44 protein-coding genes, 1 other RNA gene and 4 pseudogenes (2 of these 49 only partly in view) are annotated in these 57,671 nt (G+C 59.6%); 23 read left to right on the forward strand and 26 right to left on the reverse strand.

The features are described from left to right. The 5 genes from smc to ffs all read left to right on the forward strand — a co-directional run. Window positions 1–1,216 carry the final stretch of a chromosome segregation protein SMC gene (gene smc, locus RHM58_RS18760; protein ID WP_201255911.1) on the forward strand. Its footprint begins 2,273 nt before the window's first position, so 1,216 of the gene's 3,489 nt are visible here — the last part of the coding sequence; its start codon lies off the left edge, out of view; its stop codon occupies window positions 1,214–1,216. Between the two features lie 258 nt (window positions 1,217–1,474). After that, window positions 1,475–2,329, forward strand: a complete 855-nt coding sequence (zipA, locus tag RHM58_RS18765) for a cell division protein ZipA (protein ID WP_201202130.1) — start codon at window positions 1,475–1,477, stop codon at window positions 2,327–2,329. Window positions 2,330–2,551: 222 nt separating this feature from the next. Then, window positions 2,552–4,909: an NAD-dependent DNA ligase LigA gene (gene ligA / locus RHM58_RS18770; protein ID WP_322267857.1), complete on the forward strand. Its 2,358-nt coding sequence runs from the start codon at window positions 2,552–2,554 to the stop codon at window positions 4,907–4,909. Between the two features lie 185 nt (window positions 4,910–5,094). After that, window positions 5,095–6,258 carry a zinc-binding metallopeptidase family protein gene (locus tag RHM58_RS18775; RefSeq protein WP_322267858.1) on the forward strand — a complete coding sequence of 388 codons (1,164 nt, stop codon included), beginning with the start codon at window positions 5,095–5,097 and terminating at the stop codon, window positions 6,256–6,258. Window positions 6,259–6,426: 168 nt separating this feature from the next. Next, window positions 6,427–6,523: signal recognition particle sRNA small type (gene ffs / locus RHM58_RS18780), an RNA gene on the forward strand. A gap of 184 nt (window positions 6,524–6,707) precedes the next feature. Here ffs and RHM58_RS18785 read toward each other — a convergent pair. Beyond that, the gene (locus RHM58_RS18785; RefSeq protein WP_322267859.1) at window positions 6,708–7,616 is read right to left on the reverse strand and encodes a DUF2167 domain-containing protein; all 909 of its coding nucleotides are present in this window, start codon (window positions 7,614–7,616) and stop codon (window positions 6,708–6,710) included. A gap of 161 nt (window positions 7,617–7,777) precedes the next feature. Beyond that, complete coding sequence (locus RHM58_RS18790) at window positions 7,778–8,092, reverse strand: helix-turn-helix domain-containing protein (protein ID WP_322267860.1); 315 nt, start codon at window positions 8,090–8,092, stop codon at window positions 7,778–7,780. A 416-nt stretch (window positions 8,093–8,508) separates the two neighbouring features. On the opposite strand from RHM58_RS18790, the gene RHM58_RS18795 reads away from it, so the two are divergent. Next, the gene (locus RHM58_RS18795; RefSeq protein WP_201255909.1) at window positions 8,509–10,209 is read left to right on the forward strand and encodes a putative bifunctional diguanylate cyclase/phosphodiesterase; all 1,701 of its coding nucleotides are present in this window, start codon (window positions 8,509–8,511) and stop codon (window positions 10,207–10,209) included. 142 nt (window positions 10,210–10,351) lie between these two features. Here RHM58_RS18795 and RHM58_RS18800 read toward each other — a convergent pair whose 3' ends face one another. Further along, window positions 10,352–11,101 (reverse strand): substrate-binding periplasmic protein, encoded by a 750-nt coding sequence (locus RHM58_RS18800; protein ID WP_201255908.1) that lies wholly within the window; start codon window positions 11,099–11,101, stop codon window positions 10,352–10,354. Window positions 11,102–11,245: 144 nt separating this feature from the next. Between RHM58_RS18800 and dnaX the strand changes: the two genes are divergently transcribed. The 5 genes from dnaX to RHM58_RS18825 all read left to right on the forward strand — a co-directional run bounded on the left by dnaX (window position 11,246) and on the right by RHM58_RS18825 (window position 17,031). Next, complete coding sequence (gene dnaX / locus RHM58_RS18805; RefSeq protein WP_201202134.1) at window positions 11,246–13,333, forward strand: DNA polymerase III subunit gamma/tau; 2,088 nt, start codon at window positions 11,246–11,248, stop codon at window positions 13,331–13,333. A 63-nt stretch (window positions 13,334–13,396) separates the two neighbouring features. Then, complete coding sequence (locus RHM58_RS18810; protein WP_123403312.1) at window positions 13,397–13,735, forward strand: YbaB/EbfC family nucleoid-associated protein; 339 nt, start codon at window positions 13,397–13,399, stop codon at window positions 13,733–13,735. 308 nt (window positions 13,736–14,043) lie between these two features. Beyond that, complete coding sequence (locus RHM58_RS18815; protein WP_201202135.1) at window positions 14,044–15,078, forward strand: NADP-dependent oxidoreductase; 1,035 nt, start codon at window positions 14,044–14,046, stop codon at window positions 15,076–15,078. 65 nt (window positions 15,079–15,143) lie between these two features. Further along, complete coding sequence (gene recR / locus RHM58_RS18820) at window positions 15,144–15,746, forward strand: recombination mediator RecR (RefSeq protein WP_201202136.1); 603 nt, start codon at window positions 15,144–15,146, stop codon at window positions 15,744–15,746. A 136-nt stretch (window positions 15,747–15,882) separates the two neighbouring features. Beyond that, entirely contained in the window at window positions 15,883–17,031 is a 1,149-nt protein-coding gene (locus RHM58_RS18825; protein WP_201202137.1) for an acyl-CoA dehydrogenase family protein, read from the forward strand. A 99-nt stretch (window positions 17,032–17,130) separates the two neighbouring features. Here the strand turns inward: RHM58_RS18825 and RHM58_RS18830 are convergent, their stop codons facing one another. Next, on the reverse strand, window positions 17,131–17,679 hold the full coding sequence (locus RHM58_RS18830) for an adenine phosphoribosyltransferase (protein ID WP_322267861.1): 549 nt from the start codon (window positions 17,677–17,679) through the stop codon (window positions 17,131–17,133). A 79-nt stretch (window positions 17,680–17,758) separates the two neighbouring features. Then, window positions 17,759–18,489: pseudogene (gene fnr / locus RHM58_RS18835) on the reverse strand (fumarate/nitrate reduction transcriptional regulator Fnr). A 156-nt stretch (window positions 18,490–18,645) separates the two neighbouring features. Between fnr and RHM58_RS18840 the strand changes: the two are divergent. Next, window positions 18,646–19,128, forward strand: a complete 483-nt coding sequence (locus tag RHM58_RS18840) for a hypothetical protein (protein WP_322267862.1) — start codon at window positions 18,646–18,648, stop codon at window positions 19,126–19,128. On the opposite strand, the gene hemN is transcribed toward RHM58_RS18840, so the two are convergent. The 14 genes and pseudogenes from hemN to ccoN (RHM58_RS18910) all read right to left on the reverse strand — a co-directional run bounded on the left by hemN (window position 19,125) and on the right by ccoN (RHM58_RS18910) (window position 33,679). Next, the gene (gene hemN / locus RHM58_RS18845; protein WP_322267863.1) at window positions 19,125–20,507 is read right to left on the reverse strand and encodes an oxygen-independent coproporphyrinogen III oxidase; all 1,383 of its coding nucleotides are present in this window, start codon (window positions 20,505–20,507) and stop codon (window positions 19,125–19,127) included. The genes RHM58_RS18840 and hemN overlap by 4 nt on opposite strands. 201 nt (window positions 20,508–20,708) lie before the next feature. Next, a pseudogene (locus tag RHM58_RS18850) lies at window positions 20,709–21,393 on the reverse strand (sulfite exporter TauE/SafE family protein). Further along, on the reverse strand, window positions 21,386–21,604 hold the full coding sequence (gene ccoS / locus RHM58_RS18855; protein WP_201202146.1) for a cbb3-type cytochrome oxidase assembly protein CcoS: 219 nt from the start codon (window positions 21,602–21,604) through the stop codon (window positions 21,386–21,388). The pseudogene RHM58_RS18850 and the gene ccoS overlap by 8 nt, the downstream one beginning before the upstream one ends. 24 nt (window positions 21,605–21,628) lie before the next feature. After that, on the reverse strand, window positions 21,629–24,079 hold the full coding sequence (locus tag RHM58_RS18860) for a heavy metal translocating P-type ATPase (protein WP_322267864.1): 2,451 nt from the start codon (window positions 24,077–24,079) through the stop codon (window positions 21,629–21,631). Between the two features lie 144 nt (window positions 24,080–24,223). Beyond that, the gene (locus tag RHM58_RS18865) at window positions 24,224–24,760 is read right to left on the reverse strand and encodes a FixH family protein (RefSeq protein WP_201255905.1); all 537 of its coding nucleotides are present in this window, start codon (window positions 24,758–24,760) and stop codon (window positions 24,224–24,226) included. A gap of 11 nt (window positions 24,761–24,771) precedes the next feature. Beyond that, the gene (gene ccoG / locus RHM58_RS18870; RefSeq protein WP_201202154.1) at window positions 24,772–26,187 is read right to left on the reverse strand and encodes a cytochrome c oxidase accessory protein CcoG; all 1,416 of its coding nucleotides are present in this window, start codon (window positions 26,185–26,187) and stop codon (window positions 24,772–24,774) included. Window positions 26,188–26,777: 590 nt separating this feature from the next. After that, window positions 26,778–27,755, reverse strand: coding sequence for a cytochrome-c oxidase, cbb3-type subunit III (gene ccoP / locus RHM58_RS18875; RefSeq protein ID WP_322267865.1), 978 nt, complete (start codon window positions 27,753–27,755; stop codon window positions 26,778–26,780). Then, complete coding sequence (locus RHM58_RS18880) at window positions 27,752–27,937, reverse strand: CcoQ/FixQ family Cbb3-type cytochrome c oxidase assembly chaperone (RefSeq protein WP_003175465.1); 186 nt, start codon at window positions 27,935–27,937, stop codon at window positions 27,752–27,754. Before RHM58_RS18880 ends, ccoP (RHM58_RS18875) begins: the two co-directional genes overlap by 4 nt. Window positions 27,938–27,942: 5 nt before the next feature. Further along, on the reverse strand, window positions 27,943–28,551 hold the full coding sequence (gene ccoO, locus RHM58_RS18885) for a cytochrome-c oxidase, cbb3-type subunit II (RefSeq protein WP_054593209.1): 609 nt from the start codon (window positions 28,549–28,551) through the stop codon (window positions 27,943–27,945). Then, a pseudogene (gene ccoN / locus RHM58_RS18890) lies at window positions 28,551–29,993 on the reverse strand (cytochrome-c oxidase, cbb3-type subunit I). The gene ccoO (RHM58_RS18885) and the pseudogene ccoN (RHM58_RS18890) overlap by 1 nt, the downstream one beginning before the upstream one ends. A gap of 485 nt (window positions 29,994–30,478) precedes the next feature. Beyond that, complete coding sequence (ccoP, locus tag RHM58_RS18895; RefSeq protein ID WP_201255904.1) at window positions 30,479–31,432, reverse strand: cytochrome-c oxidase, cbb3-type subunit III; 954 nt, start codon at window positions 31,430–31,432, stop codon at window positions 30,479–30,481. Continuing rightward, window positions 31,429–31,632: a cbb3-type cytochrome oxidase subunit 3 gene (locus tag RHM58_RS18900; protein WP_201192892.1), complete on the reverse strand. Its 204-nt coding sequence runs from the start codon at window positions 31,630–31,632 to the stop codon at window positions 31,429–31,431. Before RHM58_RS18900 ends, ccoP (RHM58_RS18895) begins: the two co-directional genes overlap by 4 nt. 3 nt (window positions 31,633–31,635) lie before the next feature. Beyond that, entirely contained in the window at window positions 31,636–32,244 is a 609-nt protein-coding gene (ccoO, locus tag RHM58_RS18905; RefSeq protein ID WP_201202163.1) for a cytochrome-c oxidase, cbb3-type subunit II, read from the reverse strand. A gap of 10 nt (window positions 32,245–32,254) precedes the next feature. Then, window positions 32,255–33,679 (reverse strand): cytochrome-c oxidase, cbb3-type subunit I, encoded by a 1,425-nt coding sequence (gene ccoN, locus RHM58_RS18910; RefSeq protein WP_201202166.1) that lies wholly within the window; start codon window positions 33,677–33,679, stop codon window positions 32,255–32,257. 111 nt (window positions 33,680–33,790) lie between these two features. Between ccoN (RHM58_RS18910) and RHM58_RS18915 the strand changes: the two genes are divergently transcribed. Next, window positions 33,791–34,468: an alpha/beta family hydrolase gene (locus tag RHM58_RS18915; RefSeq protein ID WP_201255903.1), complete on the forward strand. Its 678-nt coding sequence runs from the start codon at window positions 33,791–33,793 to the stop codon at window positions 34,466–34,468. Between the two features lie 196 nt (window positions 34,469–34,664). Here the strand turns inward: RHM58_RS18915 and RHM58_RS18920 are convergent, their stop codons facing one another. The 3 genes and pseudogenes from RHM58_RS18920 to acnA all read right to left on the reverse strand — a co-directional run bounded on the left by RHM58_RS18920 (window position 34,665) and on the right by acnA (window position 40,135). After that, complete coding sequence (locus RHM58_RS18920; protein WP_201202172.1) at window positions 34,665–36,230, reverse strand: methyl-accepting chemotaxis protein; 1,566 nt, start codon at window positions 36,228–36,230, stop codon at window positions 34,665–34,667. A 104-nt stretch (window positions 36,231–36,334) separates the two neighbouring features. Continuing rightward, a complete protein-coding gene (locus tag RHM58_RS18925; RefSeq protein WP_322267866.1) occupies window positions 36,335–37,126 on the reverse strand; it encodes a CPBP family intramembrane glutamic endopeptidase in 792 nt (263 codons plus the stop codon). Between the two features lie 248 nt (window positions 37,127–37,374). Then, window positions 37,375–40,135: pseudogene (gene acnA / locus RHM58_RS18930) on the reverse strand (aconitate hydratase AcnA). A gap of 222 nt (window positions 40,136–40,357) precedes the next feature. On the opposite strand from acnA, the gene rlmM reads away from it, so the two are divergent. Both rlmM and tusA read left to right on the forward strand, forming a co-directional pair. Then, a complete protein-coding gene (gene rlmM, locus RHM58_RS18935) occupies window positions 40,358–41,431 on the forward strand; it encodes a 23S rRNA (cytidine(2498)-2'-O)-methyltransferase RlmM (protein ID WP_201192860.1) in 1,074 nt (357 codons plus the stop codon). Window positions 41,432–41,661: 230 nt separating this feature from the next. After that, window positions 41,662–41,913: a sulfurtransferase TusA gene (gene tusA / locus RHM58_RS18940; protein ID WP_054054315.1), complete on the forward strand. Its 252-nt coding sequence runs from the start codon at window positions 41,662–41,664 to the stop codon at window positions 41,911–41,913. Here tusA and RHM58_RS18945 read toward each other — a convergent pair. Next, window positions 41,910–43,319, reverse strand: coding sequence for an MATE family efflux transporter (locus tag RHM58_RS18945; RefSeq protein ID WP_201255901.1), 1,410 nt, complete (start codon window positions 43,317–43,319; stop codon window positions 41,910–41,912). The genes tusA and RHM58_RS18945 overlap by 4 nt on opposite strands. 336 nt (window positions 43,320–43,655) lie before the next feature. Between RHM58_RS18945 and pdxB the strand changes: the two genes are divergently transcribed. Further along, the gene (gene pdxB, locus RHM58_RS18950; protein WP_322267867.1) at window positions 43,656–44,798 is read left to right on the forward strand and encodes a 4-phosphoerythronate dehydrogenase PdxB; all 1,143 of its coding nucleotides are present in this window, start codon (window positions 43,656–43,658) and stop codon (window positions 44,796–44,798) included. Window positions 44,799–44,984: 186 nt separating this feature from the next. On the opposite strand, the gene RHM58_RS18955 is transcribed toward pdxB, so the two are convergent. Then, window positions 44,985–45,164: a PA1571 family protein gene (locus tag RHM58_RS18955; RefSeq protein ID WP_201204992.1), complete on the reverse strand. Its 180-nt coding sequence runs from the start codon at window positions 45,162–45,164 to the stop codon at window positions 44,985–44,987. A 255-nt stretch (window positions 45,165–45,419) separates the two neighbouring features. Between RHM58_RS18955 and RHM58_RS18960 the strand changes: the two genes are divergently transcribed. Next, the gene (locus RHM58_RS18960) at window positions 45,420–47,207 is read left to right on the forward strand and encodes an ABC transporter transmembrane domain-containing protein (RefSeq protein WP_201255900.1); all 1,788 of its coding nucleotides are present in this window, start codon (window positions 45,420–45,422) and stop codon (window positions 47,205–47,207) included. A 100-nt stretch (window positions 47,208–47,307) separates the two neighbouring features. Then, a complete protein-coding gene (locus RHM58_RS18965) occupies window positions 47,308–48,330 on the forward strand; it encodes a Fic family protein (RefSeq protein ID WP_322267868.1) in 1,023 nt (340 codons plus the stop codon). 16 nt (window positions 48,331–48,346) lie between these two features. Here the strand turns inward: RHM58_RS18965 and RHM58_RS18970 are convergent, their stop codons facing one another. Next, a complete protein-coding gene (locus tag RHM58_RS18970) occupies window positions 48,347–50,275 on the reverse strand; it encodes a transglycosylase SLT domain-containing protein (protein ID WP_201204988.1) in 1,929 nt (642 codons plus the stop codon). Between the two features lie 212 nt (window positions 50,276–50,487). On the opposite strand from RHM58_RS18970, the gene RHM58_RS18975 reads away from it, so the two are divergent. After that, window positions 50,488–52,404 carry an ATP-binding cassette domain-containing protein gene (locus tag RHM58_RS18975; protein WP_201257040.1) on the forward strand — a complete coding sequence of 639 codons (1,917 nt, stop codon included), beginning with the start codon at window positions 50,488–50,490 and terminating at the stop codon, window positions 52,402–52,404. A 193-nt stretch (window positions 52,405–52,597) separates the two neighbouring features. Here the strand turns inward: RHM58_RS18975 and RHM58_RS18980 are convergent, their stop codons facing one another. Next, window positions 52,598–53,035: a universal stress protein gene (locus RHM58_RS18980; protein ID WP_077748224.1), complete on the reverse strand. Its 438-nt coding sequence runs from the start codon at window positions 53,033–53,035 to the stop codon at window positions 52,598–52,600. A 104-nt stretch (window positions 53,036–53,139) separates the two neighbouring features. On the opposite strand from RHM58_RS18980, the gene RHM58_RS18985 reads away from it, so the two are divergent. The 4 genes from RHM58_RS18985 to RHM58_RS19000 form a co-directional block, all read left to right on the forward strand. Further along, complete coding sequence (locus tag RHM58_RS18985) at window positions 53,140–53,577, forward strand: hypothetical protein (protein ID WP_201204982.1); 438 nt, start codon at window positions 53,140–53,142, stop codon at window positions 53,575–53,577. Window positions 53,578–54,195: 618 nt separating this feature from the next. Then, window positions 54,196–56,343: a fatty acid oxidation complex subunit alpha FadB gene (fadB, locus tag RHM58_RS18990; RefSeq protein WP_201204980.1), complete on the forward strand. Its 2,148-nt coding sequence runs from the start codon at window positions 54,196–54,198 to the stop codon at window positions 56,341–56,343. Window positions 56,344–56,375: 32 nt separating this feature from the next. Next, window positions 56,376–57,551: an acetyl-CoA C-acyltransferase FadA gene (gene fadA, locus RHM58_RS18995; RefSeq protein ID WP_201192830.1), complete on the forward strand. Its 1,176-nt coding sequence runs from the start codon at window positions 56,376–56,378 to the stop codon at window positions 57,549–57,551. Between the two features lie 99 nt (window positions 57,552–57,650). Continuing rightward, window positions 57,651–57,671: the beginning of a DUF1653 domain-containing protein gene (locus tag RHM58_RS19000; protein WP_046047845.1), read on the forward strand. Its footprint extends 216 nt past the window's final position; 21 of the gene's 237 nt are visible here — the first part of the coding sequence; its start codon is at window positions 57,651–57,653; its stop codon lies beyond the right edge, outside the window.

Genomic DNA, 57,671 nt, shown 5'->3' on the forward strand with positions numbered 1-57,671 from the left:
CGACAGCATGGCGCTGGACACCGAGCAGCGCGAGTTGCTGCTGGCTCAGCGCGACAGTTTGCGCGAGCGCCTCGATCGGGTGCGACAGGAAGCCCGGCAGCATAAGGATCATGCGCATCAACTGGCGGTGCGTCTGGGTTCGCTCAAGGCGCAACATGACTCGACGCGTCAGGCGCTGGAACGGCTGGAGATGCAGTCCGAGCGCCTGACCGAGAAGCGCGAGCAACTGAGTCTGAATCTGGAGGAGGGCGAGGCGCCGCTGGAAGAGCTGCGCCTGAAGCTCGAAGAATTGCTCGACAAGCGCATGACCGTCGACGAAGAACTCAAGACTGCGCAAATGGCCATGGAAGATGCCGACCGCGAATTGCGTGATGCCGAGAAGCGCCGCAACCAGGCCGAGCAACAATCGCAATTGATCCGTGGCCAACTCGAACACCAGCGCATGGAATGGCAAGCCCTGACCGTGCGCCGCAAGACCCTCGAGGATCAGTTACTGGAAGACGGCTACGACCTCCACGGCGTGATCGCGACCCTGGTGGCCGAAGCCAACGAAAAAGAGGCTGAGGAAGAGTTGGAGCGCATTGCCGCACGTATTGCGCGTCTTGGTGCGATCAACTTGGCGGCCATTGACGAATACACGCAACAATCCGAGCGCAAACGTTATCTGGATGCGCAGAACGACGATCTGGTGGAAGCGCTGGATACCCTGGAAAACGTGATTCGCAAGATCGATAAGGAAACCCGCAACCGCTTCAAAGATACCTTTGATCAGATCAATGCCGGTATTCAGGCACTTTTCCCAAAAGTTTTCGGTGGAGGGCGCGCGTATTTGGAACTGACGGGCGAAGATCTACTCGATACAGGGGTAACGATCATGGCGCAGCCGCCAGGAAAGAAGAACAGCACCATCCATTTGCTCTCCGGTGGCGAAAAAGCCCTGACTGCTCTGGCCCTGGTTTTTGCGATCTTCAAGTTGAACCCGGCGCCGTTCTGCATGCTCGATGAAGTTGACGCGCCATTGGATGACGCTAACGTTGGACGCTATGCACGACTGGTCAAAGAGATGTCGCAGACGGTGCAGTTCATCTACATCACCCACAACAAGATCGCCATGGAAATGGCCGATCAACTGATGGGGGTGACGATGCACGAGCCGGGTTGCTCACGCTTGGTAGCAGTGGATGTCGAGGAGGCGATGGCGATGGTGGATGCCTGAGTCGCTGGCTGTAGGGCAAGTATTTATGTGCTGTAGGCTTATTTACTTTCTCTTTACTTGCTGGCCAATCGACATATTCGCTGAAGCCATTGTGACAGACGGTGTAAAGTTGCCTTTGGTCGTGCTAGTTTAATGTCAATTTTTCGTATACGTGGGCAAAACGCCTGTCAGAACATAGAGTTGGCGCCACGTTTTAAAGCGGTTTGCACGTTGTAAACCCCTTATTTTCCAGCATTTTTTATAGAGGCACGGGATTACATGGAAATCGGTCTGCGCGAGTGGCTGATCGTCATCGGCATTATTGTCATTGCCGGTATTCTTTTCGATGGCTGGCGTCGCATGCGCGGCGGCAAGGGAAAACTTAAATTCCGCCTTGACCGAAGTCTGTCCAACCTGCCGGACGAGGACACCAGCGCCGAGCTGTTGGGCCCGCCACGGGTGCTGGATACTCATAAGGAGCCGCAACTGGATGAGCACGATCTGCCGTCCGTGAGCATGCCGGCCCGGGAACCTCGTGAGTCGGGCTCCAAGCGCGGCAAGCGTGGCCATGGCGAACCTTCCCAGGGCGACATGAACCTCAGCCTCGACCTGGACGGCGGCCCGAGCTTCAGCAGCCGTGACGACGATTTCCCGGATGACGCCAAGTCCGCGCCATCGGTCAGCGAAAAAGATCAGCCGCAAGCCGAAGAAGTGCTGGTGATCAGCGTGATTTGCCGCGACGCCGCCGGCTTCAAAGGCCCGGCGCTGTTGCAGAATATTCTGGAAAGCGGCCTGCGTTTCGGCGAGATGGATATTTTCCATCGCCACGAAAGCATGGCGGGTAACGGCGAAGTGCTGTTCTCCATGGCCAATGCGGTCAAGCCGGGCATCTTTGATCTGGACGACATCGACCACTTCAGCACTCCGGCGGTGAGCTTCTTCCTCGGCCTGCCAGGCCCACGTCATCCGAAGCAAGCCTTCGACGTGATGGTGGCTGCGGCACGCAAGCTGTCCCAGGAACTGAACGGCGAATTGAAAGACGACCAGCGCAGCGTGCTGACCGCTCAGACCATCGAGCATTACCGTCAGCGCATCGTTGAATTCGAACGTCGCGCCCTGACCCAGAAGCGCTAGAGTCAAAAGGGCTGTTGTGGCGAGGGGCTTGCCCCCGTTGGGCTGCGAAGCGGCCCCAGAACCATTCAGCCTGTTTTGCCAGATGGGGCACGATCACAGGATTTGCGACTGCTTCGCAGCCGAACGGGGCAAGCCCCTCGCCACATAGTGCAAGCCTTTAGGCTATCGTGATTAGAAGATTGAGCAGCCTCGGCTGCTCTTTTGCTTTATGAGAGAACACCCATGACCGCCGTCAAAAACCGCATTCTAGAGCTGCGCGCTGAGCTGGATCAGCACAACTATCGCTATCACGTGATGGACGAGCCGAGCATTCCGGACGCCGAGTACGACCGGTTGTTCCATGAGCTCAAGGCCCTCGAAGCGGCCAATCCCGAACTGATCACCAGCGACTCGCCGACCCAGCGCGTCGGCAGCGCGGCGCTGTCGGCGTTCACCCAGGTGCGCCACGAAGTGCCGATGCTCAGCCTCGGCAACGCCTTCGAAGAAACCGACATGCGCGAGTTTGATCGTCGGGTGACCGAAGGCCTCGACCTGCCGGCCGGCGACCTGTTCGGTGGCGGCGCGGCGGTGGAATACAGCTGCGAACCGAAACTCGATGGCCTGGCGGTCAGCCTGTTGTATCAGGACGGCGTACTGGTACGCGGCGCGACTCGCGGTGACGGCACCACCGGCGAAGATATCAGCGTCAACGTACGCACCGTGCGCAACATCCCGCTCAAGTTGCACGGCACTGGCTGGCCGGCGACGCTTGAAGTGCGCGGCGAAGTGTTCATGTCCAAGGCCGGTTTCGAACGGCTCAACGCCACGCAACTGGAAGTCGGCGGCAAGACCTTCGCCAATCCGCGTAATGCGGCGGCCGGCAGTTTGCGCCAGCTGGATTCGAAGATCACCGCCAACCGTCCACTGGAATTCTGCTGCTACGGCATCGGCCAGATTTCGGCCGACATTGCCGACACGCATATCGGCAATCTCAAGCAATTGCAGGTCTGGGGCATGCCGATCAGTCATGAGCTGAAACTGGCCCATGGCATCGATGAATGCCTGGATTACTACCGCGACATCGGTGAGCGCCGCAACGGTCTGGCCTATGAAATCGATGGCGTGGTGTTCAAGGTCAACAGCATTGCTTCGCAACGTGAATTGGGTTTCCGTGCACGCGAACCGCGTTGGGCGATTGCGCACAAATTTCCGGCGATGGAAGAGCTCACCGAATTGCTCGACGTGGAGTTCCAGGTCGGCCGCACCGGCGCGGTGACGCCGGTCGCTCGCTTGAAACCGGTCAAGGTCGCTGGCGTGACGGTGGCCAACGCGACGCTGCACAACATGGACGAAGTGGCGCGACTGGGTTTGATGATCGGCGACACGGTGATCATCCGCCGCGCTGGCGATGTGATCCCGCAAGTGGTGCAAGTTGTCCTTGAGCGTCGTCCAGAAGACGCACGGCCGGTGCAGATTCCCGAGCAATGCCCGGTGTGCGGCTCTCATGTCGAGCGCACGCAATTGGTCAAGCGCAGCAAAGGTCGCGAGACCGTCAGCGAAGGCGCGGTGTATCGCTGCGTCGGTCGTCTGGCCTGTGGTGCGCAGTTGAAGCAAGCGATCATCCACTTCGTCTCCCGTCGTGCCATGGACATCGAAGGCCTGGGCGACAAGAGCGTCGAGCAACTGGTGGATGAAGGCCTGGTGGGTTCGCCGGCCGATCTGTATGCGCTGAAGTTCGAAGACATTGTCGACCTGGAAGGCTTTGCCGAGCTGTCGAGCAAGAAGCTGCTCAGCGCCATCGAAGACAGCAAGCAGCAGAGCCTGGCGCGCTTCATTTACGCCCTCGGGATTCCCGATGTCGGCGAAGAGACGGCCAAGGTGCTGGCGCGTTCTCTGGGTTCGCTGGAGCGGGTTCAGCAGGCGTTGCCGCAAGTGTTGACGTACTTGCCGGATGTTGGGCTGGAAGTGGCTTACGAGATTCACAGCTTCTTTGAAGATGCGCATAACCAGCAGGTGATTGCCGAGCTGCTCAAGCACGGTTTGCAGATTCAGGATCAGGGCGAATTGGGCGCGGAGTTTTCTGCGAGCACCACGCTCGGCGGCTTCCTCGATAAGTTGCACATCCCTTCGGTGGGGCCGGGCGGTGCGCAGAAACTGGCGGACAAGTTTGGTTCACTGGAAGGCGTGTTTGGCGCCGACTGGCTGGACATGCGCCAGGCATTGCCGGAGAAACAGGCGAATTCGGTTCGCGAGTTTTTCGCTGTCGAAGAAAATCGCCAGATTGCCGAGGCGGCCGAGAAACAGTTGCGTGATTTCGGCATGCACTGGCAGAGCGAGAAGAAAGTCGTCGAAGGCTTGCCGCTGGCCGGGCAGACCTGGGTGTTGACTGGTTCGCTTGAGTTGATGAGTCGCGATGTGGCTAAGGAGAAGCTTGAGAGCCTCGGCGCCAAAGTGGCGGGTTCGGTGTCGGCCAAGACTCATTGCGTAGTGGCTGGCCCGGGGGCGGGCTCCAAGTTGGCCAAGGCCAATGAGCTGGGGTTGAAGGTGCTGGATGAAGAGGCGTTTGTGGTATTCCTGAAGGAACACAATATCTCTGTCTAAAGCGGACCTGTGGCGAGGGGGCTTGCCCCGTTGGAGCGCGAAGCGGTCCCCTTGGCATTTGCGCCTGCTGCGCAGTCGAACGGGAGCAAGCTCCCTCGCCACAGGCAAGCCCCCTCGCCACAATTATGGGAACGATCGGCTAGCCGAAATGATCTAGTCTTGGCACCCCTCAGGGAGAGTTCGCCATGTACCGTTTCTTCGAACAGCTCAGTTCCCGCATCGCCGCGCCTTTCATCAGCGAGAGTTCGCGCAACAGCAAGGTCTGGCATTGCCGCTGCGGACAGTCGCTGTTCTTTCGCAACAGTCAGTGCCTGGCCTGTTCGGCGGCGCTGGGCTATCAGCCGGAGCAGAGTCGCTTGTCGTCGCTGCAACCCGGCCCGCAAGCGGACACTTGGCTGCTTGATGCTGATCCCGAGGCCGGTGTATTGCGCCGCTGCGCCAATCTCGATTCCCCGGCCGCGTGTAACTGGCTGCTCCCAGCCAACGATCACGATGCGTTGTGCATCGCCTGTAGTCTGAATCACACCATCCCTGATCTATCGATTGCCGAAAACCCTGAGCGCTGGTGTAAGGTCGAAACGGCCAAGCGCCGATTGGTTGCGCAACTGGTCAGCCTCGGGTTGCAGGTCATCCCGAAAACCGTGGATGAAGAAACCGGCCTGGCCTTTGACTTCATCGGCATCAACCTCGAAGGCAAGCTGCCGACGACGGGGCACGCCAACGGCTTGATTACCCTCGATATCAAAGAAGCCGATGATGCTCACCGCGAACAGGTTCGGGTGCAGATGCACGAGCCGTATCGCACGTTGCTCGGGCACTTCCGTCATGAGGTCGGCCATTACTACTGGGATCGACTGATCGCCAACAGCCATTGGCTGGAACCGTTTCGTGGCTTGTTCGGCGACGATCGAGCGAGCTACGCCGAATCCCTTGAGCGGCATTACCAGCAAGGTGCGCCGCTGGACTGGGAGCAACATTACGTCAGCGCCTACGCGACGATGCATCCGTGGGAAGACTGGGCCGAAACCTGGGCGCACTACCTGCACATGATGGACGCCGTCGACACCGCCCTGGGCTTTGGCATGAGTGCCCGGGAAATCGACTTCGATTACCAGCCATTCCCGTCCAGCACCCTCTACGACCCGCAGCATCCTGGCGGCACGGCGTTCCTGTCGTTCGTCAATGCGTGGATCGAGTTGGCTGGCATGCTCAACGAATTGTCTCGGAGCATGGGGCAGCCGGATTTCTATCCGTTCGCGCTGCCGTCAGCGGTGATCGCCAAGCTGCACTTCATCCACCTGGTGATCCAGCAGGAGGGCGGCAGGGCGGATGAGGTGTTGGCGCAATAGGATCAAAAGATCGCAGCCTTCGGCAGCTCCTACACGTGCGATCTTTTTGGGTCGCTGCATGTCCTTGACGCTGCTCATATTTTTTAATCCTCCCGAACGGTTGTAACTTCGTCTCAGATAGGTACAATGGCGCCGTTCGCCGTGAGGTGAACGTCGTTATGGTGACCCCATCGGTCCCCCCGCAACGATTACCCGTGAACCTGGTCAGATCCGGAAGGAAGCAGCCACAGCGGGAACATTGTGTGCCGGGGTGTGGCTGATGGGGTTGCCTCCATAACGCCAAGTCCTCCGATTCAAGGCTTGCGCGCGCAATACCTTCCGATATCACTCGTTTTAAAAACCTTATTTTTTGTTCATCTGCTGCGCTGTCATGTAGCGGTTTTGTCGTGCCTGGCGTTTGCTTCTCCTGCGTTGCCAGCGTCACCCGGCAGCGCAGAAGGCCAATAGTCTTAAGAAGACTTGCGGCTGAACAGCTTGCGTACAAAACCTGCAATCACGAGCAGCCCCACGACCAGGAACTTCTTCGCTGCCAGCAGGAAGATACCGACCTTGGCAAACAATCCTGCCTTCGCTGCCAAACCGCCGCCTACCAGTGCTGCCAGGCCATAAGACGCCAGTTTATCGGTGCCAGGGCTGTAGTCGGTGTAGAGGTTGCCGTCGGTGAAGTTGGTGAAGGCGATGACTTTAGGCAGTTCTTGCTTGATGGTCGGCAGGTCCGCCATGGCGGCGACGGCATTCAATTCCAGGACACCTTTGCGGCCCAGCACGCGAATGCTGTAGTTCAGGGTGCTGCCCTCGGCGTCATCGGATTTCAGTTCCCGGGCCCAATACATTTTGTGGCTGGTTTCGTCATAGTGCGGTTGCTCGGCCCAGCCCAGCAGGTGCAGACCAGCATAGCCTTCCTTCTGGCGTGCCTTGTTGTCTTCCTCGTCCTCTTCCTGCATTTGCTTGAGCAGGTCGGCATAGTCGATTTTTGCCGCATCTTCATCGGAAATATGCCCGTCGTCCTTGTAGCTGACGATCACGCCCCAGCCGCTGGCGGTCAGTGGATTCACGGCTTTTGGGATGATCATGCCCAGGGTCTTGTTGCCGGGCGGGTTGCCCCAGCCCTCGGTCAGCAGGCGTTCGGTGTCTTTCGGGTCGAGGTAGTAAAACTCGTCGTTGAGTTTCATCGTTGCAATGCCGGAGGGCAGGGTGATGGTGCCGTGCTGTTGTTTCAGGGTGGCGAGAAACTGCTCCGGCGTTTGCTGCACCTCGGCCGCTTCGGTGGGTGCCGCCGGGGTGTTGCTGGCCGCTTGCGCGGGATTGTGCAGTGCGCACAACAGCGCTGCCATGAGGATCGGGCGAAGGTGTTTCATCGTATTCCCTTACATTTTGAATTAATTTCGCGCGGAGAATATCGGATGGCCACTATCGATGCACGTTCTTCAACGCTCAAGGCAGGCGGTTTTTCAGGCGCCAGTAAACGCAAAAGGCAGATTTATCGACATCGACAAATCTGCCTTTTTCATTACTGGCACTAAGGCTTGGACAAGGCCTGGTCAACCGCAGCAATCAGCTTTCCCAGATCCTTTGAGGTGGCTTTGTGTATGACGCTGAACAGGTACGCCCGCTGTTCGTCTTCATCGCCCAAATCTGCGAAAAACGCTTTCAGCTTTATGCCCAGCACATCGGCAAGCAGAAACAATGCTTCCACGCTGGGGGTATAGGTACCGGTTTCGAAGCGGCTGATGGTTTTGGGGTCAAAACCGGTTTTTTCGCCGAGTTCAGCCTGAGTAAGCCCCGCGACCTTGCGATAGCGTCGGATGGCCGGACCCAAACTTGAAATTTGCATCGCTCAATTCCCATTTAGAATCAAGAACTTAACGATAGATTTTTGCATTAGGCAACCGCATGATCCATCACCTTTCCTTGCAAAATGTGATGTATTTCGTAGAATCTCCGCTCATAGGGGGCATTTGGTGACCTGCTTTCAGAAGTTGAGGCGATATAAAACAGCCAGCATTGCGTTCCATTGCCGGGTGTGCGGAGCGCTCTAAGAGCTGCTCAATGCCTTGCAAAATGTGACCTGGATTGCTGTTTCCACTTTCGCCGAGGCCTTTGAGCCTAGTTGATCTTCGGCTGTCCCGGGGCCATCAAAGCTGTCCATGGAGTGATCTCGTGTCTCTGCGCAGTCCGTCTCAAAACATCTCTTCCGGGCATTGTGTGCTGGTCGAGCGGTACCACCGCTAGCGACAGTGAGCCTGACTCATGGATGAGAATTACCGCAGGGCCGTGGATGCCGCCGCCATATTTTCCGAGACTGACCTCAGCGGCCGGATCACTTACGTCAATGAGCAGTTCTGCGCGATCTCCGGCTATAGCCGCGCGGAACTGATTGGGCAGAACCATCGCCTGCTCAACTCCGGCCTGCACTCCGCCGAATTCTTCGCCACCCTGTGGCGCACCATCGCCCTGGGCAACGTCTGGAAGGGCGAGATCTGCAATCGCGCCAAGGATGGCAGCCTGTACTGGGTCGACAGCACCATGGTGCCGGTGCTCGATGACGCCACCGGGCGGGTTCACCGCTATTTGTCGATTCGTTTCGATATCAGCGAAAAACGCCAACTGTTGCATTCACTGCAATGGCGGGTCGGGCATGACGTGCTGACGGGCCTGCCCAATCGCGCGTTTCTCTCGGACCTGCTGGATCAGGCGCTGGAGTTCTCCCGCAAGGAAAACATCCCGCTGGCGGTGTGCATGCTTGACCTCGATGGCTTCAAAGCCGTCAACGATGGCTACGGGCATGCCAGTGGCGATTTGTTGCTGGTGGAAGTGGCGAAGCGTTTACGCGCAATCGTGCGGGGCGAAGATGTGGTGGCACGGTTGGCCGGCGATGAGTTCGTGCTGGTGCTGCGTTACGTGCGTGATCTACCGGAGCTGCGCGCGGCGCTGAATCGGGTGCTGGGAACGATTTCGGCGCCGTATTCGCTGCACGCCAAGGACATTAATGTGTTCGCCAGCATTGGCGTGACGCTGTTTCCCGATGACAACGAAGACGCCGAAACCCTGTTGCGTCACGCCGATCAGGCCATGTACGTGGCCAAGCAGCGCGGGCGCAATCGCTTTCACGTGTTCGACGTCACCCGGGACCAGGAAGTCAAAGCCACCCATCAAACGGTCGAGCGTGTGCGCCAGGCCCTGGCCGCCGGCGAGTTGCGCCTGCATTTTCAACCGAAGGTGAACATGCGCCGTGGCGAGGTCGTCGGTTTCGAGGCGTTGTTGCGTTGGGAGCATCCACAAAACGGTTTGGTGCTGCCGCGAGAGTTTTTGCCGCTGGTGGAGGAGACCGATCTGATCATCGACATCGGTGAGTGGGTGATGGATCAGGTCCTGGCGCAATTGCAGCGCTGGCAGCAAGCGGGGCAGGGCTGGCCGATCAGCATCAATATTGCGGCGCGACATTTTCAGCGGGCGGATTTCGTCGAGCGCCTCAGGCTAGTGCTGGCACGGCATGCCCAGGTCTCACCGCAACTGCTGGACCTGGAAATCGTCGAGTCGGTGGCGGTCGAGAACATCCAGCATGTCAGCGCTTGTTTGCAGGCCTGCCAGGCGCTCGGGGTGCAGTTTTCATTGGGGGATTTCGGCACCGGTTACTCGTCCCTGAGCTACCTCAAGCGCTTGCGCACGCAAACCATCAAGATTGATAAATCCTTTGTGCGCGACATTCTTCACGATCATGACGACCTGGCGCTGACCACCGCGGTGATCGGCCTCGCCCGGGCGTTTGGCCGGCAGGTGATCGCCGAGGGGCTGGAGAGTATCGAACACGGTCAGTTGCTGCTGCGGCTGGGCTGCGAGGTTGCGCAAGGCTATTTCATCGCCCGGCCGATGCCGCCCGCCGAGGTGCCGGGCTGGGTTGCCGGGTTTGTTGCGCCGGCGCAGTGGCAGGTGCTGGATCAGGTTGGCTGAAGTCTTGTATTCACCACTAATCCCCTGTGGGAGCGAGCTTGCTCGCGAAAGCGTCAGTACATTCAACATGAGTGTGACTGACAAACCGCTTTCGCGAGCAAGCCCGCTCCCACATTGATCCGGTGTTGATCAGAGAGATTGCTTAGGGTGTCGTCGGCTCCGCCCCAATATAAAGCCCGATTATGTCGTCAATCTCCCCCGACATTTTCATCCGCAACAACGTGCGCAAAATGCGCTGCACCGGCACGTTCGGGTCGTTGCGCACGTAGCAGCCGACATTCTGCTCCTGCAACACCGCCACGGCTTGCAATTGCTGGTCGGGTAGCAGGCGCTGGTTGAACCAGTCCAGGGTCCATTGATTGCTGACGGCGTAGCGATAGCGCCCGGCCAGCAGCTTATCCAGCACTTGTTCCTGATTGCGCGCGTCTTCGCGTTGCAACTGACCTGCATCGAACAGCGGTTGCAGTGTGGGATAGATGTAGCCAAGCACGGTGCCGATAGCCTCGTGCTGCAAATCTGCGGGAAGCACTGACGTGGGTGGGCCTTTTCGGCTGACCAGCAGGTCGCGCTGCAGAAACAGCGGAATGCTCCAGATGTAGTCCCCGGACTGATTCGGCAGCCACGATTGTGCGGCATAGCAGCGCACATCGACTTCGCCGTGTTCCATGGCGTTTTGCACCCGCGCCCGAGGCAACACATGAAACTCGGCCGGCACGCCGACCTGGGTCGCGAGGCTGAGCAGAATGTCGTAAAGGATGCCCTGGGTCGGTCGGCCCTGCTCCAGTTGCACCATCGGCATGGCCCAACTGTCGGCCATGACAAAGCGCACCGGCGTGTCGGCGGTGGCGACGTTCAGGCAGAAGAATAACAAAGCCCCCAAGGCCAACCGCATAAACGCTCCGGTACTGATGAACCTTGAGCCGAGAAATAGCCCCCAAAATGCAGCTTAGCCAGATTAGACGAGCACACCGGATGCAATTTCAGGCCTGCTCCGCTAGCATTAGCCGCTTCTGCTTCCCAGTGGCGATGGTTTTCGATGAGTTATCAGGTTCTTGCACGTAAATGGCGTCCGCGCTCGTTCCGCGAAATGGTCGGCCAGACCCATGTGCTCAAGGCTCTGATCAATGCCTTGGACAGCCAGCGGCTGCACCACGCCTACCTGTTTACCGGGACGCGCGGTGTCGGCAAGACCACCATCGCACGAATCATTGCCAAATGCCTGAACTGTGAAACCGGCATCACGTCGACGCCTTGCGGCGAGTGCTCGGTGTGTCGCGAGATCGATGAAGGTCGCTTCGTCGACCTGATCGAGATCGACGCCGCGAGCCGGACCAAGGTCGAGGACACCCGCGAACTGCTCGACAATGTGCAATACGCCCCGAGCCGTGGGCGCTTCAAGGTCTACCTGATCGACGAAGTGCACATGCTCTCCAGCCATTCCTTCAATGCGCTGTTGAAAACCCTCGAAGAGCCGCCGCCCTACGTCAAGTTCATCCTGGCGACCACCGATCCGCAGAAACTCCCGGCAACGATTCTTTCGCGTTGCTTGCAGTTCTCCCTGAAGAACATGACGCCTGAGCGAGTGGTCGAGCATTTGACCCACGTGCTGGGTGTCGAGCAAGTGCCGTTCGAAGACGATGCGCTGTGGTTGCTGGGTCGTGCCGCTGACGGTTCGATGCGTGACGCCATGAGCCTGACCGACCAGGCCATCGCCTTCGGTGAAGGCAAGGTCATGGCCGCCGACGTACGGGCGATGCTCGGTACGCTCGATCATGGTCAGGTGTTTGATGTCCTGCATTCGCTGATCGAAGGCGACGCCAAAGCGTTGCTCGAAGCCGTTCGTCATCTGGCCGAGCAAGGCCCGGACTGGAACGGCGTGCTCTCGGAAATTCTCAACGTGCTGCACCGGGTCGCCATCGCCCAGGCCTTGCCTGAAGGCGTCGACAACGGCCACGGCGACCGTGACCGGGTGCTCGCACTGGCTCAGGCATTGCCGGCCGAAGACGTACAGTTTTATTACCAGATGGGCTTGATCGGGCGCCGCGACTTGCCGCTGGCACCCGACCCGCGTGGCGGCTTCGAAATGGTCCTGCTGCGCATGCTGGCGTTCAGACCCGCAGACACGGCGGACGCTCCGAGGCAACCGCTAAAGCCAGTGGGGATCAGCCAGGCCACAGTTGATTCCGCAAACTCAGTGGCTGTCGCGCCTAACGTTGCGCCGGTAGTCCCAGCGGCAGTTGCACCGGTTGTGACGGCGCCAGTGGCGGCCGTTGTTGAGCCTGCGCCAGCGCCGGAACCCGAACCTGTTACGCCAGTGATCGTGCCCGAGCCTGTCGTTGAAACGGTCGTCGTCGAAGAAGTCGTCGACCTGCCGTGGAATGACCCGGTAGAGCCCGAAGTCATCCAGCAGCCGGCCGTCGAGCCCGTGCTGGAAACCGCCAGCGAGCAACCCGATTTGCCGCCGATGCCAATGCCTACGCCTGACAGCGTGGTGCCGGATGCGCCGGAATGGGCCGCCGCGCCCATCCCGGAACCGTCCGTGGCCGACGTCGATGCTGCCACGCCGGGTATCGACCTGGATGACGAGCCGCCGCTGGACGAGGACTACATCGAGCCGGACATCGACTCGGCCTACAGCTATCTCGATGAACTGGCCAGCGAACACACCGCCGAGCCGACGCCAGAACCCGAGCCTGAACCGGCTGCAATGCCGGCCACCGGTTTGGCGCTGCAATGGCTGGAACTGTTCCCGAAACTGCCGATCTCCGGCATGACCGGCAGCATCGCCGCCAACTGCACGTTGATCGCCGTCGATGGCGACAACTGGCTGTTGCACCTGGACCCGGCCCACAGCGCCTTGTTCAACGCGACTCAACAACGTCGCTTGAACGATGCCTTGAACCAGTTTCACGGCCGCACGCTGACGCTGACCATGGAACTGATCAAGCCTGAGCAGGAAACCCCGGCCCAGGCTGCGTCCCGGCGCCGAGTGAACCGTCAGCGCGAGGCGGAGGAATCGATCCACGGTGATCCGTTCATCCAGCAAATGATGCAGCAGTTCGGTGCGGTGGTCCGTAACGATACTATTGAACCTGTCGACGCCCTGGTCAGTCAGGGCAAATAACTGAAGGCGTTCGGCTATATTTACCGGGCGCCGTTTTTATCCAAGTACTTTGAGGTGATTACCATGATGAAAGGTGGCATGGCCGGCCTGATGAAGCAGGCGCAGCAGATGCAGGAAAAAATGGCCAAGATGCAGGAAGAACTGGCCAACGCCGAAGTCACCGGTAAGGCGGGTGGCGATATGGTCACCGTGGTGATGACCGGTCGTCACGACGTCAAGCGCGTGACCATCGACCCAAGCCTGGTAGAAGGCCTGAGCGAAGACGACAAAGAGATGCTGGAGGCCGTGTTCGCCGCCGCCGTCAACGATGCCGTGCGCAAGATCGAAGCCAACAGCCAGGACAAAATGGGCAGCGTGACCGCTGGCATGCAACTGCCGCCGGGTATGAAACTGCCATTCTGATTCGCCAAGGCGCGTTGGATGGGCTACAAAAAAATGCCAGGCAGCGCGCCTGGCATTTTTGTTTCTGCCAGATGAGGTTGGCCTGCTTTTGTGGCGAGGGGGCTTGCCCCCGTTGGAGTGCGAAGCGCTCCCAAAACCTGCCACAGTGGTGTATCAGGTGCATCCTGGCTGTAAGGCTTAGCGACTGCCTCGCAGTCGAACGGGAGCAAGCTCCCTCGCCACAATGAAAGGCAGAAACATCGAACGCCCCACCCCCGCAAAGGTCTGCACCCTATACCGCTGAATTCATCGATCAAGGAGACGCTCACATGCCACAAGCATTGACCCTCAACCAACGTATCGTCTTGGTGTCCCGTCCGGTGGGCGCGCCGAAGCCGGAGAATTTTCGTCTGGAGCGTGTAGCGCTGCCGGACCTGGCAGACGGCCAGGTTCTACTCAAGACTCTCTACTTGTCCCTCGATCCCTACATGCGCGGTCGCATGAGTGACGCGCCGTCCTACGCTGCGCCTGTAGAAATCGACGAGGTGATGACCGGTGGCGCTGTCAGCCGCGTCGAGCGCTCGCTGAATCCGAAGTTTCAGGAAGGTGATCTAGTGGTCGGATCCACGGGCTGGCAGAGCCACAGCATCAGCGATGGTCGCAACATCATTCCTATTCCATCCGGGCTGCCGAGCCCGTCGATGGCGTTGGGTGTGCTAGGGATGCCGGGCATGACGGCGTACATGGGCCTGATAGACATTGGCCAGCCCAAGGCCGGCGAAACCCTGGTGGTGGCTGCGGCTTCCGGTGCGGTGGGATCGGTGGTTGGCCAGGTGGCGAAGATCAAAGGCCTGCGGGTGGTCGGTGTGGCCGGTGGTGCCGACAAGTGCCGCTACGTGGTCGAGGAGCTGGGTTTCGACGCCTGCATCGATCACAAGAGCCCGGACTTTGCCAATGACCTGGCGCTGGCGTGCCCTAAGGGCGTCGACATCTACTACGAGAACGTCGGTGGCAAGGTCTTCGATGCGATCATGCCGTTGCTCAATACCAAGGCGCGGATTCCGCTCTGTGGCCTGATTGCCGGTTACAACGCCCATGAAGCCCCAAGTGGGCCGGATCGTCTGCCGCAATTTCAGCGAACCCTGCTAACCAAGCGCGTACGCATGCAGGGCTTTATCGTGTTCGATGACTACGCTGATCGACAGCCGGAATTCGTCAGTGCCATGGTGCCGTGGGTGCGTGAGGGCAAGGTGAAGTTCCGCGAGGACATCGTCGAGGGCCTGGAGCAGGCGCCCGAGGCGTTCATCGGTCTGCTGGAAGGGCGCAACTTCGGCAAACTGGTGGTGCGGGTCGCCCAGGACTGAGTATTTGACGCTGACCAGAGGCGCGGGTATAAACCGCGTCTCGTTGTTTTGTCGGACTTTTCCCCATGAGCTTCAGCCCTCTGATTCGCCAACTGATCGATGCCCTGCGAACGTTGCCGGGCGTGGGTCAGAAAACCGCCCAACGCATGGCGTTGCAACTGCTTGAGCGCGATCGCAGTGGTGGCTCGCGGCTGGCGCTGGCCCTGAGCCAGGCCATGGAAGGGGTCGGTCACTGCCGCTTGTGCCGCACGCTGACCGAAGACGACCTCTGCCCGCAATGCGCCGACACCCGACGCGACGATACCTTGCTGTGCGTGGTGGAAGGGCCGATGGACGTCTATGCGGTTGAGCAGACCGGGTTCCGCGGTCGCTACTTCGTGCTCAAGGGCCATCTGTCGCCGCTCGACGGGCTCGGGCCAGAGGCCATCGGTATTCCGCAATTGCTGGCGCGGATTGAAGAGGCGGGCACCTTTGCCGAGGTCATCCTGGCCACCAACCCGACGGTGGAAGGTGAGGCTACAGCGCATTACATCGCCCAGTTGCTCAGCAACAAAGGCTTGATCGCCTCGCGAATCGCCCATGGCGTGCCGTTGGGTGGCGAGCTGGAATTGGTGGATGGCGGGACATTGGCGCATTCGTTTGCCGGGCGTAAGCCGATTGCCTTGTGATTTTTGGTGTTGCCGCTAACGCCATCGCGAGCAAGCTCGCGATGCAGGCGCCTCGGTCCATCTGATTCACACAATCCGGTTGAAAACCAAGCAAGCGCTCGGTTAACGTCGTTGAACCCTTCAGTGGAGTTCGCCGATGCCTGCCTTTCAGGAATACTTCGATCCCAGCCACCAATTGGTCCGTGACAGCGTCAGGCGTTTCGTCGAGCGCGAGATCCTGCCGGACATTGATCAGTGGGAAGAAGCCGAAAGCTTTCCTCGCGAGCTCTACCTCAAGGCCGGTGCGGCGGGCATTCTCGGTATCGGTTATCCCGAAGTCCTCGGCGGCAGTCATGAAGGTGATCTGTTCGCCAAGGTTGCCGCCAGCGAAGAGTTGATGCGTTGCGGCTCCGGCGGGTTGGTGGCCGGCCTCGGTTCGCTGGACATCGGCCTGCCGCCAATCCTCAAGTGGGCTAGGCCCGAAGTTCGTGATCGGGTGGTGCCGCAAGTGCTATCCGGCGAAAAAATAAGCGCCCTGGCCATCACCGAACCCAGCGGCGGCTCCGATGTAGCCAACCTGCAAACCCGCGCCGTGCGTGACGGTGACGTCTACCGGGTCAGCGGCAGTAAAACTTTTATCACCAGCGGCATTCGTGCGGACTTCTACACCGTGGCGGTGCGCACCGGCGCGCCGGGTTTCGGTGGCATCAGCCTGTTATTGATCGAGAAGGGCACGCCCGGTTTCACCGTCGGCCGGCAGTTGAAGAAAATGGGTTGGTGGGCGTCGGACACCGCCGAGTTGTTCTTCGACGATTGCCGGGTGCCCGTGGGCAATCTGATTGGCGCCGAAAACATGGGCTTTGCCTGCATCATGGGTAACTTCCAGAGCGAACGCCTGGCCCTGGCGTTGATGGCCAACATGACCGCGCAACTTGCGCTCGAAGAAAGCCTGAAATGGGCGCGTCAGCGTGAGGCCTTTGGCAAACCGATCGGCAAATTCCAGGTGCTCAAGCATCGCCTCGCGGAAATGGCCACGGCGCTGGAAGTGTCACGGGAGTTCACCTACCGACAAGCGGCGAAAATGGCGGCGGGGCAGAGCGTGATCAAGGAGATTTCCATGGCCAAGAATTTTGCGACCGACACGGCGGATCGCATTACCACGGATGCGGTGCAGATTCTGGGTGGTATGGGTTATATGCGCGAGAGTCTGGTGGAGCGGTTGTATCGGGATAACCGGATACTGTCGATTGGCGGCGGGACGCGGGAAGTGATGAACGAGATCATCAGCAAGCAGATGGGGCTGTAAATGCAAAAGATCGTCCGAACGCGGCCCGAGCCTTCGGCAGCGCCTACATTGGAATGCGTACATCTGTAGGAGCTGCCGAAGGCTGCGATCTTTTGATCTTTACTTATCGCTCAACGCAAACTGCGTCAGGCAAAACGTCGGAATCCCCATATCTTCCAACCGCTGCGAGCCACCCAGCTCCGGCAAATCAATAATCGCCGCCGCTTCATGCACTCGCGCACCCATGCGTCGAATCAGGTTCGCCGCCGCAATCAAGGTGCCACCGGTCGCAATCAGGTCATCGAACATCACTACCGAATCGCCTTCGCACAGGCTGTCGGCGTGCACTTCCAGGAACGCTTCGCCGTACTCGGTCGCGTAACCCTCGGCCAGCACGTCCGCCGGCAGTTTGCCTTGCTTGCGAAACAGCACCAGCGGCTTGTTCAACTGGTAGGCCAATACCGAGCCAATCAGGAAGCCGCGGGCATCCAGCGCGCCGATGTGGGTGAAGTCGGCCTCGACGTAACGGTGAGCGAAGCTGTCCATCACCAGGCGCAGGGCCGTGGGCGATTGAAACAGCGGGGTGATGTCGCGAAAGATCACGCCGGGCTTGGGGAAGTCGATCACGGGGCGGATCAGGGATTTGATGTCGAAGGAGTCGAAGACCATCGTCGAGGTGTCCTGGCAGGCTGCAAACGACGCAGTATAACGGCGGCTGAACCGTTTCGCTCAGCCGCAATTGTGTCTGTCAGTCGAGAGAACCGCCTGCCAGGGCGCACAGCTGGATCGGGTCGAGAATATGGATTTCCTTACCCTCCGCGGCGATCAGTTCGTTTTGCTGGAAGCGGGTGAACACCCGGGACACGGTTTCCACCGCCAGGCCCAAGTAGTTGCCGATTTCGTTGCGCGACATGCTCAGGCGGAACTGGTTGGCCGAGAAACCGCGCGCGCGGAAGCGAGCGGACAGGTTGACCAGGAACGTGGCGATGCGCTCGTCGGCGGTTTTCTTAGACAGCAGCAACATCATTTGCTGATCGTCGCGAATCTCGCGGCTCATCACCCGCATCAACTGACGACGCAACTGCGGCAGTTGCAGGGCCAGTTCATCGAGACGCTCGAACGGGATTTCGCAGACCGAGGTTGTTTCCAGCGCTTGGGCCGAAACAGGGTGCTTTTCAGTGTCCATGCCCGACAGTCCGACCAATTCGCTCGGCAAGTGGAAACCAGTGAGCTGCTCTTCGCCGCCATCGCTGAGGCTGAATGTCTTCAGGGCGCCGGAGCGAACTGCATAAACGGAATCGAACGTGTCGCCCTGGCGGAACAGAAACTCGCCTTTTTTCAGCGGGCGACCACGTTTAACGATCTCGTCCAGCGAATCCATGTCTTCCAGATTCAAAGAAAGTGGCAAGCAGAGGGGGCCAGGCTGCAATCCTTGCAATGGGCCTGGCTGTGAGCGCGCACTTTTACTGGCTCAGACATTTCTTTAATCCTTGTGGGAAAAACACACATAAGCCGTAAGGGTAACTCACGGGAGGACATTCAGGCCAGCACACGGCGATTTTGCCGCAGGCGCGTAAAGCCAGCGGCCGGACGGCCGATAACCTGTCTACTGATCGCTTGCAAGGAGCTGCATTCATGTCCGCCATTGGCACGTTGAATCCCGGTAACAGCGGCTTGTCGTCGTTGATCGATACCTCGAAAATACCGACGGTCGATGACTCGGACATCACCTTGCCAAGCACCGATACCCCGGCCGTGGTCCAAGGCATCAAAGTGTCGCTGTCCGGTGCCGGCATCGAAAAAGCTGCCGGGGCCAAGGGCGAAAACAGCGACATCGAAGAAAGCGGTTTGCCGGAAAACATTCAGCAAGTCCTGAAAATGATTCGCAAGTTGCAGCAGCAGATCGCCGAAAAAATGGCCGAAATGCAGGCCGTGATGCGAGATAAACGTCTCAGTCCGGAAGAAATCAAGGCCAAACTCGGCGCCTTGCAAGCGTTTATCAACAACCTCAACGGTGGCCTGATCACCGCCAATACCGCGCTCAGTAAAGCCATGAAGCAGGCGGGCCTGACGCCGGAGCAAATCCTCAAGGCGGCGTCGCTGCTCATGAAGTCCTAAATCACCCGGGAAAACCGCTGGCGATTTTGCTGCTCCAGGTAGGCATCGAACACCATGCATACCGAGCGCACCAGCAGTCGTCCGGCCGGCAGTACTGTGATTCGCTCGCTGTCCAATTCGATCAAGCCGTCATTGGCCATCGCCTCCAGCTGCGGCCAGAGTTCGCTGAAGTAGCCTCGGAAATCGATGTTGAATGCTTGTTCGATCCCGGCGAAATCCAATGTGAAGCTGCAAATCAGTTGCTGAATCACTGCCCGTCGCAAGCGGTCGTCGGCGTTGCACAACAGGCCACGGTTGGTGGCCAGTTGGGCTGAGGCCAGGGTGTTCTGGTACAGGTTCAGATCGCTGGTGTTCTGGCAGTACAGGTCGCCGATCTGGCTGATGGCCGAGACCCCGAGCCCAATCAAGTCGCAGTGACCGTGGGTGGTGTAGCCCTGGAAGTTGCGTTGCAGGGTCGATTCTTCCTGGGCGATGGCCAGTTCATCATCCGGCAGGGCAAAGTGGTCCATACCGATGTAGCGATAGCCGGCCTTGGTCAGTTGTTCAATGGTGCCCTGGAGCATCTCCAGTTTCTGCGCCGGCGTCGGCAGTTCATTGCTGTTGATCCGCCGTTGCGGCAGGAAGCGTTCCGGCAGGTGCGCGTAGTTGAACACCGAGAGCCGGTCCGGCTGCAAGGCGATGACCTCGTCAACGGTGCGGGCGAAGTTCTCCGGCGTCTGGCGCGGCAAACCGTAGATCAGATCGATATTGATCGAGCGAAACTGCAAGGTTCGCGCGGCGTCGATCACGGCACGGGTTTCTTCCAGGCTTTGCAGGCGATTGACCGCACGTTGCACCGCCGGGTCCAGGTCTTGGAGGCCGATGCTGACCCTATTAAAGCCCAGTTCACGCAGCAGGCCCATGGTCGACCAGTCGGCTTCGCGTGGATCGATTTCAATGCCGTAGTCACCGGAATCGTCATCCAGCAAGTTGAAATGCTTGCGCAACTGAGCCATCAACTGGCGCAGTTCGTCGTGGCTGAGAAAGGTCGGGGTGCCGCCGCCGAAATGCAATTGCTCGACTTTCTGTGCCGGGTCCAGGTGACAGGCGATCAATTGGATCTCCTGCTCCAGGCGCTGCAAGTAGGGGAGTGCGCGGCCACGGTCCTTGGTGATGACTTTGTTGCAGGCGCAGTAGTAGCAGATGTTCGCGCAGAACGGCACATGCACATACAACGACAGCGGGCGCAGCGCTTTACGGCTGTCGCGCAGGGCATGAAACAGGTCGAAGGTGCCGACCTGGCTGTTGAATTGAACGGCGGTCGGGTACGAGGTGTAGCGCGGCCCCGACAGGTCGTAACGGCGAATCAGATCGGTGTCCCAACGAATGGCGTCGAGCATGCGGGCATTCCCCCGGATAGGCTTGCAGTGTGAGCAAGTCTATGGGGTGCGGCGTTGGGGCATCTTGATTTGCATCAACGGTGGTTGGTGGCTTTGATCGGTTTTTGTGGCGAGGGAGCTTGCTTCCGCTGGACTGCGTAGCAGTCCCATCTTTTGGGGCCGCTTCGCAGCCCAGCGGGAGCAAGCTCCCTCGCCACAGGGTCAGTGCCCCATGAACCAATGCTGATGCGGCCCCGGCAATGTCCAGATCCCGAACAGAATCACCAACAACCCGCCACTCATCCGCACGCTACGCTTGCGCAACAGTGCCGTGACCCGTTCCGCCGCCAGGCCCGTGGCCAACAAAACCGGCCATGTCCCCAGCCCGAACGCCAGCATCAACAACGCACTGTCCAGCGCATTGCCCTGACTCGCCGCCCACAGCAACGTGCTGTAAACCAGCCCGCACGGCAGCCAGCCCCAGAGTGCGCCCAGCAGCAAGGCGCGGGGCAGGCTCGACACCGGCAGCAATTTGTTGGCAATCGGCTGGATATGCCGCCACAGGCCGCGACCGAGGCTTTCGATGCGGGTCAGGCCGCTCCACCAACCGGCCAGGTACAGGCCCATGCTGATCAGCAGCAGCCCGGCGATGATCCGCATGAACATCGCCGCCGGGCTGTTGGCCACCGCCCAGCCAGCCAGGCCGATCAGCAGGCCGGCCGTGGCGTAGCTGAGAATTCGCCCCAGGTTGTAAGCCAGCAGCAAGCGGAAGCGACGGCTGCGTTGTTCCTTGGGAATCGCCAGCGTCAGCGCACCCATCAAGCCGCCGCACATGCCCAGGCAATGGCCCGACGCCGAGCAGGCCGAGGATCAGCGCCGACACCAGCAGCGGCGCCAGCTCAAGCATGGGGTGGCGCCTTGTCTTCCGGTTTGGCCGGATGACCGCTGGCCTCGTCGACCGCTGCTTTGTGAGCCGGGTCCTGGTCGTCGAACAGAATGCTGTGGGCCGGGCCGTCGAGGTCGTCGTACTGACCGCTGTCGACCGCCCAGAAGAAGATGTAGACGGCGATGGCCACGATCAGCAGCGCGGCCGGGATCATCACGTAAAGAGCTGGCATTGGAAGACTCCATGCCCGCGCGGCTCAGGCCGGCAGCGGACGGGTTTCTGGCGTGGTGCGGGCCTTTGGCGTGCTCGGCATGCGAGTCAGGCGCAGGGCATTGAGTACCACGGTCAACGAACTGATCGACATGCCAATCGCGGCCCACACCGGAGTGATCCAGCCGAGGGCGGCGAACGGCAGCATGAGGCCATTGTACAGTCCGGCCCACAGCAGGTTCTCGATGATTACCCGACGGGTGCGCCGCGCCAGGCTGAAGGCTTGTACCAAGGCGTCGAGGCGGTTGGACAGCAACACCGCGTCGGCGCTGGTTTTCGCCAGATCGGTGGCCGAACCCATGGCCACGCTGATATCGGCGGCGGCCAGCACCGGTACGTCGTTGACCCCGTCGCCGAGCATCAACACCTTACGACCTTCCTTGTGCAGTTGTTGCAGCACTTGCAACTTGTCATCGGGCCGCAAGCCGCCACGGGCCTCGTCGATGCCCAATTCGGCGGCGACGCTGGCGACCATCGGTGAGCTGTCGCCCGACAACAACAGCGTGCGCCAGCCGCGAGCCTTGCACGCGGCAAGCAGCGCCGGGGCATCGGCGCGCAAGCGGTCGTCGAGGACAAACCACGCCAGCGGCCCAAAACTGTCACCGAGCAGCAGCCATTGGCCGGCTTCATCCGGCATCAGCGGCACGGTGGCACCACTGAGTTCGCAGACAAAACCCGGTTGGCCGATGCGCAAGCGTTGTAAACCGACCAAGCCTTCAAGCCCTAGCCCCGGCGTACTGAGGACTTCTTCGGCGGCCAACGGTGCACGGCCAAACGCACGGGCGATCGGGTGTTCGGAGCGGTTTTCCAGCGCTGCCGCGAGGCTCAGGCATTGATCACTGTTGAGCGAACCGAGTGGGCGAATCGAGCGCAGCGCCAGCCGGCCTTCCGTCAGCGTACCGGTCTTGTCGAAAATCACCGTGTCGATCTGGTTCAGTCCTTCCAGGACATGGCCGCGAGTTAGTAGTAGGCCGAGTTTGTGCAACGTGCCGGTGGCGGCGGTCAGGGCGGTCGGCGTGGCCAGGGACAAGGCGCACGGGCAGGTCGCGACGAGCATCGCCAGCACAATCCAGAACGCTCGCGATGAATCCAGTTCCCACCACAACAGGCCGATGGCAGCGGCAGCAATCAACGACAGCAGCAGAAACCATTGGGCGGCGCGGTCGGCGATTTCCGCCAGGCGCGGTTTTTCGGCCTGTGCGCGTTCCAACAGACGGACGATGGCCGACAGTCGCGTGTCATGACCCAGCGCCAGCACCTCCACGGTCAGCGCACCTTCAACGTTCAAGGTGCCGGCCGTGACCGCATCGCCAAGAGTGCGCGGTTGCGGCAGGTATTCACCGGTGAGCAACGATTCGTCAATGCTCGACTGGCCATCGAGAATCTTGCCGTCGGCCGGGAGAATGGCGCCGGGATGCACCAGCACCTGATCGCCGACGCGCAATTCACTGAGCAGGATTCGCTCGCTCTGGCCGTCGGCACTCAGGCGCAGGCACGAGGCGGGCAATAGATTCACAAGTTGAGCGGTGGCAGCAGCGGTGCGTTCCCGGGCGCGGCGTTCCAGGTAACGTCCGGCCAGCAGGAACAGCGCGAACATCCCGACCGCATCGAAATACAGTTCGCCGACTCCGGTGATCGAGGTCCAGATCCCGGCGAGGTAAGCGCTGCCAATCGCCAGCGAGACCGACACATCCATGGTCAGGTGCCGGGTGCGCAGGTCGCGTATGGCGCCCTTGAAGAAGGGTGCGCAGCTGTAAAACACGATCGGCGTGGTCAGGAACAGCGCGACCCAGCGCAGGATGGTGTGCAGCTCCGGGCTGAGGTCGATATTGAATTCGGGCCAGGTGGCCATGGTCGCCATCATCGCCTGAAACCACAGCAATCCGGCGACGCCGAGTTGGCGCAGGGCCAGGCGATTTTCGCTGGCCAGTTGTTCGCTGGCGCGGTCGGCCTGATAAGGGTGCGCGGCGTAACCGATGTGGCGCAATTCGCTAAGCACGTGGCTTAGCGGCAGTTGGGCGTCGGCCCAACGCACGAACAGGCGATGGTTCGACAGGTTCAGTCGCGCTTCGGCCACGGCCGGCAAGCTGCGCAGGTGTTTCTCGATCAGCCAGCCGCAGGCGGCGCAACTGATGCCTTCCATCAGCAGCGTGGTTTCAGCGAGTTCGCCTTCGTGACGAACGAAGGGTTGCTGGACGTCGGCGCGGTCGTACAGCGCCAGTTCGTCGACCAATTGCACCGGCAAGGTTTGCGGGTTGGCCGAGGCTTCGCTGCGGTGCTGGTAATAACTTTCCAGGCCACCCGCCACAATGGCTTCAGCCACGGCCTGGCAACCCGGGCAGCAGAGCTCGCGGGTTTCACCGAGGACGACGGCGGTGAAGCGGCCCCCGGCCGGGACGGGCAGGGCGCAGTGGTAGCAAGGGGTTGGGGTGGTCATCAGGGGTTCACAGGTACCGCGATTCTGTTCGGGAATTTATGTTGTCTGAGAGGGCCTCTTCGCGAGCAAGCCCGCTCCCACAGTGGACCGCGATCTAATGTGGGAGCGGGCTTGCTCGCGAATGCGCGAAGCGCAGGCTTTTTACTACTTCAGGTCTTCAGCACCTTGCAGCGGCTCATCGCCCAGCAGCAGGTTCTTGTCGGGGCTGATCTGTTCTTCCTCGAACATGCGCCAGGTCTTGTCGTCCTGCACGCCCAGCAATTCAACGAAACGGCGGCCATCGACCTTGTCGCTCATCTGGCCGATGTAGCGGCCCTGTTCGGTTTCGCTGCGGGTCAGGGTGATCTTACGATCCTTCTCCGGCTGGGTCGGCGAGATCAGGTTCAGCTCAACGGTCTTTGGCTGGCTGTTGCCGGTCAGGCGCAGGTCGACTTCGCCGGTCACCTCATCCAGGTGGACGTTGGCGTGCATTAGCAGGGTCTGGGCCAGCAACTCACGGTCCAGGGAACGGTTGATGCCTTTGCCGGCCTCGTAGTAGTTGTCATTGACCAGGTTGTCCGGGTTCTTGACCGCAATGGTCACCATGGACAGTGTCAGGGTCACCGAGCAAGTCAGAATCCCGATGATGATCCACGGCCAAAGATGCTTGTACCAAGGGCTTGCGGCATTTGCTGCTGGCATGTTCAGTTCTCTCAACGAATTTGTGGGCCGATGAATCGGCTCTTGGCTTCAACGTGAACGCTGTCGTCATCGGCATCCTTGAGGGTGAATTTCACCTCATTGGTGCTCGATGGCAATTGCTCCGGTGCGCTGGAGAGCTCCACCGGCTGGCTGAATATTTCTCCGGCGGCGACTTTGATCTCACGCTTGCCTTGCAGCTTGAGGTCCGGCAGACCGCTGGCTTCGAGCAGGTAAGTGTGGTCGCGTTGGTCTTTGTTCATGATCTTCAGGCTGTAGACGTTTTCGATCCGGCCTTCGGCGTTCTCGCGGTACAGCACGCGGTCCTTGCTGACGTCAAAACCGACCAGCGAGCGCATGAAGAACGCGGTGACCAGCAAGCCGATCATGGTCAGCAGCACAACGGCATAGCCGATCAGGCGTGGGCGCAGCTTATGGGTTACTTGCCCGGACAGGTTGTGCTCGGTGGTGTAGCTGATCAAGCCGCGCGGGTAGTCCATTTTGTCCATGATGCTGTCGCAGGCATCGATGCACGCGGCGCAGCCGATGCACTCGATTTGCAGGCCGTCGCGGATGTCGATCCCGGTCGGGCAGACCTGGACGCACATGGTGCAGTCGATGCAGTCGCCCAGGCCTTGGGCCTTGTAGTCCACGCCTTTCTTGCGCGGGCCGCGGGACTCACCACGACGCGGGTCGTAGGAAACAATCAGGGTGTCCTTGTCGAACATCACGCTCTGGAAGCGCGCATACGGGCACATGTAGATGCACACCTGCTCGCGCAACCAGCCGGCATTGCCGTAAGTGGCGAGGGTGAAGAAACCGACCCAGAAGTACGACCAGCCATCGGCTTCGCCGAGGAAGAAGTCGATGGTCAGCTCGCGGATGGGCGAAAAGTACCCGACGAAGGTCATGCCGGTGACGAAACCGATCAACAGCCACAGGCTGTGTTTACTGAGTTTGCGCAGGAATTTATTGCCGCTCATTGGCGCTTTGTCGAGCTTGATGCGCTGGTTGCGGTCGCCTTCGGTGACCTTCTCGCACCACATGAAAATCCAGGTCCAGACGCTTTGCGGGCAGGTATAGCCGCACCAGACGCGTCCGGCGTACACGGTAATGAAGAACAGGCCAAAGGCGCTGATGATCAGCAGGCCCGAGAGCAGGATGAAATCCTGGGGCCAGAAGGTCGCGCCAAAAATGAAGAATTTACGTTCCGGCAGGTTCCACCAGACGGCTTGATGACCACCCCAGTTCAACCACACCGTACCGAAATACAGCAGGAACAAACCGGCCCCGCCCATCATCCGCAGGTTGCGGAACAGGCCGGTGAAGGCGCGGGTGTAGATTTTTTCTCGAGAGGCGTAGAGGTCGACGCTGTTGTTTGCGTTCTTGGCTGGCGGAGTAACGTCGTGTACCGGAATCTGATTGCTCATCATTGCATCCCACGGCAGTGGAAAAATGCCTCGGTCAGTACGTGCCGACCGCGGTCAAAAAGAGGTGTTGCAGTGGCGCAATGATACGCCTGTCGCTCTATCTCAAGGGTGCGACCTTTGGTCGCGTTGGGGGAATAGCGTAGATGGTGTAGCAGATGTAACAAATCATGATCCAGATCAATTGACTATAGACGATCCACGATTTGCCTTGAGAGCAGCGCGTTGGCGCTGCTCTGTGTCAATGCAGCGGTTGAGCTATTTAGGGAGGCGCCCGCCACCCAGGCCGTCCAGCCCACCCGAGCCGTTTCCGGGTTCTAGCGTTGGGGTGAACGGGATGTTTTGAGGCTGTTGGATACGACGAGCTTCAGAATAGGACATGTCATTTTTTCCTTGGTGATCACCTGTGAAATGCATCTGTCTCCTTGAGAGATTCACTTTGGTAAGTGCGTCTTCAAGGTGAGAAAAAACTACAGGCCCCAAGGTGTTCGGTCGATTAAAAATCGGTCTCAATGTGTGACGGTCATGCAAATGAAAACGGCCCCGCCAATTCTCATTGGCGGGGCCGTTTTTTGTTGCTTCAAGCGTTTGCCTTACTGGGCGTCCGCTGCCTTCTCACCGTGAGACAAGCTGTAGACGTAAGCGGCCAGCAGGTGAACCTTGTCGTTGCCTTGCAGCTGTTCTTGCGCAGGCATCTGGCCCTGACGGCCGTAACGGATGGTCTGCTGCAGTTGAGCAAAGCTCGAACCGTAGATGAACGCAGCCGGGTGAGTCAGGTTAGGTGCGCCCATCGCTGGCGTACCTTTGCCTTCCGGACCGTGGCATGCCACGCAGTTGGCCGCGAACAGTTTCTGGCCGGCAACCGGGTCGGCCTTGGTGCCTTCCGGCAGCTTGCGGCCATCGAGGTTGGTCAGCACAAAGGAGGCAACATCCGCAACGCCTTGCTCGCCGATCACTTCAGCCCACGCAGGCATCACCGCATGACGGCCGCCCATGATGGTGGTCTTGATGGTGGCCGGCTCGCCGCCCCAGCGCCAGTCTTCGTCTGTCAGGTTAGGGAAGCCGTAAGCACCCTTGGCGTCGGAACCGTGGCAGACCGAGCAGTTGGAGGCGAACAAGCGGCCACCCATCTTCAGGGCTTGCGGGTCCTTGGCCACTTCTTCGATGGGCATGGAAGCGAACTTGGCGAAGATCGGGCCGAACTTGGCGTCCGACTTGGCCATTTCCTTTTCCCACTCGTGAACGCCGGTCCAGCCGGTCTGGCCGTTGGCGAACGCGGTCTGCTTGTCGTTATCGAGGTAGTTGTAACCCGGCAGCAGGCCTTTCCAGTTACCCAGGCCTGGGTAGAGCACCAAGTAGCCGAGGGCGAAAATGATGGTGCCCACGAACAGCATGAACCACCATTTCGGCAGTGGGTTGTCATACTCCTCGATCCCGTCGAAGGAGTGGCCAACCGTTTCTTCCGTCTGCTCGCTGCGCTGGCCCTTGCGGGTCGACAGCAGCAGCCAGGTCAGGGCGAAGATAGTGCCCAGACTGAGGACCGTGACGTACAGACTCCAGAATGTAGTCATTCTTTGTTACTCCTAGAAGCTTGCTCGACGTGCTTGATGGCTTCGGGATCATCCGCGAAAGGCAGCAAGGTCGCGTCTTCAAACTCCGACTTGCGCTTGGGACTGAACACCCACAACGCCAGACCGATAAAGGCCACCATCACAACAACGGTGCCCAGGCCACGAATCATCCCGATATCCATCTAAATCACCGTTTGCTTTTGATGATGGTGCCCAGGCCTTGCAGATAGGCCACCAGCGCGTCCATTTCGGTTTTGCCCTTCACAGCATCCTTGGCGCCGGCGATGTCTTCGTCGGTGTAAGGGACGCCGAGCGTGCGCAAGACTTCCATTTTCTTGGCGGTGTCTTTGCCGTCGAGCTTGTTTTCCACGAGGAACGGGTAGGCCGGCATTTTCGACTCAGGCACGACGTTGCGCGGGTTGTACAAATGCGCACGCTGCCAGTCATCGGAGTAACGACCGCCGACACGGGCCAGGTCCGGACCGGTACGCTTGGAACCCCACAGGAACGGGTGGTCCCAGACGCTTTCACCGGCTACCGAGTAGTGGCCGTAACGTTCGGTTTCAGCACGGAACGGGCGGATCATCTGCGAGTGGCAGCCGACACAGCCGTTGGCGATGAAAATGTCACGCCCTTCAAGTTCCAGCGCCGGGCGAGGCTTCATGCCTTCAACCGGCTTGTTAGTGACGTCCTGGAAAAACAACGGAACGATCTGGGTCAGGCCGCCGATGCTGACGGCGATAACCATGAAGAAGGCCAGCAGGCCAATGTTCTTCTCGACTGCTTCATGCTTCATCAGTGAGCTCCAACTACAGCAATCTGAGCGGCGGCTTCGGCTTCAGCCGGGTTCGAGGCACGTACGGTACGGAATACGTTGTAGGCCATGAACAGCATGCCGCTGGCAAAGAACGCACCGCCCAGGGCGCGAACGATGTAACCAGGGTGACTGGCTTGCAGCGCTTCAACGAACGAGTAGGTGAGGGTGCCGTCGTCGTTGATTGCACGCCACATCAGACCCTGGGTGATGCCGTTGACCCACATCGAAGCGATGTACAGAACGGTACCGATGGTCGCGAGCCAGAAGTGGGTGTTGATCAGGCCGATGCTGTGCATCTGCGTGCGACCGAACAGTTTCGGGATCATGTGGTAGATCGCGCCGATCGAGATCATCGCAACCCAGCCAAGCGCGCCGGCGTGTACGTGGCCGATGGTCCAGTCGGTGTAGTGCGACAGCGAGTTGACGGTCTTGATGGCCATCATCGGGCCTTCGAAGGTCGACATGCCGTAGAACGCCAGGGACACGACCAGGAAACGCAGGATCGGGTCGGTGCGCAGCTTATGCCAGGCGCCCGACAGGGTCATCATGCCGTTGATCATGCCGCCCCAGCTTGGTGCCAGCAGGATGATCGACATCGCCATGCCCAGGGACTGAGCCCAGTCCGGCAGTGCGGTGTAGTGCAAGTGGTGCGGACCGGCCCAGATGTACAGGGTGATCAGCGCCCAGAAGTGCACGATGGACAGACGATAGGAGTAGATCGGACGCTCGGCCTGCTTCGGAACGAAGTAGTACATCATCCCCAGGAAGCCAGTGGTCAGGAAGAAACCTACCGCGTTGTGGCCGTACCACCATTGGATCATGGCGTCAGTCGCACCGGCGTAGGCCGAGTAGGACTTGAAGAAACTGACCGGCAGGGAGGCGTGGTTGACGATGTGCAGCGATCGCCGTCACGACGATGAAGCACCGTAGAACCAGTTACCGACATAGATGTGCTTGGTCTTGCGCTTGACGATGGTGCCGAAAAACACCAGTGCGTAAACGATCCAGACAATCGCCAGCAGGATAGCCAGGGGCCATTCCAGTTCGGCGTATTCCTTGGTGGTGGTGTAACCCAGCGGCAAGGTCACGATGGCGCCGATGATCACCGCTTGCCATCCCCAGAAGTGGAAGGCTGCAAGGCTGTCGGAAATCAGTCGCGTTTGGCAGGTTCGCTGCACGACGTAATAAGAAGTGGCAAACAGTGCACAACCACCGAAGGCGAAAATCACCAGGTTGGTGTGCAACGGGCGTAAGCGTCCGAATGTCGTCCACGGCAGGCCGAAATTCAATTCCGGCCATACAAGCTGTGAGGCGATGAAGACACCAAGCCCCATGCCAAGGATCCCCCAGACCACCGTCATGATGGCGAACTGGCGGACTACCTTATAGTTATAAGCAGTCGGACTGATTGCTGTGCTCATTCTAAGGTTCCACGGTTTGAGTATGTTTTATTAGGAGTAAAAATCGGCCGCAAGTATGTAGAAAGCAGGGGGTCATTGCAACGCGCCATGACCTGGGTCAATGCTTTCAGACGCTGATTCTGCGGCCTTTCCATGCGCCGCGTAAGGACAAAATTGCCCCCGGACAAAATGTCGCAGCGGAAGAAAAAGGCGAGGGGTTCAGGTCAGTTGTAACGGGGTGTGTTGAAACGCAACGATAAGGTGACCGATGGCAATTGGCACGACAGCCGGTATCTACCAGCCTTTGCGGCCTGTCATCGAGCAGATTCGTCGAACACATCGGCTAGGGTCGACCTGGAACCGGTACTTTGCCAGTCCGCATCGAGCAAGCGTAGACCCGAATCCGGGGAACCGAAAGGGAGACTGATTGAGGGTGCGACAATGCGTCGCAAATGAAGAAGGGAACTGCCGCATCCGGGAGAATGCGGCAGCAGAGCGGTCAAGATTTACTCGTTTTTGCCTTCGGCCTGCAAACGCTCGGTGCTGGCACCGTGGGACAAGCTGTAAACGTAGGCGGCCAACAGTTGCACCTTATCGTTGCCGAGCAGTTCGCTCTGCGCCGGCATATGGCCCTGGCGGCCATGACGAATGGTTTGTTGCAGTTGCACCAGGCTTGAGCCGTAGATAAATCCGGCCGGGTGCGTCAGATTCGGCGCGCCCATGGCTTCAGTGCCCTGGCCGTTTGCCCCGTGACAGGCGACGCAGGTGGTACTGAACACTTGCTGGCCGGCGTTTACGTCGGCGCTGCTGTCGGCAGGCAACGGCAGGCCGGCCAGTTCGTGACGCACATACGCGGCGACGTTTTTCACCCCAGCCTCACCGAGGATTTCACCCCAGGCCGGCATCGCGGCCATGCGACCGCCCATGATGGTGGTCTTGATGGTGTCGGCTTCACCGCCCCAACGCCAATCGCTGTCGGCCAGGTTCGGGAAGCCGAAGGCGCCCTTGGCGTCGGAGCCGTGGCACACCGAGCAATTGGACGCAAACAGGCGACCGCCCATTTTCAACGCTTGCGGGTCCTTGGCGACTTCTTCCACTGGCATGGCGGCGAATTTGGCGAAGATCGGTCCGAACTTGGCGTTAGCCTTGTCCATTTCCTTTTCCCATTCGTGAACGCCGGTCCAGCCGTCCTCGTAGCCGGGCAGGATGCCTTTCCAGTTGCCCAGGCCCGGATAAAGAATCAAGTAACCCACGGCAAACACCAGCGTGCCGGCGAACAGCATGAACCACCACTGCGGCAGCGGGTTGTCGTATTCCTCGATGCCGTCGAAGCTGTGGCCCATGGTCTGGTCGACGCTGCCCTTGGTTTCGCCCTTGCGGGTGCCGATCAGCAGCCAGGTCAGGCCGATCAGGCTGCCGATGGTCAGTACGCAGATCCACGTACTCCAGAAGGTGGTCATGGCCGGGTACTCCTTGTTTCAGGTTCTTGGGTGTTGGCGTCGTCGGGTAACGGCTCATCGGCGAACGGCAGCAAACGTGCTTCGGCGAATTCCGGGCTGCGCTTGCCGTTGAACACCCACAACGCCAGGCCGACGAAGGCCACAAACACCACGACCGTGCCCAGGCCGCGGATCATTCCACTGCTCATTTCAAAGACCATGGCTCACCTCTTGCTCTTGATGGCAGTGCCGAGCACTTGCAGGTAGGCGACCAGGGCGTCCATTTCGGTCTTGCCCTTGAGCGAGGCGACTGCACCAGTGATGTCATCGTCGGTGTACGGCACGCCGAGGGTGCGCATGGCCTTGATCTTGGTTTCGGTGTGGCTGCTGTCGAGCTGGTTGGACACTAGCCACGGGTAGCCAGGCATTTTCGATTCCGGCACCACGTTGCGCGGGTTGTACAAATGCGCGCGATGCCAGTCTTCGGAGTAGCGACCGCCGACCCGCGCCAGATCCGGCCCGGTGCGCTTGGAGCCCCACAGGAACGGGTGATCCCAGACGCTTTCACCGGCCACCGAGTAGTGCCCGTAACGTTCGGTCTCGGCGCGAAACGGCCGGATCATCTGCGAGTGGCAACCGACGCAGCCTTCGCGGATGTAGATGTCACGACCTTCCAGTTGCAGCGCGGTGTAGGGCTTCATGCCTTCCACCGGCTTATTGGTCACGTCCTGAAAGAACAGCGGGACGATCTGAGTCAGACCGCCGATGCTCACGGCAAAGATCATCAGCAACAGCAGCAGGCCGACGTTTTTTTCGATTGTTTCGTGTTTCATGGCGGACTCCTCAGGCCATCTGCGCGGCAGCGGCGGCTTCGGCAGGCTGCGAGGCCCGAACGGTGCGCCAGGTGTTGTAGGCCATCAGCAACATGCCGCTGAAGAAGATCGCGCCGCCCACCAACCGCACGACGAAGCCCGGGTGGCTGGCCACCAGGGTTTCGACGAAGGAGTAGGTCAGCGTGCCGTCTTCGTTGACAGCGCGCCACATGAGGCCCTGGGCGATGCCGTTGACCCACATCGAAGCGATGTAGAGCACGGTGCCGATGGTCGCGAGCCAGAAGTGCGCGTTGATCAAGCCGATGCTGTGCATCTGTGGGCGACCGAAGATTTTCGGGATCATGTGATACAGCGCGCCGATGGAAATCATCGCCACCCAGCCGAGTGCCCCGGCGTGTACGTGGCCGATGGTCCAGTCGGTGTAGTGGGAGAGGGCGTTCACCGTCTTGATGGCCATCATCGGCCCTTCGAAGGTCGACATGCCGTAGAACGCGAGCGAGACCACCAGGAAGCGCAGGATCGGGTCGCTGCGCAACTTATGCCAGGCGCCCGAGAGCGTCATCATGCCGTTGATCATCCCGCCCCAGCTTGGCGCCAGCAGGATCAGCGACATCACCATGCCCAGCGACTGTGCCCAGTCCGGCAGTGCGGTGTAGTGCAAGTGGTGCGGACCGGCCCAGATGTACAGGGTGATCAATGCCCAGAAGTGCACGATCGACAAACGATACGAATACACCGGGCGCTCGGCCTGTTTCGGCACGAAGTAATACATCATCCCGAGGAAGCCGGCAGTCAGGAAGAAACCCACCGCGTTGTGGCCGTACCACCACTGAACCATGGCGTCAGTCGCACCGCCGTATACCGAGTAGGACTTGTTCCAGCTAACCGGAATTTCCAGGTTGTTGACGATGTGCAGAATCGCCACGGTGATGATAAAAGCACCGAAGAACCAGTTACCGACGTAGATGTGCTTGGTCGTACGCTTGGCCAGTGTGCCGAAGAATACGATGGCGTAGGCGACCCAGACGATGGTGATCAGGATATCGATCGGCCATTCCAGCTCGGCGTATTCCTTGGAACTGGTGTAACCCAGCGGCAGGCTGATGGCCGCCAGCACGATCACCAGTTGCCAGCCCCAGAAGCAGAACTGGGCGATTTTCGGTGCGAACAGTCGGGTCTGGCAGGTGCGTTGCACCGAATAGAACGAACTGGCGAACAAAGCGCAGCCGCCAAAAGCGAAAATCACAGCATTGGTGTGCAGCGGGCGCAGGCGGCCGAAGCTGGTCCACGGCAAATTGAAGTTGAGTTCGGGCCAGACCAATTGGGCCGCGAGAAAAACCCCGAGCCCCATGCCGACGATGCCCCACACCACCGTCATAATGGCGAATTGGCGGACCACCTTGTAGTTGTAGGCGGTACTGATAGAAGTGTTCATGGTTCCCCATCCACGGTTCAGCCGAAGTGAAGGCCCGTCTTTGCGAGTAAGCCGCGCAAGGCAGACGCTTCCTTCGCCTGGAGTTATAGGCAGACTAAAAGCGAGGCAAGCATGGACAAAGAGCACAAGGCCAGTATTGACGGGGATCAATGGGCGCAGTGCGTGGCCGAACATGGCTGGCTGTGGGATGCCGCCTCGACGCCATCATCGCCGACGTTGATCCTGGCTCACGGCGCCGGTGCACCGATGGACAGCGGCTGGATGAACGACATGGCTGCGCGCCTTGCGGCACATGGGCTCAACGTGCTGCGCTTCGAGTTTCCATACATGGCGCAACGGCGCATCGACGGCGGCAAACGTCCACCGAATCCGGCGCCGAAACTGCTGGAATGCTGGCGTGAGGTGTATGCGGTGGTGCGACGCCATGTCACTGGGAAACTGGCCGTTGGCGGCAAGTCCATGGGCGGGCGGATGGCCAGTTTGCTGGCGGATGAATTGGGCGCGGATGCGTTGGTGTGCCTGGGGTATCCGTTTTACGCGGTGGGTAAACCGGAGAAGCCTCGGGTAGAGCATCTGGCCGGGCTCAAGACCCGGACCTTGATCGTGCAGGGCGAGCGGGATGCGTTGGGTAATCGTGAGGCGGTGGAGGCTTACTCGCTCTCACCGAGCATTGAGGTGTTTTGGCTGGTAGCGGGGGATCACGATTTGAAGCCGTTGAAGGCGTCCGGGTTTAATCATGAGCAGCATTTGGCGGCTGCGGCGCAGAAGGTCGCTTCATTCCTTCAGTAAGATTTTGCGGTGTTAGTGCCGGTCTCTTCGCGGGCAAGCCTCGCTCCTACGGTTTACCAGCGTCTGCATGACCGGCGCATAACCTGTAGGAGCGAGGCTTGCCCGCGAAGAGGCCCGAACAACCAACATCACTTTCACAGCGGCAATAAAAAACCCGGAAGCTTTCGCTGTCCGGGTTTTGTCTTTCCAGCATCAATCAGCGGTTAAACCGCTCCACCAACGAATACTGGGTATTGGCCGTCTTGGTCAGTTCTTCACTCAGCAACGCCGAGTGTTGTGCCTGTTCCGAGGTCTGGTCCGCCAGTTGCGAGATGTTGCTGATGTTGCGGCTGATTTCTTCGGCCACCGAGCTTTGCTCTTCGGTTGCCGCAGCAATCTGCGTGGTCATGTCGGTGATGTGCGCCACCGCTTCGCTGATGCCGATCAGTGCCTGGTCCGCTTCCAGTACTCGCGCCACACCTTCTTCAGCTTGGCGATGGCCGGCGTCCATGGTCTGCACGGCAGTGTTGGCGGTCTGTTGCAGCTTGGCGATCAGTGCATGGATCTGCCCGGTGGACTCGCTGGTGCGTTGCGCCAGTTGGCGCACTTCGTCGGCCACGACCGCGAAACCACGGCCCATTTCACCGGCGCGAGCCGCTTCGATGGCGGCGTTCAACGCCAGCAGATTGGTCTGGTCGGCGATGCCTTTGATCACATCGACCACACCACCGATTTCGTCGCTGTCCTTGGCCAGTTGGGTGACGGTCAGGCCGGTTTCACCGACCACCACCGACAGACGCTGAATGGCTTCGCGGGTTTCCCCGGCGATGTCACGACCGCGACCGGTCAGGCGATTGGCTTCCTGGGTAGCGTCAGCCGTGCGTTGCACGTGGCTGGCGACTTCCTGGGTGGTGGCGGCCATCTGATTGACCGCGGTGGCCACTTGCTCGGTTTCGACGCGCTGACGTTCCAGGCCGCTGGAGCTCTTGTGGGCCAGGGTATCGGACTGCTTCGCTTGCTCGGTCAGGTGTTCGGCAGTGTCCTGCAGGCGGGTCAGGCAGGTTTTCAGGCGCGCTTCCTGGCTGAGGATCGACATTTCCAGTCGCGCCTGGGCGCCACGGCTGTCGGTGTACATCTGCGCGATCAGTGGGTCGGAGGTGGTTTGCCCGGCCAGGACCAGCAGACGCTTGAGACCGCGTTGCTGCCAGCTCAAGCCCATCAAGCCCAGTGGCACCGACAGGCCGGCGGCCAAGGCAAAACCCCAGTGGGAGTTCAGCGACGCGCCGATCATGAAGCTCAGTTGGCTGACCAGAATGAACGGCACCCAGTCCTGAAGGACCGGCAGCCACTTGTCTGTCGAAGGAATCGCCGACTTGCCCTGGTTGATGCGTTGGTAAAGCGCTTCGGCACGGCGGATCTGTTCGGCGGTGGGTTTGATCCGCACCGACTCGTAACCGACCACCTGATTGCCTTCGAAAACCGGTGTGACGTAGGCGTTAACCCAATAGTGGTCACCGGTCTTGCAGCGATTCTTGACAATGCCCATCCATGGCAAGCCTTGTTTCAAAGTACCCCACATGTGCGCGAATACCGCTGCCGGGACGTCTGGGTGACGAACCAGGTTATGCGGCGCACGGATCAGCTCTTCACGGGAAAACCCACTGATTTCGATGAAAGCGTCGTTGCAGTAGGTGATCACGCCTTTGGCGTCGGTCGTGGAAATCAACCGTTGCTGAGCCGGGAAGGTCCGTTCGCGTTGTGTAATGGGTTGGTTGTTACGCATGGCTATGTCAATCCGTGAGGCTTTGACAGGGTGTCGGCATCGTCAGGAATTTATTGAAATTTTATTTTCAATAATCAGCGGTGCGTCGCAAAACGACCGTTGCGTCATCCGGCGAGCATCGGGTAGGTGAACAAGCCGAAATGCAGCAGGTTCAAGCCGAAATGGGTGGCGATGGCCGCACCCAACCCGCCAAATCGGTAGGCCAGACCATAGCCGACACCCGCCAGGCTCGCCAGCAACACCCATTGCCAGCCCGCGCCCATATGGGCCAGGCCGAACACCAGCGAGGCGAGCAGCAGTGCGAGGTTTTCGCCGTAGGGCAGGTGTTTGAAGTGCCGGCTCAGGCCACCTTGGATGTAGCCGCGAAACAGCGCTTCCTCAACCAGCGTTACCAACAGCAGGTTGTTCGCCACCCACAGCCAGGCCTGGTCCGGCCATTTCGGCGCCCAACTGATCATGCCCAGCAACAAGGCACCGCCGAGGGCGAGCACGACACTCAGGATCAGGGCCATAGCGGTGGCGTAAATCGACAGTCGCAGCGAACGCCGGCCGACAATCCACGGGCAGACCAGCAACAGCCAGAAACCAATCAGGGGTTTGTCCTGATTCAGGTACATGGAAAACGGCACGGCATCGTCGGTGAGGCGATGTGGGTTGATGCCGCGACCGTTGTAGAAGCCCGGGAGCCAATGCATGGCCAGCGCCAATGCCAGAAAGATGAACAGGCCGTGACCGAGGTAACGGCCGACGGGCACCGTTTGCTGGCGCACGGCGAAACCGGCGATCAGCAACAACCCGACGGAAATCGCCGCCAGCCAGCTAAGTTGGCCGTAGACCAGGGCCAGTGCGTAGCCGAGGGAGAGGAGTGCCAGGTGCAGCCATGGCAGAGCGAGCATAGAGAGTCCTTTGAGGCTGAAGAGCTTTTGTGGCGAGGGAGCTTGCTCCCGCTGGGCTGCGAAGCGGCCCCAAATCAGGTGACCACATTGTTTCAGAAAGATCGCGTTGGTTGGTTTTACGACTGCTGCGCAGCCGAACGGGAGCAAGCTCCCTCGCCACAGGGTTGTGCAATGTTTGAGGCGCGCGATTATAAGCAGCCCACAAACAAAAACACCGCCCGAAGGCGGTGTCTTTGTCAGCAGGAGAGTTAAGAGGCAATCAACTGCCGCAACACATAATGCAAAATCCCCCCGCCTTGAAGTACTCCACTTCGTTCAACGTGTCGATCCGGCACAACACCTCGATCTTCTCGCTGCTGCCGTCTTCACGGGTGATCACCAGCGTCAGGTTCATGCGCGGCGTCACTTCAACCCCGGTCAAACCGAGAATATCCACTGTTTCCTTGCCCGTGAGGTTCAGGCTTTTGCGGTTCTGATCCAGCTTGAACTGCAGCGGCAGCACACCCATGCCCACCAGGTTGGAGCGGTGAATCCGCTCGAAGCTTTCAGCGATGACCGCTTTCACCCCCAGCAGATTGGTGCCCTTGGCCGCCCAGTCTCGGCTCGACCCGGTGCCGTATTCTTGCCCGGCGATCACCACCAGCGGCGTGCCCGAGGCTTGATAGCGCATGGCCGCGTCGTAGATCGGCAGTTTCTCGCCGGTCGGAATGTAGATCGTGTTGCCACCTTCTTCACCACCGAGCATTTCATTGCGAATGCCGGATGTTGGCGAAGGTACCGCGCATCATCACTTCATGGTTGCCACGACGGGAGCCGTAGGAGTTGAAGTCGCCGCGGCGCCACGCCTGTGCTCGACGCAGGTAATGCTCCGGCCGGGCTGTCGGCCTTGATGTTGCCTGCCGGGCTGATGTGGTCGGTGGTCACCGAATCGCCGAGTAGCGCCAGTACATTGGCTTTCTTCACATCCTGGATCACCGGCAGCGGGCCGCCGATGTCATCGAAGAACGGCGGATGCTGGATGTACGTCGAATCCTCCTGCCAGACATAAGTCGCGGCTTGCGGCACTTCGATCGCCTGCCATTGCTCGTCACCGGCAAACACTTCGGCGTATTCCTTGTGGAACATCGCGGTGTTGACCTGACTCACCGCGTCGGCGATTTCCTTGGAGCTCGGCCAGATGTCCCGCAGATAAACCGGATTGCCGTTCTTGTCATCGCCAAGGGATTCGCTGCTGATGTCGATCCGCACCGTGCCGGCCAATGCATAAGCGACAACTAGCGGCGGCGAGGCCAGCCAGTTGGTTTTGACCAGCGGATGCACCCGGCCTTCGAAGTTGCGGTTACCGGACAGCACCGAAGCCACGGCCAGATCGGCTTTCTGAATCGCCTTCTCGATGGGCTCCGGCAACGGCCCGGAGTTACCGATGCAGGTGGTGCAGCCGTAGCCGACCAAGGCAAAACCCAGTTCATCGAGGTATTGGGTCAGGCCGGCTGCTTTGTAGTAGTCGGTGACCACTTTCGAACCGGGCGCCAGGGAACTCTTGACCCACGGTTTGCGCCTGAGGCCTTTCTCCACGGCTTTTTCGCCACCAACCCGGCCGCCATCATCACGCTCGGGTTGGAGGTGTTGGTGCAGGAAGTGATGGCGGCGATCACCACCGCGCCGTTTTTCAGCCGATAGGTATGGCCTTCAGACTCGTAGTCCGCTTCGCCAATCAAATCAGCGTTGCCCACCGCGACACCGCCGCCACCTTCACTTTCCAGGCGACCTTCTTCTTTGCTGGTAGGTTTGAGTTGCAGGCCGATGAAGTCGCTGAAGGCTTGGGCGACATTCGGCAGCGAGACGCGGTCCTGCGGGCGTTTAGGCCCGGCGAGACTGGCTTCGACACTGCCCATGTCCAGCTCCAGGCTGTCGGTGAATATCGGTTCCTTGCCCGGCAGACGCCACAGGCCCTGGGCCTTGGTGTAGGCCTCGACCAGTTTGACCACTTCGGGCGGGCGGCCGGACAGGCGCAGGTATTCCAGCGTCACGTCATCCACCGGAAAGAAACCACAGGTGGCGCCGTATTCCGGGGCCATGTTGGCGATGGTCGCGCGGTCGGCCAACGGCAGGTCAGCCAAACCGTCGCCGTAGAACTCGACGAATTTACCGACCACGCCTTTTTGCGCAGCATCTGGGTGACCGTCAGCACCAGGTCGGTGGCCGTGATGCCTTCCTTGAGCTTGCCGGTGAGTTTGAAGCCAATCGACTTCCGGAATCAGCATCGACACCGGTTGGCCGAGCATGGCCGCCTCTGCCTCGATGCCGCCGACGCCCCAGCCGAGAACGCCGAGACCGTTGACCATGGTCGTGTGCGAGTCTGTACCGACGCAGGTGTCCGGGTAGGCCTGCAGCACGCCGTTGACGACGCGTGGTCATCGTGACCGCGCGGCCGAGGTATTCGATGTTGACCTGGTGGACGATGCCGGTTCCCGGCGGGACGACCTTGAAGTCGTCGAAGGCTGTCTGGCCCCAGCGCAGGAACTGGTAGCGCTCGCCGTTGCGCTGCGTATTCGATCTCGACGTTGCTGCTCGAGGGCGTTCTCGAACTGCCGAAGAGGTCGGCGATGACCGAGTGGTCGATGACCAGGTTCGACCGGCGACGAGCGGGTTGATGCTTGTTGCGGGTCGCCGCCGAGCCTCTGGCGACGGCCTCGCGCATCGCGGCGAGGTCGACGATGGCAGGGCACGCCCGTGAAGTCCTGCATGATCACGCGGGCAGGGCGTGTACTGGATTTCGCGATCGGAGCGGCGCTCCTTGAGCCACGCGGCAATCGCCTTGAGGTCGGCGCCAGTGACGGTTTTTTCGTCTTCCCAGCGCAGCAGGTTTTCCAGCAGGACTTTCAACGACATCGGCAACTTGTCGAGATCACCGAGGCTCTTGGCAGCGTCGGGCAGACTGAAATAGTGGTAGGTCTTGTCGTCGATTTGTAAGGTCTTAAGGGTTTTCAGGCTATCGAGGGACGGCATTTGAAATGACTCCTTTAAGTCCGCACGGCTACGGACTGGGGGAAGGACAGAGCATTAAACCTAGCCCTGTTTTAAGTAGCTGGCTAATAACTGGACTCTATCGACAAGTCCAAGGTTCCGAACTCGGCTATCATGCGGCGGTTTTCGTGACAGGCTTTGCTTCAACGCAAGCCTGGGCATCGCGCAGTGGTTGAATTTCTCGCCATCTGCCCAGGAGTAAGAATGAACACCCTCTTTATGCATTGCCGGCCGGGCTTCGAAGGCGAAGTCTGTTCCGAGATTTCCGAACACGCGGCACGGCTGAACGTGGCCGGTTATGCCAAGGCTAAAACCGCCAGCGCCTGTGCCGAATTTATTTGTACCGAAGAAGATGGCGCCGAGCGCCTGATGCGCGGCCAGCGGTTCGCCGAATTGATCTTCCCGCGTCAGTGGGCTCGGGGGATCTTCATCGATCTGCCGGAAACCGACCGTATCAGCGTGATCCTGGCGCACATTGTCGACTTCCCGGTGTGCGGCAGCCTGTGGCTGGAAATGGTCGACACCAACGATGGCAAGGAACTGTCGAACTTCTGCAAGAAGTTCGAAGGTCACCTGCGCAAGGCGCTGATGGCGGCCGGCAAGCTGGTGGAAGACGCCAGCAAACCGCGCCTGCTGCTGACGTTCAAAAGCGGCCGTGAAGTGTTCGTCGGTTTGGCTGAGTCGAATAACTCGGCGATGTGGCCGATGGGAATCCCACGGCTGAAGTTCCCGCGTGACGCACCAAGCCGTTCGACCCTGAAGCTGGAAGAGGCCTGGCACCATTTCATCCCGCGCGACCAGTGGGACGAGCGTTTGCACAGCGACATGACCGGCGTTGACCTGGGCGCCGCGCCGGGCGGTTGGACCTGGCAACTGGTCAACCGTGGCATGCTGGTGACCGCCATCGACAATGGCCCGATGGCCGAAAGCCTGATGGACACTGGTCTAGTGCAACATTTGATGGCTGACGGTTTTACCTTCAAGCCTCGTCAGCCAGTGGACTGGATGGTCTGCGACATCGTCGAGAAACCGGCGCGCAACGCCGCGATGCTCGAAGAATGGATTGGCGAAGGGCATTGCCGCGAAGCGGTGGTCAACCTCAAGCTGCCGATGAAACAGCGTTACGCTGAAGTGAAGCGCTTACTCGAACGCATCGCTGATGGCTTCAAGGAACGCGGCATCAAGGTCGAAATTGGCTGCAAACAGCTGTATCACGACCGCGAAGAAGTGACCTGCCACCTGCGCCGGATTGACGTGAAGAAACCTAAGTCCCGTTAATCACGCGGACTAATGTGGGACCGGGCTTTTGTGGCGAGGGAGCTTGCTCCGCTGGGCTGCGAAGCAGCCCTAATACCAGACGCCGAGATCTTCCGATAAACCGCATCGCCAGAATTGGGGCCGCTTCGCGCTCCAGCGGGAGCAAGCTCCCTCGCCACAGTGACAAGCTGTACGATCTGTTAAGAACCCCGGCAATGCGCGACAATGCCGGCCAGTTTCAGGAGTGAATCATGAGTGAAATGCTTGATACGCCGGTAGACGGCACCCTCGATGCCACCGGCCTCAATTGCCCGGAGCCGGTGATGATGTTGCACCAGCACATTCGTGACCTGGCGCCCGGCGGCTTGCTCAAGGTGATCGCCACCGACCCGTCGACCCGTCGCGATATCCCCAAGTTTTGCGTGTTCCTCGACCACGAACTGGTCGCGCAGCATGAAGAGGCAGGCACCTACCTCTACTGGATCCGCAAGAAACTCGCTTAACCCGCTGACTGGCTGATGCGGATCCGCTTGCGTGCACTGCGCGTCAGGCGGATTGACAGCATCAGCGCCGCGCAACTCAAGCCCACGATCAAACCCTGCCACAGCCCACTCGGGCCACTTGGCGTGCCGAACCAATCGGTCAGCCCCAAGGCGTAACCCACCGGCAAACCAATCCCCCAGTACGCAAACAGCGTCAGGATCATCGTCACCCGTGTGTCCTGATAACCGCGCAGCGCGCCGGCCGCCGTGACCTGGATCGCGTCGGAAAACTGGAACAGCGCCGAATACACGATCAGCATCGCCGCCACATGGATCACCGTCGGATCAGCCGTGTAGATCGTTGCGATGTGTTCACGCAGCAACAGCATCATGCTCGCCGACAGACAGGCGTAAGCCAACGCACTGCCCATGCCGACGCCCGCTGCGAATCGGGCTTCACGCGGTTCATTGCGGCCCAGTGCCTGACCGACGCGCACGGTGACGGCCATCCCCAGCGAGTAAGGGATCATAAAGACCAGCGAGCTGACGTTCAGCGCAATCTGGTGGCCGGCCACGACGGTCGCGCCGAGGCTGCCGATCAGCAGGGCAATCACCGCGAAGATGCTCGATTCGGCAAACACCGCAATGCCGATCGGCAGGCCGATGCCCAGCAGGCGTTTGATCACCGACCATTGTGGCCAGTCGAAGCGGCTGAACAGCTCGCTTTTTCGGTAGGCGGGCGCCCCGCGTGTATAGGCCGCCATGCCGAGGGCCATGAACCACATCACAATCCCCGTTGCCCAGCCACAGCCGGCACCGCCCATGGCGGGTACGCCCAAGTGGCCGTAAATGAATACGTAGTTCAACGGGATGTTCAGCGCCAGGGCGCACAGACCGAGGATCATCGCCGGGCGAGTGCGGCCCATGCCGTCACTGAAGCAGCGCAACACGTGATAGAACGCGACCGCTGGCAAACCTGCGGCGATGCCATGCAGGTATTGCATGCAGGGGCCGATCAGCTCGGGATCGACTTTCATGATGTGCAGGATCGGTTCGGCAGCGATCAGCATGCCAGTCGCCATCAACCCCACCACCAACGCCAGCCATAGCGCCTGACGCACGATCGGGCCGATCTCGCTGTGAGTGCCGGCGCCAAAGCGCTGGGCAACTTTCGGCGTCGTGGCGAGCAACGTGCCGGTCATCAGCAGGAACACCGGCACCCAGATCGAGTTACCCAGCGCCACAGCGGCGAGATCTCGTGGCCCGACACGGCCGGCCATCACCGCATCGACGAAGCCCATGGCGGTGGTCGCCAGTTGCGCGATCATGATCGGCAGCGCCAGGGCGAACAGGTTTCTCAGCTCCAGGCGAACCCGGGCCGGGCGGGTGAGGGTGGTTGCAGCGGGGCGGTCAGTTACGGAATTCAAGGGCGAAACGTCCAGGGATATTTGATGCGCTAGGCGGCGCATTCTACCCGTTGACGCAGTGGTCAGGAAAAGAGCTGTGTTAGGGATTTGTAATCCACTCTTGGCTGTTTCGACATTCCCTGTGGCGAGGGAGCTTGCTCCCGCTGGGCTGCGAAGCGGCCCCAAAATCAACAACCCGGTTTTGTCAGGCCCACCGCGTGCGCAGATTTTACGACTGCTGCGCAGCCGAACGGGAGCAAGCTCCCTCGCCACAGAGGCGCGCTGCGATCCTGAATACGCGCTGGCCCATCACATCCTTCTGCGCCTAAACTGCCGATCCGCCAAAGGAGCCTCGCCATGCTGATTGTTGCCGATGAAAATATCCCGCTGCTTGATGCCTTCTTCGAAGGTTTCGGCGAAATCCGCCGGGTGCCGGGGCGTTCCATCGACCGCGCCGCCGTCGAACAGGCCGATGTGCTGCTTGTGCGCTCGGTGACCAACGTCAACCGCGGATTGCTCGAAGGCAGCAAAGTGAAGTTCGTCGGCACCTGCACCATCGGCACCGATCACCTGGACCTGGATTACTTTCAACAGGCCGGCATCACCTGGTCCAGTGCACCCGGCTGCAATGCCCGGGGCGTGGTCGACTACGTGCTCGGCAGCCTGCTGACCCTGGCCGAAATCGAAGGCGCCGACCTGACGCAGCGCACCTATGGCGTGGTCGGTGCCGGGGAAGTGGGCGGGCGGCTGGTCAAGGTCCTGCGAGGCCTGGGCTGGAACGTACTGGTCTGCGATCCGCCACGACAAGCGGCTGAAGGCGGCGATTACGTCAGTCTTGAGCAGATCATCGAGCAGTGCGACGTCATCAGCCTGCACACGCCTTTAAAGAAGCATGGCGCTCAAACGACTTGGCATCTGTTCGACAAGCCTCGTTTGAATCGACTCAAGCCTGGCACCTGGCTGATCAATGCCAGTCGTGGTCCGGTGGTGGACAACGCCGCCCTGCGTCAGGTGTTGCTGCACCGTGAAGACCTGCAAGCGGTGCTGGACGTCTGGGAGGGTGAGCCTGAGGTCGATGTGGCATTGGCCGAGCTCTGCGTGCTGGCGACCCCGCATATCGCCGGTTACAGCCTCGACGGCAAGCAGCGCGGCACGGCGCAGATCTATCAGGCGTATTGCGACTTTCTCGGTCAGCCGGCCCAGGTCAGCCTGAGCGATTTGCTGCCGGCGCGGTGGTTGTCACACGTGACGTTGAACGCTGACAGCGACCCGGCCTGGGCGCTGGCGATGTTGTGCCGCGGCGTGTACGACCCGCGCCGTGACGATGCAGATTTTCGTCGCAGCCTTGTAGGTAACGTGAACGAGCAGCGCGCGGCGTTCGATGCACTGCGCAAGCATTATCCGCTGCGGCGTGAGATTGACGGGTTGCAGGTGCGCATTGAGGGGGATTCGCCGGTGTTGCGCCAGATTGTGGCGGCGTTGGGTGCAGTGGCTGTCTAAGGACCGAGTTGGCCCATTCGCGAGCAAGCCCGCTCCCACATTTGATCTCGGCTGAACACGAGATCTGTGTTCACCACAAGACACCTGTGGGAGCGGCTTGCTCGCGAATGGCTGCACCACAATTTTGGATAATCACCCATAAAAAACCCGGCCAACGAGGGCCGGGTCAAGAAGACGGTGGCTATATCACTTTTGTTCGGCAGGCTTGACCAGTCGCTTCTCCAGTTCGCGGCAAGCGTCCTGGATCATGTCTTCAGTGATCGGTACTTCACGTCCATGCTCATCAATAATCGAGCAACCCAGAGACTGGTGCGGCTGCGTGCGGATCACTTCAATTTTGTCATCGCTGCTGTTTTGCAAGGACATGGCCTGTCTCCTCATCAGGTTGTGTGCTTACTCTAAAACCGCCAGGTGACCGGGCTGTGACAACTCCCTGCGATCTTCCAGGTCGGCAATACCAGTCCACCAGAAATACTTCGGCGTTGCCACCCGGACTTTAGACCAATAGCGTCTAGGCGCTAGTCTTGGCGGTCATAATTAACCTGACTCATTGTGATTTACAGCGTTCCACCCCATTGAGTGTGTAGGCTGGCCCCATCAACGCTTGTGTTGTGAACCTGGATGAACCCGATGCTCTCTTCCCGTCACCGTCGTGCCATTCGCCTGGCCAGTCATTTTGTTGCGCCTTATCGCTGGCATGCGTTCGGTGCCTTGCTGGCGCTGATTGTCACTGCGGGCATCACCTTGTCCATGGGGCAGGGGATTCGCCTGTTGGTGGATCAGGGTTTCATGACCCAGTCACCGCATTTGCTCAATCAGTCCATCGGACTGTTTATGGTATTGGTGGTTGGGCTGGCCGTCGGTACCTTTGCACGCTTCTATCTGGTGTCGTGGATCGGCGAGCGGGTTGTCGCGGACATCCGCCGTCAGGTTTTCAATCATCTGGTTTACCTGCATCCCGGTTTCTACGAAGACAACCGCAGCTCCGAGATCCAGTCGCGGCTGACCGCAGACACCACGCTGCTGCAATCGGTGATCGGCTCGTCGTTGTCGCTGTTCCTGCGCAACTTGCTGATGGTGATCGGCGGGATCGTGCTGCTGTTTATCACCAACCCCAAGCTCACCAGCATCGTGGTGATTGCGTTGCCGCTGGTGGTCGCGCCGATTTTGATCTTCGGCCGTCGGGTGCGCAGCCTGTCGCGCGAGAGCCAGGACCGGATTGCCGATGTCGGCAGCTACGTCTCCGAAACCCTCGGCCAGATCAAAACCGTACAAGCCTACAACCACCAGGTCCAGGACGAGCAACGCTTTGCCGTCACCGTGGAAGAAGCATTCGAAACGGCTCGCAAACGTATCGTCCAGCGTTCGTGGTTGATCACGCTGGTGATCGTGCTGGTGCTGGGTGCAGTCGGCGTCATGCTCTGGGTCGGCGGCATGGATGTGATCGCCGGGCGGATTTCAGGTGGCGAACTGGCGGCGTTTGTTTTCTACAGTCTGATCGTCGGCAGCGCCTTCGGCACGTTGAGCGAGGTGATCGGCGAGTTGCAGCGGGCGGCCGGTGCCGCGGAACGGATTGCCGAATTGCTGCGCTCGGAAAATATCATCCAGCCACCGAGCACCGGACTGGTGACCTTGCCGGAACGGGTCAAGGGCAATCTGGTCCTTGAGGATGTACGTTTTTCCTACCCCTCGCGCCCTGAAAGCTTCGCTGTCGACGGCTTGAATCTGACGATCAACGCGGGCGAAACCCTGGCGCTGGTTGGGCCGTCCGGCGCGGGCAAGTCCACGGTGTATGACTTGCTGTTGCGTTTTTACGATCCTGCCGAAGGGCGCATCCTGCTGGAAGGGGTGCCACTGACTCAGCTTGATCCACTGGACCTGCGCCGCTGCTTCGCGCTGGTCTCGCAAAACCCGGCGCTGTTCTTCGGCAGCATCGAAGAGAACATCCGCTACGGCAATCCGGGCGCGACCCTGGCCCAGGTTCAGGAAGCGGCAAAAATCGCCTACGCCCACGACTTCATCGAACAAATGCCCAACGGCTACCAGACCCACCTCGGTGACGGTGGCCTCGGCTTGTCCGGCGGCCAACGCCAACGCCTGGCCATCGCCCGGGCGCTGCTGGTGGACGCACCGATCCTGCTGCTGGACGAAGCCACCAGCGCCCTCGACGCCCAGAGCGAACACCTGATCCAGCAAGCCCTGCCAAGCCTGATGAAAAACCGCACCACCTTGGTCATCGCCCACCGCTTGGCCACGGTGAAAAACGCTGACCGGATCGCGGTCATGGATCAGGGCAAACTGGTGGCGGTGGGCACGCACCAGGAGCTGGTGGCGAGCAATGCGTTGTATGCGCGGCTGGCGGCGTTGCAGTTCAGTGATGGCAAGGCTGAATACGATATGCACCCGTAGAAGCTGCCGCAGGCTACGATCTTTTGACATTGAATGAAGTCTGCTCAGACCGGCTTGTTCGGGCATTATGTCGGCTCGATCGAGTTGCCTGGATGAGGATATGAGTCGCTACCAACCACCGTTGACCCTGACCACAAAAATACTGGCGCTGATCGCCGAGATCAGCGAGCAGATCGGTCAGCTTTCGGCTGTAGGTGATAGTCGGCAGACGCCTCAACTGCGCCGTGGTAATCGTATCCGTACGATTCAGGCTTCATTGGCGATCGAGAACAATACGCTCAGCATCGAGCAGGTAACGGCTGTTCTGGCTGGGCAGCGAGTACTGGGTTTGCCAAGGGAAATCCAGGAAGTACGCAACGCTTTTGCAACCTACGAATCCATGCCGGACTGGCGGCCGGGCAGCCGAGCTGATTTGCTCCGGGCGCATGAGCTGCTTATGCACGGATTGATTGATGATTGTGGCCGGTTTCGTCAGGCGGGTGTGGGCATATACCGCGGCGAACAACTGGTTCATATGGCGCCGCCTCCGAGTCGCGTTGCGCACTTGATGGATGATTTGCTGGCTTGGCTGGGTGCATCCGACTGGCATCCACTGATCATCAGTTGCGTATTCCACTATGAGTTCGAATTCATCCATCCCTTTGCTGATGGCAACGGGCGCATGGGGCGTCTCTGGCAGACTTTGATACTCAGTCAGTGGCGCCCCGTGTTGGCCTATCTGCCGGTTGAGGCGGTGATTCGTGAGCAGCAGGACGCTTATTACGCTGCATTGTCTGCCGCCGACCAGTTGGCCGAAGCAACGCCTTTTGTTGAGTTCATGCTTCAGGCGTTAAGTGTCGCGCTGGCGGAAGCTGCTCGAAGCGAACCACCAACCGACCAAGTAACCGACCAAGTAACCGACCAAGTAGCGAGACTGCTTCGCGTGCTTCATGACGGAAGTTCGCTCAAGGTCAATGAATTGATGGCAAAGGTCGGTTTGGCTCACAAAGCGACCTTTCGGGCTAACTATCTCAAGCCAGCATTGGCGGCCGGTCTGATCGAAATGACTGACCCTGACTCACCTAAAAGCCCGGCTCAACGATATCGATTGACCACAGTCGGCAAGGTATCGAGATCGGTGTAGGAACCGGCATTACCGGTTACTGATCGTCAAAATACCGCTCATGCCAATCCACCAGCGGCTGTGGCGAGTTGAGTTTCTGGCCGTAGATCACCGAGTACGACAGCACGTTCTGCACGTACTGGCGGGTTTCGTCGAACGGGATGCTTTCCACCCACACGTCGAAGCTCAGGTGATCGGCACCGCGTAACCATTGGCGCACGCGGCCGGGGCCGGCGTTGTAGGCAGCGGTGGCGAGGACGCGGTTGCCGTTGAACTGGCTGTGGACCTGGCTCAGGTACGCGGCGCCAAGCTGGATATTCTTGTCCGGGTCGAGCACTTGCTGCGGCGAGGCCAGGGGAATACTGAACTTGCGCGAGGTTTCCTTGGCGGTGCCGGGCATCAGTTGCATCAGGCCGCTGGCGCCGACCCCGGAACGGGCGTCGTCCATGAAGGCGCTTTCCTGGCGGGTAATGGCGAACACCCAGCTCGAATGCAAGCCACGCACCTTGGCTTCACGCACCAGGGTATCGCGGTGGGCCATCGGGAAGCGGATGTCCAGGTCATCCCAGTACTTCGCCTCGCTGATGGTGCGGATCGCCGGGAAATACCATTTCAGGTCATAGGCCAGTTTCGCCTGGGCGACCATCTCGTCACGGTTGAAATGGCGGCTGACGTAATACCACTCGCGACGACCATCGACGACTTGTCCGCGGGCGTGGAACTCAAGAGCCCGACGAATACCCGGCGTGTTGCGCACTTTGTTGATGGTGGCCTGGCTGAGTACCAGCGGTTTGTTGACCAGCGAGTAGGGCAACTGCGAACGGTCGGCGGCCAGGAAACCATAGAAATCACGTTCGCGGGCGAGGCCCTTGTAAAGCGTCTGCGCTTCCGGGTTCTGCGGTTGCGCCAACTCAAGGCTGCGGGCCTGCCAGTAGCGCCAGCGGTTGGTGGTGGCCAGGTCTTGTGGCAAACGACGGGTCAACTGATAGGCGTCGTCCCAGCGAGCCAGTCGAAGCAATAGGCGCAGACGCCATTCGGAGACGGTGTTGTCCCGCAGTTCCGGGTCGTACTTGGTCATGACATCGAGTGCGCGAGGGTCATAACGCCGTGCCAGGGTCAGGCCGATTTCCCGGGCGATCGCTACTTTTTCATCGCGGGAGAAGTGCATGCTGCTCGCATAACCGTCGAGCAGGTCCATGGCCTTGTCCGGGTCCTGCTTGGCCAGGCGGCGCAGGCCAAGGCTGACGATGTCGGACATCGGCTCATCGGCCGGGATAAACCGCGACGGCTGATTGAGCAGCTCGGGTTTCTGCGCCACATCCACCAACAAGCGACCACGAGGGGCGAGGGTGGTCAGGCTGTTCACCAGGCTGTTGGCCAGCGGATAATTGCGCGCCTGGGCGGCGAGTTTGGCGCGCTCCCAGCGTTTCTGTTCGGTCAGTTGACCTTCGGCGGCCCAGGCTCCGAACAGACCATCGCAGGCCTCGGGTTGGGATTTACCGGTCAGCCAGAGCTTGTCGGCATTGGCGTAACCCTGGGCTTTGAGGTTATGGCCAATCTCATACTGCGCGTTCAGGCAGTCCAGTTCGGTGAAGTTGAGCTTGGGATCGTAGTACTTGACGAAGGTGGCCCAGTCGCCGCGATCGGCCAGCCAGCGCAACCAGCGCAATTTCATCCAGTTGGCCTGGGGCAGGTCCCCATGTTCAGCGAGGAATTTCTCGATTTCCGGGTTGCTCGCGGTTTTCAGACGCGCGGTCAGCTCGTCATAGGCCAGGTACGGTTCCAGCGGATAATCACTGAGGGCCTGACTGTAGCGAAAATAGGGGCCGGAGTCGCCGTTGGCCAAGGCGCGCTTGGCCTCATCGTAATACTGGCGTTGGGTGGACAGGTCTACCGCCTGGACTGATTGAGCGGCAGTGGCAGAGAGGAGCAAACAAGATAGAAGACTGAACAGGCGACTGCGCATGAGACATCCGGGCAGAAAAATCATGACAAGTGCTGACAGCATCAGCACTGATTGCTTGTAGCTTAGCCTTTTGCCAGCAACGGGCGAAAGCTTTGCCGGCCTGTCGGTGCAAGATCGCAACATTTGTTATGCAGAGTGCTTCGACATTGAAATTGCCGGCCTTCTGAAGCCTCAAGTCAGGTAGAATGCGCGCCCGGTTTTTGGAGAAGCTCATGACCCTGCTCAAATTCAGCGATGTGTCCCTTGCTTTCGGCTCTACGCCGTTGTTGGACAAGGTGTCCTGGCAGATCGCCCGTGGTGAGCGGGTGTGCATCATCGGCCGCAATGGCACTGGCAAGTCCAGCATGATGAAGCTCGTCAAGGGCGACCAGAAGCCCGACGACGGCTCCGTTTGGCGCGCACCCGGCCTCAAGATTGGCGAATTGCCGCAAGAATTGCCGGTAGCCGACGGGCGGACCGTGTTCGACGTAGTGGCTGAAGGCCTGGACGGTGTGGGCGAGCTGCTTGCGCAGTATCACCACCTGAGCCAGAACATCGTCACCGACGCCGACCTGGACAAGCTGATGCACGTCCAGCATGACCTCGAAGCCCGCGATGGCTGGCGTTTGCAGCAATTGGTAGACAGCACCTTGAGCCGTCTGCAGTTGCCGGCCGACAAGACCCTCGCCGAATTGTCCGGCGGCTGGCGTCGCCGCGTCCTGTTGGCCCAGGCCCTGGTTTCCGAACCGGACCTGCTTCTGCTCGACGAACCGACCAACCACCTCGACATCGGTGCAATCGCCTGGCTCGAAGAAGCGTTGAAGGATTTCCAGGGCGCCGTGCTGTTCATCACGCACGACCGTTCCTTCCTGCAAAACCTCGCCACCCGCATCCTCGAACTGGATCGCGGCGGCCTGATTGACTGGAACGGCGACTACGCCAGCTTCCTGGTGCACAAAGAAGCGTCTCTGGCGGCTGAAGATACGGCGAACGCGCTGTTTGACAAAAAACTGGCCCAGGAAGAAGTCTGGATCCGCCAGGGTATCAAGGCTCGTCGCACCCGTAACGAAGGCCGCGTCCGCGCCCTCAAAGCCCTGCGCAACGAGCGTAGCGAGCGTCGTGAGCGCACCGGCAAAGCCAACATTCAGCTGGATACCGCTGACAAGTCCGGCAAGCAGGTGATGGTCCTCGAGAACGTGAGCTTTGCTCACCCGGGTGGCCCGTTCCTGATCAAGGACTTCTCGATGGTCCTGCAGCGCGGCGACCGTATCGGTCTGCTGGGCGCCAACGGTACCGGCAAGACAACCTTGCTGAAACTGATGCTCAACGGTTTGCAGCCAACCAGCGGCACAGTGGAAGAGGGGACGCGTATCGACGTGGCTTACTTCGACCAGTTGCGCCATCAACTGGACCTGGAAAAGACCGTGATCGACAACGTGGCCGAAGGTCGCGACTTCATCGATATCGATGGTCAGAGCCGTCACGTGTTGAGCTACCTCGGCGACTTCCTGTTCAGCCCGCAGCGTGCCCGCACGCCGGTCAAGGCGCTGTCCGGTGGTGAGCGCGCTCGCCTGTTGCTGGCCAAGTTGTTCAGCAAGCCGGCGAACCTGCTGGTACTCGATGAGCCGACCAACGATCTCGATGTCGAAACCCTCGAGCTGCTGGAAGAGGTCTTGCTGACCTTCAACGGCACCGTGCTGATGGTCAGTCACGACCGGGCATTCCTCGACAACGTCGTGACCAGCACCCTGGTCTTCGAAGGTGAAGGCAAGGTTCGCGAATACGTCGGTGGTTATCAGGACTGGCTGCGTCAGGGCGGCTCGCCGCGCCTGCTGGGCGTGACTGAGAGCAAGTCCGGCAAAGCCGACCTGACCTCCGCTGTAGTGACCGCCGAAGCGGCACCAGTTGCTGCGGTAGAAGCGCCGGTGGCGAAGAAAAAGCTCAGCTACAAGTTGCAGCGCGAGTTGGAAATGTTGCCGGCTCAGATCGAAGCCATGGAAAAGCAGATCGCTGCGGTTGAAGCGCAGATGGCGGATTCCGCTTTCTATCAGCGCCCGGCTGCCGAGACTGCTGCCGTAATTGCTCAGCTTGAGCAATTGCAGGCTGAACTCGACGTCATGGTCGAGCGTTGGGCCGAGCTGGATGCCTGATTGATCCTGCAATAAAAAAAGCCCGGCGTTCAGTGATGAATGCCGGGCTTTTTATATGGAATGCGATCTACTGGGCTGGTGTCTATCCCCTGTGGGAGCGAGCTTGCTCGCGATGAGGCCCTGTCAGCCGATATGAATGTTGACTGACAGGACGCCATCGCGAGCAAGCTCGCTCCCACAGGGTTTAGTGTTATCAGCTTTTGATCAGGCGTACCGCAAGCACATCGCAGGGCGCACCGTGCAGAACGTCGTTGGCGGTGGAGCCCAGCAACAGCGCCAAGCCATGCCGGCCATGGCTGCCGACCACGATCAGGTCGCAGGTCTGTTCCTTGGCCAGGTGGTGAATCTCCTGGCGCGGCTGGCCGTAAGTCAGGTGGCTGTACTCCTTGGAGAGTTCCGGATACTTCAGGATCAGCCGGTCAAGGCGTTCCTTGGCTTGATCGAACTGTTGCTGCTGCAACTGGGACAGGTCCATTGGTACGTCGCCGCCAAAGGCCATGGCCATCGGCTCGACAATATGCACCAGGGACAGCTTCGCGCCGTTGCTCACCGACAGTTCGCGAGCGCGGTGGATAACAGGGTCGCACTCTTCGGTTAGATCTACAGCGACCAGAATGTGGTGGTAGGGCATGAAGTGCTCCTCCTGAGGATTGCAATATTGGTAAGTATGGCTGGTTTCAAGCGCATTGGTTCCAAAGTGACTGAATGCGCCCATCAAGAATCGGGAGTACAGATATGACGGTCTGGATAGTGGTGTCAATCCTGCTGGTGGTACTGAGTCCACTGGCATGGTTGCGACCGTCCCGCCACCAGAGCGGCCGCATGGCCTTGCGCATGGAAGCGCGGCGCATCGGGTTGGCCATGCAACTGGCGCCTCAGGAGTGGCCGCACTGGCTGAGCCACGAGCCGCCGAGCCCGTGTGCTCAGTACCACCGCCCGCGTCGAGGTAACCAACCCAAGTGCTGGAGTTATTGGCAGAAGTCGCCAGGAGTGTGGGTCAATCAGTGGCAGGAGGTCTGTGAGGATCCGGCGTTGCTGATTCATTTCGAGAAATTGCCGGACAACGTTTACAAGATCGAGGCGGACAAGCAGATGATCACGTTGTACTGGGGCGAGAAGGGCGAGGCCGAGGTTTTGCAGCAGATCGATGCCACGCTGAAGGCGTTGGCCTGAAACACAATCCTCGCAGGAGAGCTGCCGAAGGCTGCGATCTTTTGATGTTGTTTTTAAGGGCAAGATCAAAAGATCGCAGCCTGCGGCAACTCCTACACAGGCAAACTCCTGCGCCTGACAGACAGGCAATAAAAAGCCCGACATCATCATCGGGCTGGAGTTGGCCAGGCAGGCCGGAAATTCTTTGTGGCGCTGATCTTACGCTGGGCATTCGCCAAAAGCGTTCAAATTTTTTCCTCAATGTCCCGCTAGCGTAGCTGCTTAAACGCAGGTTGCCGCGAATTAGGGCGACTTTTCTAACTATTGATCCTATGAATGGCCTCACATGCATCCGCGTGTTGCAGGACTTCGTGTTACGGAAGTGACCGGAAAGTCGCGTTTAAACCAGCATTTTGGGCGATTGACAATTGTCGGAAATTCCGTGAAGGTGACGTACCCAAATCAAACGGGCGTATGAATTGAGCGTTTGTATTTCAGACCGCTCCTACAGAATCCCGACTATCGCGTTGGCGGGTGTGCCGGGTGGATTGGCGTTAGCATCGACGAAAAGCGTCCTGCCGAGCCATTCGCCTGCGTCCGACGTGTACTGTTCAGCTTCCATATCGTGGAGATCAGTTGATGATTTACGAAGGTAAAGCCATCACGGTTAAGGCTCTTGAAAGTGGCATCGTCGAACTGAAGTTCGATCTCAAGGGTGAGTCCGTCAACAAGTTCAACCGTCTAACCCTGAACGAATTGCGTCAGGCTGTAGACACCATCAAGGCAGATGCTTCGATCAAGGGTGTGATCGTCAGCAGTGGCAAGGACGTGTTCATCGTCGGCGCCGACATCACCGAATTTGTCGAAAACTTCAAGCTGCCTGATGCAGAGCTTGTCGCTGGCAACCTCGAAGCCAACAAGATTTTCAGCGATTTCGAAGACCTCAACGTCCCGACTGTCGCCGCGATCAACGGTATCGCCCTGGGTGGCGGTCTGGAAATGTGCCTGGCGGCGGACTACCGCGTCATGTCCACCAAGGCCAAGATCGGTCTGCCAGAAGTCAAACTGGGCATCTACCCAGGCTTCGGCGGCACCGTGCGCCTGCCGCGCATCATCGGTGCCGACAACGCCATCGAGTGGATTGCCTCTGGCAAGGAAAACCGTCCTGAAGACGCACTGAAAGTCAGCGCTGTCGATGCGGTGGTTGCCCCTGAGAAGCTGCAGGAAGCTGCCCTGGAACTGATCAAGCGCGCCATCTCCGGCGAGTTCGACTTCAAGGCCAAGCGTCAGCCGAAGCTTGAGAAACTCAAGCTGAATGCAATTGAACAAATGATGGCTTTCGAAACCGCCAAAGGTTTTGTTGCCGGTCAAGCTGGCCCGAACTACCCGGCGCCGGTCGAAGCGATCAAGACCATCCAGAAAGCCGCGAACTTCGGTCGCGACAAAGCGCTGGAAGTCGAAGCCGCCGGTTTCGTCAAACTGGCCAAGACCTCTGCCGCGCAGAGCTTGATCGGTCTGTTCCTGAACGATCAGGAACTGAAGAAAAAGGCCAAGGCCTACGACGAAATCGCCAAGGACGTGAAACAGGCTGCTGTATTGGGCGCTGGCATCATGGGTGGTGGTATCGCTTATCAGTCGGCCTCCAAAGGTACGCCGATCCTGATGAAGGACATCAACGAGCACGGCATCGAGCAAGGTTTGGCTGAGGCCGCCAAACTGCTGGTCGGTCGCGTTGATAAAGGTCGTATGACTCCAGCGAAAATGGCTGAAGTGCTTAACGCCATTCGTCCGACCCTGTCCTACGGTGATTTCGGTCACGTTGACCTGGTCGTTGAAGCAGTCGTCGAGAACCCTAAGGTCAAGCAAGCCGTACTGGCCGAAGTCGAAGACAACGTCAAAGAGGACACCATCCTCGCGTCCAATACCTCGACCATTTCCATCACCTTGCTGGCCAAAGCCCTCAAGCGTCCGGAAAACTTCGTCGGCATGCACTTCTTCAACCCGGTGCACATGATGCCGCTGGTTGAAGTGATTCGCGGCGAGAAGTCCAGCGAGCTGGCCGTTGCCACCACCGTTGCCTACGCCAAGAAAATGGGCAAGAACCCGATCGTGGTCAACGACTGCCCGGGCTTCCTGGTCAACCGCGTGCTGTTCCCGTACTTCGGCGGTTTCGCCAAGCTGGTCAGCGCCGGTGTGGACTTCGTCCGTATCGACAAGATCATGGAAAAATTCGGCTGGCCAATGGGCCCGGCATACCTGATGGACGTGGTCGGCATCGACACCGGTCACCACGGTCGTGACGTGATGGCTGAAGGTTTCCCGGACCGCATGAAGGATGATCGCCGTTCGGCCATCGATGTGCTCTACGAAGCCAAACGCCTGGGCCAGAAGAATGGCAAGGGTTTCTACGCTTACGAGACCGACAAGAAAGGCAAGCAGAAGAAAGTCGCCGACCCGTCGGTACTGGAAGTGCTCAAGCCGATCGTTTACGAGCAGCGCGAAGTCACTGACGAAGACATCATCAACTGGATGATGATCCCGCTGTGCCTGGAAACCGTGCGTTGCCTGGAAGATGGCATTGTCGAAACCGCCGCCGAAGCCGACATGGGTCTGGTCTACGGTATTGGTTTCCCTCCATTCCGTGGCGGCGCGTTGCGCTACATCGATTCTATCGGTGTTGCAGAGTTCGTTGCCCTGGCTGACCAGTACGCTGATTTGGGCGCGCTGTACCACCCGACCGCAAAACTGCGTGAAATGGCCAAAACCGGCCAACGGTTCTTCGGTTAAGCGTCCAAACACTTGAGCGAGAGTGAAATTTTATGAGCTTGAATCCAAGAGACGTCGTGATTGTCGACTTCGGTCGTACTCCGATGGGCCGCTCCAAGGGTGGCATGCACCGTAACACCCGCGCCGAAGACATGTCGGCGCACCTGATCAGCAAATTGCTGGAACGCAACGTCAAGGTTGATCCGAACGAAGTCGAAGACGTGATCTGGGGCTGCGTAAACCAGACCCTGGAGCAGGGCTGGAACATCGCGCGCATGGCGTCCCTGATGACTCAGATTCCGCACACTGCTGCCGGCCAGACCGTCAGCCGCCTGTGTGGCTCGTCGATGAGTGCGCTGCACACAGCTGCGCAAGCGATCATGACCGGTAACGGTGACGTGTTCGTGGTTGGCGGCGTCGAGCATATGGGTCACGTGAGCATGATGCACGGTGTCGATCCGAACCCGCACATGTCCCTGTACGCGGCGAAAGCCTCGGGCATGATGGGCCTGACCGCTGAAATGCTGGGCAAAATGCATGGCATCACTCGCGAACAACAGGATGCTTTCGGGGTGCGCTCTCACCAGCTCGCTTACAAAGCGACCCTGGAAGGCAAGTTCAAAGACGAAATCATCCCGATGCAAGGCTACGACGAGAACGGTTTCCTGAAACTGTTCGACTACGACGAAACCATTCGTCCGGAAACCACCCTGGAAAGCCTGGCGGCTTTGAAGCCAGCGTTTAACCCGAAGGGCGGCACCGTGACAGCCGGGACTTCGTCGCAAATCACTGATGGTGCTTCGTGCATGATCGTGATGTCGGCGCAGCGTGCGCAGGACCTGGGCATCCAGCCTATGGCTGTGATTCGTTCGATGGCAGTGGCAGGTGTGGACCCGGCGATCATGGGCTATGGTCCAGTACCGGCCACCCAAAAAGCACTGAAGCGTGCGGGCCTGGGTATTAACGATATCGACTTCTTTGAGCTCAACGAAGCTTTCGCCGCACAGGCCCTGCCAGTGCTGAAAGATTTGAAAGTGCTCGACAAGATGAACGAGAAGGTTAACCTGCACGGCGGCGCGATCGCCTTGGGTCACCCGTTCGGTTGTTCCGGTGCACGTATCTCCGGCACTTTGCTGAACGTGATGAAGCAAAATGGCGGCACCTTTGGGGTAGCCACCATGTGCATTGGTCTCGGCCAAGGCATCTCCACCGTCTTCGAACGCGTTTAAGCGTCTCGTTGATGGAAGCCGGGGCCAAGTGCCCCGGTTTTTGTTTTTCTGAATTTATTTTTGTTTTTATTTTGAAAAGATTTGAGTGAGGGCCAAACCATGCCGATACAACCTGGGCTC

The sequence above is a fragment of the Pseudomonas sp. 10S4 genome, from assembly GCF_034344865.1.
GTDB lineage: Bacteria > Pseudomonadota > Gammaproteobacteria > Pseudomonadales > Pseudomonadaceae > Aquipseudomonas.

What these genes read in the sequence shown, in the direction of transcription:
- zipA (WP_201202130.1), top strand. Translation starts at nt 1,475, where the DNA reads ATGGAAATCGGTCTGCGCGAGTGGCTGATCGTCATCGGCATTATTGTC.
- ligA (WP_322267857.1), top strand. Translation starts at nt 2,552, where the DNA reads ATGACCGCCGTCAAAAACCGCATTCTAGAGCTGCGCGCTGAGCTGGAT.
- RHM58_RS18775 (WP_322267858.1), top strand. Translation starts at nt 5,095, where the DNA reads ATGTACCGTTTCTTCGAACAGCTCAGTTCCCGCATCGCCGCGCCTTTC.
- RHM58_RS18785 (WP_322267859.1), bottom strand. Translation starts at nt 7,616, where the DNA reads ATGAAACACCTTCGCCCGATCCTCATGGCAGCGCTGTTGTGCGCACTG.
- RHM58_RS18790 (WP_322267860.1), bottom strand. Translation starts at nt 8,092, where the DNA reads ATGCAAATTTCAAGTTTGGGTCCGGCCATCCGACGCTATCGCAAGGTC.
- RHM58_RS18795 (WP_201255909.1), top strand. Translation starts at nt 8,509, where the DNA reads ATGGATGAGAATTACCGCAGGGCCGTGGATGCCGCCGCCATATTTTCC.
- RHM58_RS18800 (WP_201255908.1), bottom strand. Translation starts at nt 11,101, where the DNA reads ATGCGGTTGGCCTTGGGGGCTTTGTTATTCTTCTGCCTGAACGTCGCC.
- dnaX (WP_201202134.1), top strand. Translation starts at nt 11,246, where the DNA reads ATGAGTTATCAGGTTCTTGCACGTAAATGGCGTCCGCGCTCGTTCCGC.
- RHM58_RS18810 (WP_123403312.1), top strand. Translation starts at nt 13,397, where the DNA reads ATGATGAAAGGTGGCATGGCCGGCCTGATGAAGCAGGCGCAGCAGATG.
- RHM58_RS18815 (WP_201202135.1), top strand. Translation starts at nt 14,044, where the DNA reads ATGCCACAAGCATTGACCCTCAACCAACGTATCGTCTTGGTGTCCCGT.
- recR (WP_201202136.1), top strand. Translation starts at nt 15,144, where the DNA reads ATGAGCTTCAGCCCTCTGATTCGCCAACTGATCGATGCCCTGCGAACG.
- RHM58_RS18825 (WP_201202137.1), top strand. Translation starts at nt 15,883, where the DNA reads ATGCCTGCCTTTCAGGAATACTTCGATCCCAGCCACCAATTGGTCCGT.
- RHM58_RS18830 (WP_322267861.1), bottom strand. Translation starts at nt 17,679, where the DNA reads ATGGTCTTCGACTCCTTCGACATCAAATCCCTGATCCGCCCCGTGATC.
- RHM58_RS18840 (WP_322267862.1), top strand. Translation starts at nt 18,646, where the DNA reads ATGTCCGCCATTGGCACGTTGAATCCCGGTAACAGCGGCTTGTCGTCG.
- hemN (WP_322267863.1), bottom strand. Translation starts at nt 20,507, where the DNA reads ATGCTCGACGCCATTCGTTGGGACACCGATCTGATTCGCCGTTACGAC.
- ccoS (WP_201202146.1), bottom strand. Translation starts at nt 21,604, where the DNA reads ATGCCAGCTCTTTACGTGATGATCCCGGCCGCGCTGCTGATCGTGGCC.
- RHM58_RS18860 (WP_322267864.1), bottom strand. Translation starts at nt 24,079, where the DNA reads ATGACCACCCCAACCCCTTGCTACCACTGCGCCCTGCCCGTCCCGGCC.
- RHM58_RS18865 (WP_201255905.1), bottom strand. Translation starts at nt 24,760, where the DNA reads ATGCCAGCAGCAAATGCCGCAAGCCCTTGGTACAAGCATCTTTGGCCG.
- ccoG (WP_201202154.1), bottom strand. Translation starts at nt 26,187, where the DNA reads ATGAGCAATCAGATTCCGGTACACGACGTTACTCCGCCAGCCAAGAAC.
- ccoP (WP_322267865.1), bottom strand. Translation starts at nt 27,755, where the DNA reads ATGACTACATTCTGGAGTCTGTACGTCACGGTCCTCAGTCTGGGCACT.
- RHM58_RS18880 (WP_003175465.1), bottom strand. Translation starts at nt 27,937, where the DNA reads ATGGATATCGGGATGATTCGTGGCCTGGGCACCGTTGTTGTGATGGTG.
- ccoO (WP_054593209.1), bottom strand. Translation starts at nt 28,551, where the DNA reads ATGAAGCATGAAGCAGTCGAGAAGAACATTGGCCTGCTGGCCTTCTTC.
- ccoP (WP_201255904.1), bottom strand. Translation starts at nt 31,432, where the DNA reads ATGACCACCTTCTGGAGTACGTGGATCTGCGTACTGACCATCGGCAGC.
- RHM58_RS18900 (WP_201192892.1), bottom strand. Translation starts at nt 31,632, where the DNA reads ATGGTCTTTGAAATGAGCAGTGGAATGATCCGCGGCCTGGGCACGGTC.
- ccoO (WP_201202163.1), bottom strand. Translation starts at nt 32,244, where the DNA reads ATGAAACACGAAACAATCGAAAAAAACGTCGGCCTGCTGCTGTTGCTG.
- ccoN (WP_201202166.1), bottom strand. Translation starts at nt 33,679, where the DNA reads ATGAACACTTCTATCAGTACCGCCTACAACTACAAGGTGGTCCGCCAA.
- RHM58_RS18915 (WP_201255903.1), top strand. Translation starts at nt 33,791, where the DNA reads ATGGACAAAGAGCACAAGGCCAGTATTGACGGGGATCAATGGGCGCAG.
- RHM58_RS18920 (WP_201202172.1), bottom strand. Translation starts at nt 36,230, where the DNA reads ATGCGTAACAACCAACCCATTACACAACGCGAACGGACCTTCCCGGCT.
- RHM58_RS18925 (WP_322267866.1), bottom strand. Translation starts at nt 37,126, where the DNA reads ATGCTCGCTCTGCCATGGCTGCACCTGGCACTCCTCTCCCTCGGCTAC.
- rlmM (WP_201192860.1), top strand. Translation starts at nt 40,358, where the DNA reads ATGAACACCCTCTTTATGCATTGCCGGCCGGGCTTCGAAGGCGAAGTC.
- tusA (WP_054054315.1), top strand. Translation starts at nt 41,662, where the DNA reads ATGAGTGAAATGCTTGATACGCCGGTAGACGGCACCCTCGATGCCACC.
- pdxB (WP_322267867.1), top strand. Translation starts at nt 43,656, where the DNA reads ATGCTGATTGTTGCCGATGAAAATATCCCGCTGCTTGATGCCTTCTTC.
- RHM58_RS18955 (WP_201204992.1), bottom strand. Translation starts at nt 45,164, where the DNA reads ATGTCCTTGCAAAACAGCAGCGATGACAAAATTGAAGTGATCCGCACG.
- RHM58_RS18960 (WP_201255900.1), top strand. Translation starts at nt 45,420, where the DNA reads ATGAACCCGATGCTCTCTTCCCGTCACCGTCGTGCCATTCGCCTGGCC.
- RHM58_RS18965 (WP_322267868.1), top strand. Translation starts at nt 47,308, where the DNA reads ATGAGTCGCTACCAACCACCGTTGACCCTGACCACAAAAATACTGGCG.
- RHM58_RS18970 (WP_201204988.1), bottom strand. Translation starts at nt 50,275, where the DNA reads ATGCGCAGTCGCCTGTTCAGTCTTCTATCTTGTTTGCTCCTCTCTGCC.
- RHM58_RS18975 (WP_201257040.1), top strand. Translation starts at nt 50,488, where the DNA reads ATGACCCTGCTCAAATTCAGCGATGTGTCCCTTGCTTTCGGCTCTACG.
- RHM58_RS18980 (WP_077748224.1), bottom strand. Translation starts at nt 53,035, where the DNA reads ATGCCCTACCACCACATTCTGGTCGCTGTAGATCTAACCGAAGAGTGC.
- RHM58_RS18985 (WP_201204982.1), top strand. Translation starts at nt 53,140, where the DNA reads ATGACGGTCTGGATAGTGGTGTCAATCCTGCTGGTGGTACTGAGTCCA.
- fadB (WP_201204980.1), top strand. Translation starts at nt 54,196, where the DNA reads ATGATTTACGAAGGTAAAGCCATCACGGTTAAGGCTCTTGAAAGTGGC.
- fadA (WP_201192830.1), top strand. Translation starts at nt 56,376, where the DNA reads ATGAGCTTGAATCCAAGAGACGTCGTGATTGTCGACTTCGGTCGTACT.